Here is a 43,598-nt window from a genome sequence, read left to right as displayed (position 1 = left end):
GGCACGCCGCCAGCGTTCGTCCTGAGCCAGGATCAAACTCTCCGAAGAAATGTTTGACTTGCTCATTTTGCTTTTTTTAATAGTGTGTGCTCACTTAAATTTTAACGTTGGCGCTTTGTTTTGTTCAGTTTTCAAAGAGCAATTTCGTTGTCGTTACTTCGTAAGCGACTTTTACATCTTATCATGTTATCAACCATGTTGTCAACATGTTTTTTTATTTTTTTTGTTTTAATGAAGCTGCGAAAGCTGATGTCCCGCAGCGACATGTATTAATATAACACCTATATTATTATTGGTCAACAATAAAAACACATTTTTTTAAAAGTTTTTTGACACTCGATAAAACCGATGATAAACCTCGTGTCCTTTGGTCTCCGATTTGATGACATCGATTACCTTCTTCTCTATCAAATATTCCAGTAAAACACCTAGATCGACTGAATAAAACTTAACTTCCGGATGCTCCATAAGCTCCGCAATCGTCCACGGATCTTCTTTCGTCCCCATTATTTCAACCAAATGCTGTGAACCAGCATTCGTCCTTGAATAAATAAGAAATTCACTCGCAAGGAATAGAAGCTCCAATCTTTTTTCGAGAGTTTCCTCACTGCTGATCAATTCCTTATACAACTTGTAGATTTCAGGCTCCATATGCTTCACTTGGTTCCATACCGTAACCTCTGGATAAAAGCCTTGTTCTATTATTTCCAAACGGGCCAAGTGATGCAGGGAATGAACGATATGGTTGTATGCCTCAAGATAATGGCCTTTTTCAAAGAAGCTTTTCCCATCCATGTACCTGCGAATTAACTTCGCGAACTCCATCCCCATCTTTAACTTCCTTCCATAGAAGGGGAACTCCCGAATTTCGGTTTTCAAACGGTCCAAATATTCATTCCGGTCAAAAAGGACCTTCCCGTTATAAATCCAGTCAACCACTTTGCGGTTCGTCCCTAATAGGAGCCATTCTTTTAACTGGTCTTCCTTAACGATATGCAAGGCCGCTTTTTTATCCTGGTAAGTGTAATGTTTTAAAAACACGGCCTCTTGTGCATCGTCTGCAATCACAAAAAGGATGTAGTCAAACGTATCGGTATTCGGGCTATTATCATCTCTTTTTTCAATTAACAAGATTCCAAGTGTAGATTTTAAACTTGCTCGCTCTTGATAAATCGGGCGAAGGATATCTTCCATCATAAATTCCTCCAAAACCTTTTTTTTATAACTTTCGACAAAACTCTTCATATTCCTGCTTAAGTCCATTACCCTAAACCATTTCAATTCAAAAGTAATATGTATCCTTTATTTCTTTTTTGTTCCATCCTTAGTTTATGTTATAGTTAAAGTTATATTTTAGGAGGGACAATCCATGGCTAAACATTCTAGCAAAATCAATAAAATACGTACATTTGCCTTGAGTTTGATTTTCATCGGCTTTATCGTAATGTATATTGGACTTTTCTTCAAAACACATCCTGTTATCATGACACTTTTCATGGGACTTGGCCTTTTATTCATAATCGCAAGCACCGGGGTTTATTTTTGGATTGGAATGCTTTCTACAAAAACGATCCAGGTTATCTGTCCTAACTGCGGCAAACCCACAAAAATATTAGGGCGTGTAGATATTTGCATGCATTGTGAAGAACCCTTGACCCTTGACAAAAAGTTGGAAGGCGAAGAATTCAACGAAAAATATAATCGCAAAAGCCTGCATGACTAGAAGAATTCCAGCTAGCTGAACTTCTTAACATAAAGACCTTTTGATTTCTTCATAACCATGAAAAAAAGTTCCAACCAAGTGGAGGAACTTTTTTTTAATGCGTTTCTTTTTCTGCACAATCCGTGCAGTCGCCGTAGATTTCCATCCGATGGTGACTAACATTGAAACCAGTGACTTGTGCTGCGAAATGCTCGACTTCATCCAATGCAGGATAATCGAAATCCACAATTTTCCCGCAGGTTTGGCAGATTACATGATAATGATTCGTCGTCACGAAATCAAACCTTGCAGAAGAATCACCATACGTAAGTTCTTTTACCAAACCTACCTCACGAAAAACACGCAGGTTGTTATAAACTGTCGCCACGCTCATATTCGGAAACTTGCCTTCCAGCGCTTTATATATATCATCAGCGGTAGGGTGGGACATGGAGCTAATCAAATACTCTAGTATCGCATGGCGTTGAGGAGTTATTCTTACACCGGTATCTTTTAGGGAATCCAACGCTTCTTTTAACTGAACTTCAGACACCGTCATCCACCCCTTTTTCTTATTAAGTATGAATTCTTAAATTATAATATTTATAAATAGTGTACCTTTTATACGTTGAATTTGTCAATAATTCAATGGTTTTACCATCTCTTTTTAGTTTATTCACAAAGCTTTGAATCTTTCACATTTTCGTATTGTGTTTAGTATCCCCTCGATAAGTCGATTACGTTGATGAAATCTTTTCCAGACTTCAGGTATTCACGCATATTTTTCTCGAATATCGCAAAGGTCCTTGGTAAATATTCTCCGCTTTTACTTGAAAGATGCGGCGTGACCGTAACATTCTCCATCCCCCAAAAAGGATGCCCTTTTTCTAAAGGTTCCGGATCAAATACATCCAAGATGGCATGAGCTAATTCGCCGGCTTCCAGGGCTTCTATCAACACTTCCTCGTCAATAAGATCGCCGCGGCCAATATTCACGAATACTGCAGATTCTTTCATTGCTTTAAAGTGTTCTTTTTGTAGAAGATCCTTCGTTTCATCCGTACTAGGCAAGACAGATATGATGTAATCAGCTCCAGGTATGGCTTCCAGTAAATTATCCAGGGTGTAAAGGCGATCAATGGACTCCACCGGCTTCCCGCTCCGGTTCACCCCCAGTGTCGTCATCCTAAAGGCTTTCCCGAGACGAGCCACTTCTCCTCCTATTGCACCGGCACCAAGGACGAGCATCGTTTTGCCATTCAATTCCCCTACTTCGATCTTTCTATCCCACATTTCTTCCCTTTCATTCTTCATAAGCAGCTTCAATTTCTTTTCATATTGCAAAAGCATCCCTATCGTATACTCGGCCATTGGAATTTTATGAATGCCTTTTGCGTTCGTAACCAAAATGCCGCGTTCCTCAATGGCTTTAAAAGGCATTAACTCCATTCCTGCACTCATGACCATAATCCATTTCAAGTTCGCCGCTTTCCCAATGATTTTTTCAGTTAAGTCCTCACCGTATGTAATTAAGATTTCCGCTTCACTAAGTCGCTCATCCATCCATCCTTCTTGATAAATGAAGTTCAATTCAGGAAAAGCATCCTTCATCTTCGTTTGGATTCCTTCATTAGGAATGATCGTTGAAAGTATTAACATGTTTGTCTCTCCCTTATAATTAACATAAAAAAACACGGGCTCTGTATGTCCCGCGCAACTTTCTCTGAGGAGGTATTCCCTTAATAAAGCATATTCAGGTGTCCCCTTTTTGAGTTGGACAAAAGCCTTACCCTTATTAAAAAAGGCTTTATTTTAATGAATTTGGGTTTAATGCATATAATTCCGGCAATATGAAAACGCCATCCCTTCTGATCGGCACATCGTCAAAGTAGATGTCACCACCGCCATATTCGGGACGCTGGATCAAGACCATATCCCAATGTATGGATGAACGGTTTCCATTATCAGCTTCTTCATAGGCAAGTCCAAGAGCCAAGTGCAGACTCCCGCTTATTTTCTCATCAAACAATATATCGTCCATAGGTTCCAATATGTATGGATTGATTCCAATTGCGAACTCCCCGATAAAACGGGACCCCTCATCAATATCCAGAATTCGGTTCATTTTAGAAGATTGATTGGAAATGGCTTTACTGATTTTCCCCTTTTTCAAGTTTAATTCTATGTCACTAAAAGTGATTCCTTCATAGGTTGTGGGTGTGTTGAAGGATATCCTTCCATTGACGCTCTCTTTTATAGGTGCAGTAAATACTTCCCCGTCCGGTAAATTCTTTTTTCCGGCACATATGATAGCCGGCATACCTTTAATGGAAAAGGTCAAATCTGTCCCTGGTGAAACGATCCTGACTTTGTCAGTCCGTTCCATCAATAGTTTTAACGGTTTTAATGCCGCCTCCATTTTCCCATAATCCATTGTGCATACGTTCAAAAGGAAGTCTTGATACCTGTCGAAAGTCATGCCGGCTTTTTGCGCTGATGTGTTGGTGGGATAATTAAGCAAGACCCAACGTCGGTTGTTCACATAAAAAAGAGTTGGAGAATTCATAGCCTCCCCTTGAAGACGGTGCCTTTCGAGGAGAACATCAGTCATTTCCACATCGTTTTCTTCACCGGTGATGATGATGACCGCATCGATATCCGTATATTTCTTCAGAGCCCATTGCGATGATGTGTCAAGTTGTTCCTTCACATTCCCTTGTAATAGATGCCGGCTTATCTCATCGTCTTCAAGTTCTACATATGGATAAGCACCCACTCTGTATGTTTCATCAATCAGCTCTTTCAATAATGGTTTCGTGTTGATATGGCCCCGAATAAGGATTCTCTCTTTTGGCTTTAATTGTATCGAATGATGAATCAGCCTGGCAGCAAGCTTCGTTATTCGCTCATCCTTCATTTGCCTGTCCCTTATTTTTTGAGGTCGCGAAGAGTTTCAAGAGCTTCTTCGACGTGGCCTTTTACTTTTACCTTACGCCATTCTTTGACTATCTTACCTGCCTTATCAATCAGGAATGTTGAACGTTCAATGCCCATATACTCCTTGCCGAAGTTCTTTTTCAATTGCCACACATCAAATGATTCAGCAGCTTCATGATTTTCGTCAGCTAGCAGCAGAAAAGGCAATCCATGTTTTTCGATGAATTTTTCATGTCGTGCCGCTGGGTCTGGACTGATACCAATGATGACAGCGTCCAATTCCTCAAATTGCTCATTGTGGTCCCGGAAATCACAGGCCTCCGTCGTGCATCCTGGCGTCATGTCTTTTGGATAAAAATATAAAACAATGTATTTCCCCGTAAAATCCGATAGGGAAACCATTTCACCATTGTTTGCTGGGAGTTGAAAATCAGGTGCTTTTTCTCCAATTTTAACAGTCATATTGAACCCTCCATTTCTTTCATTATGGTAAGAGTACCCAATAATCGAAAGAAATACAACTTTCATTTATTCCTTCTTTCCTGATCTAAATCAATCACCGTCCGAATTACAAACGCGGCCGGGAGCGTATAGCCGATGAATGCCTGGATTGTCGCAATCATCCTGCCTACGCCTATCGGGGCTATATCCCCATACCCTACAGAAAACATCGTCATCGCACTAAAATAAAAAGAAGTCTTCAGTTGCTCGTAAAAACTGCCGTCCAAACGATTGCCCATATCAAGAATCACTGAATGATTCTGAAGCTCGTATAATAAATAAATCAGTGCAAATCCAACTAATATCGTCGCATATAAATTGCCAAGCCACAGCATATCCTCCAGAGAAAACTTCTTTCCTCCCGACTCAACAAGAAATAAGGTACGAATGCTCATCACCATGCAAAAAATGATTCCTGCAATCAAGATGTAGAAAGTCATCCCCCACGCCCCATTTCAAAACGCCACTCCCTCTATACATACTCCCTGTCCAAACAATATATTCTTTCTTAGGGACAGACTTTATCCTTATCACTAACACATCCTAAACGCATTTGTCAGGAATTTGGGACCTTATCCCGAATCTTTTTCATGTTGACCCTTTTAGTCGGATATGTTAAGGTTGTCTAAATATTTATAATAATTTTTATTTTATAAATATTCACCACCTGCAATCAGTTTACCCAGCAGGTTTTGTGAAATTTCATATGTGGAAATAGGTTCCTAATTTTCATTAGGATTAAAAGGGAAGCCCGGTGTAATTCCGGCACGGTCCCGCCACTGTAATGGGAATGTTAGCGCCATCCAATATGCCACTGATCAACGGATCGGGAAGGCCCGTCGCTAATGATATTCCCTAAGTCAGGAGACCTGCCTATTTCGACAACACTGTTTTAACCTACGGGAGATAGGGAGGTGTTAGGGACCTTATAATTGTAAGGGGCATTCTGCATGCCTCTTTATTTTAAGCATTTCTAACTTTCTCTTTTGACGGTTAGGGATGCTTTTTTATTGTTCAATCAAATGAATGTAGGAGGATGGGAATTTTGAAAAGCAGTAGTTTGGGTTACCCGCGAATCGGGGAAGATCGTGAATGGAAACGTACATTAGAAGCTTACTGGTCCGGTAAAATCGATGAAGCAGAATTTACGGCACAACTAAAAGCCATCCGTTTAGGCAACTTACAAAAACAGAAGAAACGAGGCATTGATATCATTCCTGCCAACGACTTCACTTTATATGATCAAATGCTGGATATGTCCGTCATGTTCGGTCTTGTTCCTGAACGTTATTCAGCCTATGAAGGCGGATGCGTTCCCCTTTCCGTTTATTATTCAATGGCCCGCGGAAACAATGATGAAGTCGCTTCCGAAATGACGAAATGGTTCAATACGAACTATCACTATATTGTCCCTGAATTAAGCCTGTCACAGCTGACTTTAACAGAAAATAAACCACTTGCAGCATATCGGGAGGCCAAGGAAAAGCTAGGGATTGAAACCAAACCCGTGTTGATTGGACCTTATACTTTCATCTCCCTTTCCAAAGGCTTCAATAAAAAAGATATCCCTGGCATCATCCTGAGCCTGCTTCCCCTATACACGCAAATCCTGCAAGAGTTGGAGCAAGAAGGCGTGAAGTGGGTTCAAATGGACGAACCTTCTCTTGTTTCATCCATTTCCAAAGATGATATGCAAACTGTTACTTACCTCTATGAAAAACTGAATGAAGCAGCACCAAACCTGAACATCATGCTACAAACATACTTTGATGCCGTGGAGCATTACCAAGAAGTCATCGAATTACAAGTCCAAGGAATCGGTCTTGATTTTGTACATGATAAAGGGAAGAATCTAAGTAATCTTGAAGCATTCGGTTTCCCGAAGGACAAAGTGCTTGCTGCAGGTGTGATTGACGGAAAAAACATTTGGCTATCTGATTTATCGAAAAAAATTCAATTGATCGAGACTCTTAAGAAAAAGGTAGCCGAAGACCAAATCTGGCTTCAGCCCTCTTGTTCCCTGCTTCATGTCCCAGTGACCGTTCGTAATGAAACCGCCCTTTCAAAAGAAGTGAAAGAGGCTCTCGCTTTCGCTGATGAGAAACTTGAGGAAATCATACTCTTGGTCAAAGGGAATAATCTAGGCTTTGAAGCAATCGCCGAAAAAGTCGATGCTAATAAATTTACGGTTCAAACGTTAGCAAGTTCAAATGCACGGAATCATGGGAATGTACAATCCAATGTCGAAAAGGTTAAAACCAGGAACGTCGGCCGTCAGCTTCCATTTAAAGAACGTTACCAAAAACAACAGGAATTTTTCAAATTGCCTTTTCTTCCTTCGACTACGATCGGCAGCTTTCCACAGACATTTGAAGTTAAACAAGCACGTGGGAAATTCAAAAGAGGAGAATGGACCGCTTCGCAATATGAAACATTCGTTAACGAAGAAATCGGCAGGTGGATTGATATCCAAGAAGAAATCGGCTTGGATGTTCTTGTACACGGGGAATTCGAACGGACGGATATGGTTGAATACTTCGGCCATAAGTTAGGCGGATTCGTCTTTCTAGAAAAGGGCTGGGTACAATCCTATGGGTCTCGCTGCGTGAAACCACCAGTCATCTACGGTGACATCGATTTCATCGAACCGATGACAGTCAGGGAAAGTGTATACGCACAATCACTGACGAACAAGACGGTAAAGGGAATGCTAACAGGTCCTGTCACGATTTTGAACTGGTCATTTGTCCGTGATGATATTTCCAGGGAGAATGTTTGCTACCAACTGGCACTTGCTTTGGAAAAAGAAGTCATTGCATTGGAATCGGCTGGAATCAAAATGATCCAAGTTGATGAGCCTGCACTTAGGGAAGGTCTGCCATTGAAAAAAACCGATCGCGATGAGTATTTGAACTGGGCTGTTAATTCGTTCTTGATATCCACATCAAGCGTCGAGGATACAACCCAAATTCACACGCATATGTGCTATTGCGACTTCAACAGTTTCATGGATGTCATCTCCTCCCTTGATGCCGATGTAATTTCCATCGAAACATCCCGTAGCCACGGAGAGCTTGCTTCCGCATTCGAGGAAAGAACATACGAAAAAGGTATTGGCCTTGGTGTGTATGATATTCACAGCCCGCGTGTGCCGGCAGTGGACGAAATGGTCGATATGATTGAACGGGGCATCAAGGTACTGGATAAAGACCAGTTTTGGATCAATCCCGACTGCGGCCTGAAAACAAGGGGTATCCCGGAAACCGTCGCTTCCCTGAAAAACATGGTCGAAGCAGCAAAAATCGTCCGTGAAAACCTTTTAGCTAAACCAACAGCCAATGATTGAAAAGATCATTGCCCATCCAACACAGCAGTCACGGACATTTTTAACCGACCTTGTTTTTCCACCGGATACAAATCATCACAATACCATCTTTGGCGGAAAAGTAATGGCCTTTGTTGATAAAATAGCCTGCATTTCAGCTATGCGCCATTGTCGAAAACCCGTTGTGACCGCTTCAAGCGACTCTTTTGATTTTTTGGCCCCCATCAAGACAGGGGATGCGATCAACCTTGAAGCTTATGTCACCTGTGCTCATCGCACATCAATGGAGGTATTCGTGAAAGTGGAGCGTGAGAACCTATTAACAGGTGAAAAACAGCTTACGGCACGCGCTTTTTTAACGATGCTGGCCATTGATGAAGACGGTAAGCCGACAAACGTACCTCAGGTCATTCCGGAAACGGAAGAGGAAAAGCAGCAATATGTTCAAGCACAAGCAAGATATATTGAAAGAAAGAATAAACGCAAATAAACAAAAAACCCCTTCAACATGAATGCTGTTGAAGGGGCTCTTTTAGTTTCCTGCCCCGCGGTACCTCTTCACTCCCTGATTCCATATGAAAACGGATATCACGAAAAAGGCAACCCCAATTACAGGTGTGGCAAATGCATATGCATACCACTCTTCTTTTCTAAGGAAATAAGATGCAGGATAAACACCAACAAACGCGAATGGCAATACCCATGTAAGGACAAAACGAATGACCTTATTATAAATATCAACAGGATAGCGCCCGTAGTTCCCGATATTGTACATCATTGGCATAATGGATGTTTTCGCATCCGACCAGAACCCAATGCTTGCTATCGCAACGAATATAGCTGCATAAGCAAGGGCCCCGCCTATTGCAAAAATGATGAAAAGAATCGGGTCATACCACGCAAGCTGCAGATCCAATGAAATCCCCGAATAAAATATAATGATCAAACCGGTCACAACACCAAATAACGCTTCTAGCTCGATTCTTTCTAAAATGACTTGAAACAGGCTATGTATCGGTCTTGTTAATATCCGGTCCATTTCACCTTTGACGATATAGCGGTCATTAAAATCCCAGATGTTGAAAAAGGCAGAAAAAAGGGCGAATGGGATTAGGAAGAATCCATAAATGAATATGATTTCTTCACGGCTCCAGCCGCTTAAAAACTGGGTATGTCCAAAAACGACTAAGATAAATACCAGGTTCACGACCTGATTCAGCAGATCGGATAGGATTTCCATGAAGAAATCTGCTCTATATTGCAATCTTGTTTTCATATATTGACTCACATATTGAAAAAACATCGATACATAAAACATCCCGTCAACCTCCTTGAATAATCAGCTGTTTTTTTGCGACTATCCATAAAAGCTGAATCGGTATTATGAGAATGATGCACCAAATTAACTGCTGTAAAAGCGCCATGCCAATTTCGCCTGAACTGTACCCGTTCGTAAAAATCATGCTTGGTACATAGCTGATCCCTTGAAATGGCAAATATTTCATCACTTCCTGCGCCCATATCGGATAAAAACTGATGGGCAGCAGCAGACCGGAAAACAAATCAATGATAACCCTTTTAGCCCGGATCAATCCGGCATTATTATATAAGAAAAAGGTAGTGATTCCTGTCAATAAGTTAATTTGTGTATTGATGATGAAACTGAACAGCAAGGAAATGCCGAATATCCCCCACGTAGCCGGTTCGTGCGGCAATTCGATAGGAAAAATGAAAGCTACCAGCAGCATTCCGGGAATCGAGAAGAAGAAGAATCGGAATATCCCTTCCCCAAGCCCTTGCATCGTTTTCATGCCTAAATAGTTATAAGGCCGGATCATTTCAATGGCGACCTTGCCGTCCTTGATCTCAGTGGCGATTTCGCGGTCAATATTATTGAAATAAAAGGCGCGCGCCATCCATGCAACCGCGACATATGTTGTCATCTGTATACTTGAAAGTCCTTCGATGGAGCTTTTTTCTCCATATATTGCATTCCATAAGAAATAATAAGCACCGATATTAATGCTATAAATTAAAATGCCGGTATAATAATCCGTTCGATACGCAAGCATCATCAAAAAACGCATGCGAATCATTGCAAGATACTTCCCCATTGCCCTCCCCCTTCTTGATAGACACGTTGTTTCTTAATGATAAGAGAGTCAGACAGTGCCTTCTTCGTAAATATTGCGAACAATCTCTTCAATGGACGTTTCATGAATTTTGATGTCCTTTATTTTAAAATGAGATACGACAGCTGAAACAAGCTGTGAAATATGATCACTTTCTTCTTTCAACAGAGCAATGTATGTTTGATTTTTCTCATCATAAACCCAGTTTGCGGTAAATGGGAGCGCTAATGATTGCAATTCCTTCAATGCAATCGGCTCGATGAATTGAAAATGGATCTGTTTTTCCTCAGCCCAGTTATCTTTCAAACTCTGCAATTCCCCATCATAAATGATCTGTCCTTCATCAAGCATGATTACGCGTTCACATAATGCCTCAATGTCTCCTAAATCATGGGTAGTCAAAAGGATTGTCGTATTATATTTCTCATTGATTTCTTTCAGGAACTCACGAATCTTCATCTTCACGAGTACGTCAAGGCCTATTGTCGGCTCATCCAGGAACAGCAAAGGCGGATTGTGGATCAATGCCGCCGCAAGCTCACAGCGCATTCGCTGACCAAGTGAGAGTTTACGCACTGGTTTGTCGAGCAAGGGACCGATATCGAGCGTCTTGATGACATGTTCCATATGATCGTTATATTGTTCATCCGTTACTTTATAGACCTTTTTTAGCAGCCTAAAGGATTCTTGAACCGCAATATCCCACCAAAGCTGTGAGCGCTGACCAAATACAACTCCTATTGTTTGTGTGAACTTTTCCCTTTCCTTATGAGGATTCATGCCATTGACTGTGATTTCACCTGCTGTCGGTTCCAAAATACCTGTCAGCATTTTGATCGTGGTCGATTTTCCTGCACCATTTTCCCCGATATAAGCTACCATCTCACCCTTTTTTACAGTAAAATTGATATCATTGACGGCAGGGACGATTTTATAATTTCTTGTAAGTAAATCCCGGAAGGCACCCTTTAACCCCGAACGGCTTGATGCCGACTTAAATTCCTTCCGAAGCTGTTTCACTTGAATTGCATCACTCATCCTGTTACATCCTCCGTAATCTCTTGTCCTAATGAATTAGTTTATCCAACCTTACCTTTTTAGACAATAAAAATGCCTGGATGCCATGTATCATTTTCAGGGCGAGTCCGGCCGTTGTACGAGATACATATATAAAGGAGACAAGTATGCTATGAATATTAAAAAATTATTACTATCCCAAATCGAAAAGGTCGTTATCGACCTTCGATATGATTTTCTTTATGAAGATGAATACGGTGAATTATTATGCCAGGTCATCCAAAGGGATTCCAGCGGATCGATCGAAAGCACCCCCATAAGTTTCCACATTCATATTAATGAAGAAAAAGGAACCGGCCATCTTATCTATTACCAAGCCCAGGGCGAAATGAACCGCCAATCCTTCAACATCGAAAACCCTGCCACTATCTTGGACATTCTGACTTTCATAACCGGAGTTTTGGGGCCCGGCCCTATTTCCCAAACAAAATGAAGGCCCACGAATCCTGCTGTTTCTAAGGCTGCAGCATTTCATCAGTGGACGGATCACATTTCCTAGCCTTCCATCCCAGATTTACGGGCGGAAAAGTGCTATGATTAAGGCAGGTTTATATTTTTAGGAGGTTTTAAGATTGGATTTTAGTAATTCGAAGCTTCTACATAAAGAGGCACTGGAACATATCGTTGGTGGGGTTAACAGCCCATCCCGTTCTTACAAAGCTGTAGGCGGCGGTTCACCAGTTGCCATGGATCATGCCAAAGGGGCTTATTTCTGGGATGTTGATGGCAATAAATATATCGATTATTTAGCTGCATATGGCCCGATCATCACTGGACATGCACATCCACATATTACGGAGGCAATCGTTAAAGCAGCAGAAACGGGCGTTTTATACGGTACACCGACAAAACATGAAGTCAAATTCGCCAAAATGTTGAAAGAGGCAATACCATCCATGGATAAAGTTCGCTTCACCAATTCAGGCACTGAGTCTGTCATGTCCACCATCCGTGTGGCCCGTGCTTACACTGGACGTGATAAGATCATCAAGTTTGCAGGCTGTTACCATGGACACTCCGACCTTGTTCTCGTCGCTGCAGGTTCCGGCCCGTCCACGCTAGGAACACCGGACTCTGCGGGCGTTCCAAAAAGCATCGCACAAGAAGTCATCACGGTACCTTTCAATGATATCGAGCCATTTAAGGAAGCACTGAATAAATGGGGACATGAAATTGCAGGCGTGCTGGTTGAACCGATCGTCGGCAACTTTGGAATCGTGGAACCGAGCCCTGGCTTTTTGGAAGAAGTCATTTCATTGTCACACGAAGCAGGAGCACTGGTCATTTTTGACGAGGTCATCACAGCGTTCCGCTTCATGTACGGAGGGGCACAGGACTTCTTGGGAATTCAACCCGATTTGACCGCGCTTGGAAAAATAATCGGCGGCGGACTTCCGATTGGTGCCTATGGCGGTAAAAAAGAGATCATGGAAACTGTAGCCCCCCTAGGACCAGCCTATCAAGCAGGTACGATGGCAGGAAATCCGGCATCCATGCTTTCCGGGATAGCTTGCTTGGAAGTACTTAAAGAAGAGGGCCTGTACGACGAGCTTGACCGGTTGGGAAAAATTCTTGAAGAAGGTATCCTGATAGCAGCTCGCCAATATAATGTCCCTATCACCATCAATCGCCTTAAAGGGGCATTGACGATCTATTTCACGACAGAAACGATTGAAAACTATGAGCAGGCGGAAAATACTGATGGCGAAATGTTCGCTAAGTTTTTCAAACTCATGCTCAACCAGGGCATCAATTTGGCACCTTCAAAATACGAAGCCTGGTTCTTGACAATAGCTCACACGGATGATGATATCGCTTATACTCTAAAAGCGGTTGAACATGCATTCAAAAACCTAATATAATAAATCAAAACAGCATAATTATACATTTTTTATACACCCCCAGGATGCACATCAATCTTGGGGGTTTCTTATTCCCGGGTAATAAATCTTTAAAGTTAGCCTTTTTAGCCATTCCCCACAAAAGTGCCATCAATCACAGCATCCAATCCATTGTATAAAAAATTGATTTCTGAATATTTAAATGATATGATATGGATACATTTATATACATTTATACATTTTCTTTCAATCTACCAGAACTTGGACAATTGTTCGGGTTTACTAATATCCCCCCATAAAACAAATGCTACAGGAGGTGAAAGGCCGAAAATAAGGGTAACCTTATTCAAGCCACACATATGACCCAAAAATGGACACCTGCTACATTCAAAGAATTTTACAGGGAAGAACATGATGCTTGCGGAATCGTTTCCTGTATCGAAAAAAAGAAGATCCCTACTAACGAAAACATCTTTGCCTGTATCGACGCCCTGGTTAAAATGAACCATCGCTGCGGCTTCATCAATGGTGAGGGCGATGGCGCCGGCATCCATATCGATATTCCCCGGGCTCTTTGGGAAAAGAAGCTTGAAGCTGTAAATATCGATTCAAGCATCGTCGATAAAGATTCCTTCATAGTCGGTCACTTATTTTTAAGCAAAAAAACGGATGCGAACGACTTAAAAATCGAAGTCAAGGAGAAACTGCTTCAACATGGTCTCTCCTTGATATTCGAAACGGATAAAGCTTACCGTTCTGAGGCATTGGGACCGATTGCCATTCAAGAAGACCCAGTGTTCTGGCAATTTGCCTGTTCCTCCGCCATCGAAAACAACCAGGAGCTTTCAAATGTTCTTTTTGAGCTGACTTCCGACATCGAAAAAAGTGATTTTATCCATGTTGCATCGCTAAGCCAGCATCATGCGGTCTACAAAGTGATGGGTGCGGGGGATACGCTTCCTTCCTATTATCTTGATCTTGCGGACCCTTTAGCTGCCTCCACCATGACACTGGGTCATAATCGTTTTTCAACCAATACACTATCAAGCTTCTTCCGGGTTCAGCCTTTCAGTGTACTTGGCCATAATGGCGAAATCAATACGATTGCCAAATTGCGTGATGAAGCGAAAATGATCGGTGTTCCAATCGCTAAAGACGGAAGCGACTCACAGGATTTAAACAAGACGATCGAAACTTTCATCTGCCGTCATGGCTACTCTTTATTTGAAGCTGTCGACCTTATGTTCCCCCCAATCATTAATGAAATCAAGGAATACCCCGATCACTTACAAGACTTATATACGTATTTACGGGAGGCATGGGGTCATTTTGCACAAGGTCCAGCCGGAATCATCTCCCGTTTCGGCGATGAAGCCGTGTTCTCTGTCGATTCTTTAGGCCTGCGCCCATTATGGAATATTGAAACGGAATCATCCTATATGTTCACTTCCGAACCAGGAATCATCCCTTCCAGTGAATATACCGGAAATCCGAAACCGATGGGCCCTGGGGAAAAAGTGGGTTTGAAATGGAACGGCGACAGTATTGAACTGTACACATACAAGGATTACCAGGATAAAGTATTTGAACTCTTCAATAATCGTTTCGTTCTTTCCAATGACCGGGTCCGCCTGCAGCCGCAAGTCTTTGAAAAGGTTGTCTCCATGTCAAACGCGCAAGCCATTCATAATGGACAGTATAAAGCCTTTGGATGGGAAAGGGAGCATGTTCAATTAGTGGAACAGATGGCCGAAAAAGGGGCCGAACCCATTCGTTCACTTGGTCACGATGCGCCACTGGCAGCACTTAATCCCCAACGGACCAACATTGCGGATTTCATTAAGGAAAGCGTGGCCGTTGTAACAAACCCAGCAATCGACCGGGACCGGGAAACCGAGCACTTCTCAACACGAACCATCATCGGAAAACGGCCTTCCCTATTCGAAGCAAATAAGGCCGGAAAGGTTACAGAGCTGCTGACTCCCTTATTGATTGAAGGATTAATGGGTTATGAGTGCTCATCTATCGTATCGCAGCCAAGCTATGACCAGTTCATTAAATATTACCAAGATCAAAAACTCGTGCATTTCATTTCAAGCACATTCAAAGAGGATGAAAGCATCACGGATGCTTTGACGAGGATTACTGATGAAAGTGTCAATGCAGTGGATGAAGGAAAGACGCTTATCGTATTGGATGATGCACTTGCACATCAAAACGGCAACTTTTGGCTTGATCCACACCTTGTCACTTCTTCCGTCGATCAAGCATTGGTCCGAACTGGCAAGCGGAGGGATTGTTCCATCCTGTTACGTTCCGCATCGCTAAGGTCACTGCATGATATCATCGTTTCTTATGGTCTTGGGGCCAACTTAATCAGCCCTTATTATATGTTCCTTTCCTTATCTTCAGATGACCTTAAGGGGGTTACCAATCTTTATAACTCCTTGACGAAAGGTCTTGAAAAAGTTATCTCAACCATCGGCATTCATGAGCTGCGAGGCTACGGAAGACTTTTCTCAAGCATCGGTTTACATGAGGAAATCGCGAAATATTTAAATGTGGCTAACTTCTTCGGCTCCAATGATCTGGACTACAATTTTGATAAAATCAAGGCCGACGCCATCCAGCGTGCGGAAGATTACGGAAATGAAAAAGAACGGATGGGAAAAACCTTCCACTTATTCCCAAGAATTTGGAAGTCAATCGGGGAAGTTGCTTCTACCGGGGACTATGACGCTTATCGCGAAAAGATCACCGAACAGGAAGAGTCCAATCCTACGACGATCCGCCATTTGACATCATTAAAACCTTCAGATGCTTCCATACCTTCTGAAGAAGTCAGCCTTTCTGTCGGAGAACAGGAATTGCCGTTCGTCATAGCCTCCATGTCCTTTGGATCACAAAATGAGGTTGCTTTCCGGGCATATGCAGAAGCTGCCGAGCGATTAGGCATGATCAGCATGAATGGCGAGGGCGGGGAAATCAAGGATATGCTGGGCAAGTACCCGAAATCCCGCGGACAGCAAATCGCTTCCGGCCGTTTCGGTGTCAATGCAGAACTCTTGAACTCTTCAAATCTATTGGAAATTAAAATTGGGCAAGGGGCAAAACCTGGTGAAGGCGGTCACCTTCCCGGGTCCAAGGTCACAGCGAAAATCGCGGAAGCCCGGAATGCAACAATCGGTTCCGACTTGATCTCCCCTTCCAATAACCATGATATATACTCAATTGAAGATTTGGCCCAAATGATCCATGAGTTAAAAACGGCAAACGACAAAGCAAAAGTTGCCGTCAAAGTACCGGTCGTTCCAAACATTGGTACGATTGCGGTCGGCGTCGCCAAAGCAGGGGCCGATATCATTACGCTTTCTGGTTTTGATGGCGGAACAGGCGCTGCCAGGATTCATGCACTCGCACATGTCGGTCTACCCGTTGAGATTGGTGTAAAAGCTGCCCATAACGCACTGCTTGAGTCAGGCATTCGTCAGACCGTTGAAATTTGGGCTGATGGCGGGTTAAAAAGCTCGATGGATGTATTGAAATTAATGCTGCTTGGGGCAAACCGCGTAGGGTTTGGGACCCTTTCGATGATCGCCGTCGGCTGTACAACGTGCCGCGGATGTCACCTTGATACCTGCCATGTGGGCATCGCCACTCAAATCGAATCGGAAGCACAAGCTAAAGAACATGGGCTGCGGCGTTTTGTTCCACGAAAATTTGATTTAGCCGTTCAAGGTTTAACGAATATGTTCAGTGCATTTGCCAAAGAACTCCAATCGTTGACTGGATCCCTTGGGGTGAAGAATCTTCAGGATATCGTCGGACGTTCCGATTTGCTTCAGCAAGTTAAGGGTCAACAATCACTGGATTTAACCTATTTATTAAAAAAATTGGATATAACACCATTCTCACATAAAGAAACGGCGGCATATTTGAATGAAGGCTCCATGCAGGTTGCCGTTGGCGCTGAATATCTGGATTCTCATGTAGATGATCTGCAGCAATCTCGCAACTATAGCTCGATCACTTCCGAACAGCGCGTACTCGGCAGCAGGGTGTCCTGTCACCGCGTCAGGGGAAGACTTGACGGATCATACAAAAAACTTCCTCCCGTTCACCTATCCTACCAGGATGGTTCCATCCCGGGTAATGGACTTGGGGCATACAATACGGAGGGGATTTCAATCAGCGTGAATGGCGGCGCCCAGGATGGAATTGGCAAAACATCAATTGGCGGTAATATTGCCATCTTTAAATCTCCCGGAAAAGATGGGAAGTTCTACAATGGCTCTGTCGGTAAGGGCTTTGGATACGGTGCACAGCATGGTCTCCTCATTGCCCAAGGTGATGCCGATGCCAGAGCGGGAATCCGGCTATCCGGAGCTGATATGATCATTGGAGGATTATTGAAACAACCACTTCCTGAAAAGGAAACCGGTAATACTGCGGTGACTTCCAATATTAAGGGATTCGCTTTTGAATATATGACAAATGGAAGAGGTTTGGTTCTAGGTGACCCAGGTCCATGGATTTGCGCAGGGATGACTGGCGGTGTCGTTTATTTACGGCAACAGCCTGAATCTGGATTAACCAAGGAGGTCATTAAGAGGCGGGTTGCAAAAGGGGCAAAGATTTCGATTGAGCCCCTATCTGCTAAAGGCCTGCAGGACGTGGCCGAACTTCTTGGCAAATACACGGACCTATTGAAAGATCATGGCCAAACGGAAGAAGCAGCCTCCTTAGAGGCCCTGCTTCAAAATCCTGGAGAGCACTTCCTTCAAGTCGTACCAGTTAAAGAACAAGCAGATCCCGCTGTATCCACGGAGTGATGCCGAAAATATATTTAAATTGATATTCGTTTATAAAAAAAGCTGATGCTCTTCAATTCGAGAGCATCAGCTTTTTCAGTCATATACCATGGGATAATCTTTAAACGGAGAAAAACACAGTTGAAAACAATCAAGAAATTGCCTATATTTTCTTTATATATTAAACTTGAGTTTACCTATTGTAACTTTAAGGAAAATCCTGTATATTTCTTTTTGTTTACATCCTCTCATTTTAGTGTAAAGTACTAACAAATAAGTTAGAATACAATTTTAAGCAAAAGCCTATAAATAAATAGAGCCTTTACTTACCATGATCAATTACATCACAAAGAAAGGATTAACCTATATATGAAGTTTGGTGCCCGCATTCTCAAAACAGGAATAGCAATTGTTTTAGCGCTTTATATATCGGAACTGCTTAACCTTCCTGCTCCTGTCCTTTCTGGGATTGCTGCAATTTTTGCAATACAGCCGACCATTTACCGTTCATACCAAACGGTGCTGGAGCAAATTCAAGGAAATATCATTGGAGCGTTGGTTGCTGTCTCCTTCGTTTTGTTGTTCGGAAATGATATTTTTATTATCGGTCTTGCCGTGATGGTTGTCATAACCATCAATCTAAAATTAAAAATGGATAAAACGATAGTCCTTTCCATCGTGACAGCAATTGCCATCATGGAAAACCAGGAAGGGGATTTCCTGAATTTTGCCTTTATACGTCTCTCATCAGTTTTGCTTGGAATCGTTTCGTCTTTTATCGTGAATCTGGTTTTCATTCCTCCAAAATATGAAGCTAAACTTTATACACGCATCACAGATGTAACGGAAGACATCTTAAAATGGATCAGAATCAGCACAAGACATGCTACAGAACACACTTTACTGAAAAAAGACATCAGCCGACTAAAGGCCGAGTTACTCGATCTGGAACAAGTCTATTCCATGTACAAAGAGGAACGGGAATATTTCAAGAAGAACAGTATAGCCAAAGCAAGAAAGCTTGTCGTTTATCGACAGATGATCATTACAACAAAAAAAGCATTTGAAACCTTGAAGAGAGTCCATAAATTCGAGAATGAAGTATATCAAATGCCTGAAGATTTCCAACGGAGTATCCTACAACAGATTGATTCCTTGATTCGAAAGCATGAACAATTGATATTGCTGCATATCGAAAAAATCAAATCCATCGAGGAGATTGAAGATTGGGACCAGGATTGTTTAAGTCGTAAAGAACTGCTCGCCCACTTTTTCGAACAGCAGAATCAAGTGGACGAAATGCATGATGATCTGGGCCACCTATCTGCCCGCCTTGTTCCATTGATTTCTGCAGTCATTGAATATGACGAACAATTGGAACATCTTGAAAAGCTGATTGTCAGCTTCCAGTCCTTCCATAAGGAAGATAACGAAATATCTGTCCAGTATGAAGAGGATTAAAAAGACGGTTCCTAGGAACCGTCTTTTTTCGTCTCTATTTAGAGGATGCGCCTTTTTCAATCATCCAAAAGGTTTTGATCAGCCGCCTTTTCAATCGTATCCAATTTCTTCAAGAGATCCTGCAGCTCTTCTTCTGAGAATGAATTGAAGTTTTTGCCCATCAATTGGTTATGCTCCGCAAGGACTCTCCCCAAAATTTCTTGCCCTGCCTCATTCAATTCTAGGTTTATGACCCTGCGATCCTTCTCGGAGGGCTGCCGTTTCACATAATCCATTTCGACCAACTTATCTACAAATACGGTAATCGCACTTGGCTTTACCGTTAAGAAGTCAGCCAGCTGGGTCGACTTAATGGCCCCCTCTTTTTTCAATATTAATAATATGAAAAACTGTGGCGACGTTAATCCATAAGGCTGAAGATTTTTTGCTACGATGGCCCCAAGCTTCTTCCTAATCCGGAAAATCTGCATTTCTATACTATTGGTTACTTCCCATTTAAAATCCAGCCTTCTCACTCCTTATATAGGACAACCCTACTTCTTAAATTTAATTAAATGACATTCCATTGTCAACTTTACTTTCCATATATCCTTAAAACTAAAAGAAATTCAAATTTTAACCATTTTTATGTATTTACTTTCCACTCCTTTTCCGAATAAATTACATGACAAAAATAAATTAAACTGGTAAACTCTTTACTTAATAATATTAATATTTATGAAAATTAATATTTATTAAAGTTAAATAATATATATTGGATATAGGAGGCTGCAATCACATAGGTGAAGTCATTTAATGAAAGTGAATCAACAATGGATTACAAGAATCAATCATCAATATTTTTTGGAGGCGAAATAAGTGAATAGAGGACGTTTAGTTTTAATCAATGTCATTGGTTTGGTTATTATATTAGCGGTAGTAGCCGGTGGGGCTTATTACTATTATGAAAGCACGAATTTCATTAAAACGGATGAAGCGAAAGTGTCGGGAGATCTATATACAATCGTTGCCCCCGCTTCCGGTAAATTAGCAGATTGGGACTTACACGAAGGAGACAGCGTCAGTAAGAATGACAAAGTTGCCTATGTAACCACCTTAGACGGAAAAGAAGCAGTAAAAACAGCAGCACAAGGTACAATCGTTAAATCACAAGTGCATGATGAGCAGCTAGTTCAAGCTGGTCAAACTCTTGCTCAGACTATCAATATGGATGATTTATCCATAACAGCTAATATTGAAGAAAATAAATTGAAGGATATTGAAAAAGGTGACAGCGTCGATATTATCATCGATGGAGATCCCGATACTGTTTTCGAAGGTACATTGGAACAGATCGGTTATGCTACAACGTCCGTCTTTTCAGTGATGGGCAATCAAAACAACAGCGGAAACTATACGAAAGTCACTCAAAAAGTACCTGTTAAAATTTCCATTAAAGCACCCTCCGATAAAGTTCTGCCTGGTATGAACGCAGAAGTGAAAATTTCAACAAAATAAACCGGCACACACAGTTATATAGAAAGGAGGCTTTCCTTAAATGGCTTCTCAAACAATATCAGTAAATGAAAACAAGGGAATGAAACAGTTTGCCCCCATGTTAATTATCTTAATGCTAGGTTTGTTCATGGTCATTTTGAATCAAACCCTGCTTAGTGTCGCCATGCCGAGGATGATGGCCGAATTTAATGTAGCTGCGACTACGATTCAATGGTTATCAACTGGATTCATGCTCGTGAATGGGGCTTTGATTCCACTGTCCGCTTTTTTAATAGAACGGTTTGGCACGCGGATCTTATTCATCGCAGCCATGTTTCTTTTCACCGTCGGGACATTCATCTGCGGCATCGCACCAAATTTCCCCGTCATCCTTACAGGTCGGCTGATTCAGGCGGCGGGGGGCGGGATTCTACAGCCATTGGTCATGACGATCATTCTTTTCATCTTCCCTCCTGAAATGCGCGGGAAAGGAATGGGAATCTTTGGACTGGCCATTATGTTTGCCCCTGCCATCGGACCGACTTTATCAGGTTGGGTCATTCAGGAATATAGCTGGCGGGTCATGTTCTACGCAATGGTGCCATTAGGCATGATTATCATGACACTTGCCTTTTTAAGTATGCGTAATGTAGCAGAACCCAAGAAAATCAAATTGGATTTGATGGGTGCCTCACTATCCTTGATTGGTGTTGCATCGTTACTATACGGTGTCAGTGAAGCAGGATCCAAAGGCTGGACGGATTCCATCGTTCTGGGAACCATCATCATTGGGCTTATCCTTCTGACCCTATTTGTGGTTCAACAGTTAAAATCGGAAACGCCTATGCTCGACTTCCGTGTATTTAAGTATGACATGTTCGTATTATCGAATATCATTTCCGCCATCGTTACAGTGGCCATGTTTACCGGGATATTCTTATTGCCTATATATTTACAGACTCTACGAGGATTCACACCAGTTCAATCCGGTCTATTGATGTTACCCGGAGCCCTTGTGATGATGGTGATGTCACCCATTTCAGGAGCGTTATTCGACAAGGTCGGGCCTCGTCCATTAGCACTTGTTGGTTTAGCGATTACTGCCATTACAACCTTCGAGTTCGCAAAATTGACTACGGAAACTACCTATTCTACTTTGGTCATCATCTATGCCATCCGCTCACTTGGAATGTCTTTACTGATGATGCCAATCATGACAGCTGGGATGAATCAGCTTCCTAAGCATTTGAACACACATGGTACGGCTATGAGCAATACGCTGAAACAAGTTACCGGAGCCATTGGTACCAGCTTCGTGACGACCATTTATACAACCCGTGCTTCTTTCCATGGCACTGCTTTAGGATCGGAAATGAGTACGAGTGATCCTGGTTTTGTTCAGAATTTCCAATCAATCGTTCAATCCATCATGAGTTCGATGAATCAAACTAGTGAGCAGGCACAGGAGACTGCTATGTCGCTGATTTCTTCAAAAATCCAGGGTCAAGCAAATGTAATGGGAATCAATGATGCATTCTTTTGGGCAACAGGTTTTGCTATTGCCGGTATAGTTCTCTCACTGTTTTTGCGTGACGTTCGGAAGGACAAAGCAATCAAACAAGCTAAACAAGAAAAATTGGATGTACCTTTGCTGCCTTCGCCAGTAAAAAAATCGGTTTAATTAAATGGGGGGATTAGGATGAAGATCTATGTTGTATATGACAGTGAAGGAAACCATACGAAGGCACTTGCCGAATCAATAGCTCAAGGTGCCGCTGCGGTTCCTGGGGCTGAGGTACTCATTGACCATGTAAACGAGGCGGATGTCTATAAGCTTCCGGAAATGGACGCCATCATTTGGGGCTGTCCGGGTCATTTCGGCACCATCAGTTCGAGCTTGAAAACGTGGATTGATAAACTTGGATATCTATGGGCAGAAGGTGCGCTGATCAATAAAGTGGGTGCTGTGTTCTGTACGACTGCCACCATACATGGCGGGCTTGAGGCTACCATGCTGAACTTAATCACCCCTATGCTTCATCAAGGCATGATCATTGTCGGTTTACCCGGTACGGTCCCGGAAAACGCCTTATATGGTTCCTACTATGGTGTAGGGATAAGCTGCCCTCCCGGTGTGGATGACAACATTACCAAAAATGACTTACAGCTTGGAGAAGCATTAGGAAAACGGGTAGCCCATGTCACCCGTTCATTCACAAACGAGCTCTAGGAGGCTTGATTCAATGGGCATAATTCTAATTATCATCGTTGCCATTTTAGCGATTACGGGTTTGATCACATTCAATATCAAAGCCTTAACACCTGAAGATAAGCCAGTTGTGGAGGAAGAGAACTCGTTGGAAGAGTCCGCTTCTTCTTCGGATGATGATCCCATTACCGAAATAATCGCCCCAACAGACAATGATGAATTGAAAATGAAAGACAAGGATTATCGTTCGGTACTTTCCAAGCTTCACAATCAAAAGCCTAACGATGAGCCACCTATAGAAAAAAAGTCTAACCTTCGCAAAATGAAAGACGAAGAGTACCGTGGTACATTGGAAGATTTCCAGCAAAATGGCGACTGAAACACGCCCCCCTATCCGGCATATTTGCCTTTGGGGGTTTTTGTTTTATATGCCATGAAAGGATCCTCTCCGCCCTCTGACACGCCTTCAGCTTAAAGATCGAGTTGCAGGCTTTACTTATTTTTCTGGTTGACAAATATTCACAAAGAATTTAAGCTAAGTTAATGCAACACCAAACATTTTTTTAAACTCAGCTTTTGTTGAGAGACGGAATTTTAAAAGGATTTCCTTTTTTCGTTCGTCACTTGCCTTTTTGGCAGGTGGCGATTTTTATTTTTATAGGGGTGAAAAACATGCAACTTTTGAAATATATCATAATGGTCTTAATTGGTTCGATCTCATATGGCACATTATCCACCATGATCAAGTTTGGATTTATGGATGGCCATTCTTCTGGAGAGCTGGTCGGCAGTCAATACCTCGTCGGTTGGCTGATTGTCTCCGTTTTATTTCTTTTTTCGTTTAAATATAAAGTTTCATGGAAGAGTGCCGGATTACTATTATTCACGGGCATGATGTCCACTTTCGTCGGAAAGGCATATGCCGTTTCCGTATCAGAGCTTCCCGCATCGATTGCCGTTGTCTTTTTATTTCAATTTACTTGGATAGGCGTCCTTATTGAAAGCTTCTTAAATAAAAGGCGCCCTGATAAAAATAAACTCATAGCCATATTCGTTCTCTTCATCGGTACCTTATTGGCAGGGGCAATCTTTGGTCAGCCTCTATCTGCCCTAAGCCTAAAAGGAGTATTGTTCGGACTATTGTCTGCGTTGCTTTTTGCGCTATACATGTACTGCAACTCTCAATTCGCAGTTGGGGAATCTTCAATGAAACGGTTGTTTTTCATTGCAACGGGTGCCATGCTGACTGCTGTATTTACGACTAATCCGGTCACGCTTGTTACGAACCTTGTCCAAACGAACCTATGGTACTACGGTTTGTTACTCGGCACTTTGGGTGTTCTTGTTCCTTTCTTTTTCTTTGCTGTCAGTTTGCCAAAAGTGGGGGTTGGGCTTGGAACGATTCTTTGTGCAGCGGAATTGCCTTCAGCGATGGTCGTTTCAGTCATCTTCTTGAATGAACAGGTTACGTCACTGCAATGGTTCGGTATGTGCTTGATCATCGTCGGCATCGCCTTGCCTGAGGGAATTAAGCATCTTCCGGAATTTCTTACTGGCAGGAAAAAATTGCGGAATGAAAAAAGAATTTCATAAAGAGTACGTCCCGGTTAGTAAAGTTCATCATTATAATAAGAAAGACCATTCCCGTTAGTGGAATGGTCTTTCTTGTGGATTTTTCATCGGCTGAAAATAATCTGGTCGTCCCTTTCCCCTTAAGAATCCAATTGTTGCACTTGAAATAGGCTGTAGTAATGCCCTTGCTTTTTCATCAGTTCTTCGTGTGTTCCCGTTTCGGTAATTTCCCCATTATCGATATGGACGATCCGATTGGCATGTGTGATGGTCGATAAGCGATGGGCCACGATGATGGTGGTCCGGTTTTTCGCTAAAATATCAAGCGCCTCCTGGATATAGTGTTCACTCTCCAAGTCCAATGCGGATGTGGCTTCATCCAGCACAAGGATAGGCGGGTTTTTCAAAAATACCCTCGCAATGGCAACCCGTTGCTTTTGGCCTCCGGATAATTTGACTCCCCGCTCTCCGACTTTGGTTTCATACCCATCTTTTAGACCAATAATGAAGTCATGGGCATTCGCAGCCTTTGCGGCTTCGAATACTTCTTCATCACTTGCATCGGGCCGACCCATAAGGATGTTGGCCTTAACCGATTCACTAAATAGGATATTATCCTGTAGCACCATCCCGATTTTATCTCTTAGGCTGCGGACTTGATATTTACGGATATCCGTCCCATCCAATAATACTCTTCCCTCAGTCACATCATAGAAACGGGAAATTAAACTGACGATCGAGGATTTCCCTCCGCCGCTCATCCCAACAAGTGCAATGGTTTCTCCTGGTTTAACATCCAAATTTATATGTTTTAAAACGGATGCCTCTTTCTCGTCATACGCAAACGAAACATCCTGAAAGGTAATTCTGCCGTCTACATGCTCCAGCTCTTTCGCCCCTGGTTCATCATCAATATCATACTTCTCATCCACAAACTCAAAAACCCTGTCCATGGATGCCAATGTCTGGGTCATTGTCGTCGAAGAGTTAACTAATCGTCTTAGGGGATTATAAAGTCGGTCTATGAAACCAACGAAAGCAACCATGGTACCAAGCGATAATTGTTCATGAATAACCTGATAACCGGCAAAACCTATCACTAGTAGGGGGGCAATGTCCGTAATCGTATTCACGACAGCAAATGATTTAGCATTCCAACTCGTATGCTTTAGGGCCTTATCCAGGAAGTTCTTGTTTTGCTTCGCAAACAACTCCTGTTCCCTGTCTTCTATCGCAAAGCTTTTGATGACTGACATCCCTGAGACCCTTTCATGAAGGTGACTCTGTACATCCGCTAACGCTTGTGACCGGATCCTTGTATAGGTTCTTAGCTTGCCAAAAAAATGCTTAATTGAAAATGCATAAAATGGAAGCATGATGATGGAAACAATGGTTAACTTCACGTCCATCTTAAACATGATGGCTATCACTATGATAATCGTTGCTATATCCAGCCAAAGGTTCATCAAACCCGTGATGACAAAATTCTTCGTTTGTTCCACATCCGTGATCATCCTTGAGATGACCTCGCCCACTCTCGTATTGGAGTAATATTTAAAGCTCAGTTTCTGTATATGAGTAAATAAATCATTTCGAATATCATATAAGATTTTCGTTCCAGTCCATTGAGCGAAATACTGCCGGTAATACTCAATCGGCGGTCTAACCGCAACAAAAATGAACAGCATGATGCCCATTGCCCATAAAAGGCGTTCGGACTTCACAGCTTTGGACAGGTCGCCATTTCCGATGATGTCATCCACTATATACTTACTGAGCAATGGAAGCAAAAGCGGAATCGCGAACTTTAACAGTCCAATCAATACCGTCCCGGTTATCTGCCATTTATACGGTTTAACGAATTGCAAATATCTCTTAATGCTCTCCACGGAATTCCTCCATTTCTCTGATTCATTACATCAAAATATTAAAAAAATTCCATAACAGCCTATTTGGAATCTTACATGCGCTTTTCAATTATATTTTCCTTTTCGAAGATTAACTATCAAAAGGATTTCATTCAATATCTTTCATACACATCTATAGGAGGGAGGCAAGGGTTTTAAGATATTCTGGATATTTTAAAAAATCATTTCTGCTTTCTAGGATGGTCCGATCAGTGGGTAGGTATGGTACACAATAGAAAAAGCCTGCTATTTAAGCAGCAGGCTTTTCTTTCATCGGTAGGTCAAAAAGCGTTCATACCAACTATCAATAAACTCTGCGGAGAATGGTCCTTTTCGCTGGCGTATCATATAAATTAAATAGTCTACGTTTTGTTTCAATATTGAATCGATGGCATCTGGGTAATTCATTTCTTTCCGATGCCTTTCATATTCATCCTCATCCAGCAAATTAAACGTCATATCTGGGAATACTTTAATGTCCAGGTCATAATCAATGTATTTCAATGCTCCCGAATCGTATGTGAACGGGGAACTGATGTTGCAATAATAATAAACCCCGTCCTCTCTCAACATACCAATAACATTAAACCAATACTTTGAATGAAAATAGCAAATCGCCGGCTCTCTCGTAATCCAGGTCCTTCCATCTGATTCCGTTACCATAGTACGATCATTCGCCGCTATCACCAGATTTTGGGTCCCTTTTAAAACGGTTGTCTCTTCCCAGATACGATGGATATGTCCATTATGTTTATAGCTATGGATTTGGATTTTTCCTCCTTCGGCAGGAACAATCCCCATTTATCTCTCCCTACTTTCTATAGACACCCTGACAGCGTACTGTGCCCTATTCCGTTTGCAGTTGTTGTGTGTATTTAAAATATATACTTTTTTCCATTTACCCTATATTCCTATATTATAGCGATTTATTCATAAATTTAAAACAAAAGTGGCTAATCTCCCTGTGAAAATGTGTAAATAAGTCAAAAAAGCCTGACCATCCACCCATTTTAACTTAGAAATTAGCCAGTTATTTATTGTATTGCAGCCTGTCCTTGTTGAAAATAACGGATGACTTCCTCCGTTTGCCTCTCGAACATATCATGGATACTTTTCAATTCCTGCTTTTTAAGTTGAATCTCTTCCTGAATGTTGACTGCTTCACTCTCCTCTCGCTGGTCAAGGAGCTGCTTCTCTATATCTTGGCATCTTTCGATTTCGGATTGTAAAAGTAAAAGCTTATCCATCGTTTTCAACTGATTGTTTATAAGCCGGTTAAATTCCTCCATGAATGCACCTTCCTAATCTGTATTTTTTCTATAGTATGTATATTCTATTTTTATCCGGCTTTTTCCTTTGACATAAAATGTAAACCCAACGAAACATTTGTCGAATCCAATGGAGGCAAAAAAAGAAAAGCATCCTTCAAAAGAAGGATGCCTTTCGTTTTTAAAACAGCAATTAGCCTTGGTTTTTATTGCTTTGAGATTTTTGGTTTTGTTGTTTCACTTCTTGAACGTTAGTTTCAGAAGCAAACTCCGTACCAAATTGACCTTGAGCTTGACCTTGACCTTTTTTTTGCTGAGATTGCGCGTTTTGTTGTCTTACTTGTTGAACGTTTGTTTCACTTGCAAACTCAGTACCGAATTGGCCTTGACCTTGCTGAGATTGCGCGTTTTGCTTTCTCACTTGTTGAACGTCAGTACCAGCTTGTGATTTATTCTTATTAGCCATTGATAATCACCTCCACGATAATAAGATAACCATTAAGATGGAGTGTTATCCAACTAATAACATTTAAATTTTTCCAATTATTTTAAACAAGCAACGAAATGCCTCCATCAACTATAACGGTTTGTCCACGAATCATACTCGCTCCATCCGAAATTAAAAACAAGATGGTATTCACCATATCTTCAACCTCGACCATCCGTCCAGCAGGAGTCTGTTCTGCCGCCTCAGCAAGCATTTCATCCCGATTCGGAAAGGATTTCAGGGCATCCGTATCGATCACACCGCCAGAAACGGCATTGACACAAATATTCATTGAAGCCAGTTCAACAGCTAAATATCTTGTCAATGCTTCAAGCGCCGCTTTCGATACTCCGACGGCTGTATAATTTTTCAAATATCGAATGGACCCTAGGGAACTGATGCTGACGATTTTCCCTCCGCCGTTCCTCTCCATTAATTTCGCCGCTTCCTGTGCACAGAAAAGGAGGGCTTTTGTATTGATGTCCATAGTCCAGTTCCAATGTGATTCTTCAAGCTCCATCAATGGCCGCTGTACTCCTGATGCCGCATTATTAATGAAGATGTCCAAACGTCCATAATAAGCATCGATTTCCTCGAACATGCTCTTCACTTTCGCAACGTCGCCTACATTTGCCTTGACTACAAGAGCTTTACGCCCCAACGCTTCAATTTCAGCTGCCACTTCTAATGCTTTCGACTTGCTCCGGGCATAATTAATAACGAGGTCGTACCCTTCCTCTGCAAGCCGTATTGCCGTGCTTCTACCTAAACCTTTACTGCTACCTGTAACGAGTGCCACTTTTTGTTCCATTCGTTTATTCATCCTTTCTGAGTAAACACAGAGTAATAAAAATCATTTTTAAAAGGAGTGTTACTGTTATGTATGTTGGACGTGATATGACAGAGTTGTCGATGATGAAAAAATCGGATTGGGAAAATAGTGAACTAGCCTATTTTCATCACTCCCTTCAACAAATGGTACCTTATTTAAACCAAGAAGGACAGAGTATCCATAGCGAAATCGTCAAAGAAATTGAAAATAGGGGCGGACTTAATAGGCAGGAAGCCGATTATACTCATGGAACGAAAACCATTTACGATTGATTTTATACGGATATGACATTAAAAATCAACAAAAGAAGAGGATATCTTAGCGGATATCCTCTTTGATTATACCAAATTTCACTAGCACCTTTATTTAAATAGCCTTTATTCAATACGATCTTTTTCTTTATAGGCCTTTATCATTTTTTGGTGGGAAACCGGAAATGCAAACTCCTCCATCTCTGCTTCACTCACCCACTTGAGTTGGTGTTCTTTTAATGTCTCTTCACTGATGGGTTCTTTGATCATTCCGGCATACGTGTCCACTTTCCAAACAAGATGCGAAAAAACATGTTCAATTCTCACAAGTGATTCTGTAAATTCCGGTTTGACACCATACATTTCCTGAAACCGATTCTCGAAGAATTCCCTTTTATGCTGTAGGGATGAATGGTTCTCGAAATTCAGATATTCCCAAAGATTCGCTAGCAATCCTTCAGAAGCCCGCTTGTGAATCAAAAATTCACCTTTTTCATTCGTCAATACGGCAGCCACAATTGGTACATCCCGCGTTTTTTTCTTTTGGATTTTTACCGGCAGTTCCGACTGAACCCCTGCTTCAAATGCAAGACAATGACTTTGAACGGGACATAATAGACAGGCAGGCTTACCTGGTGTGCAGATTAATGCCCCCAGTTCCATCAATGCTTGATTGAAGGCAGAAGTATGATCATGATCGATCAGCTTTCTTACGGCAGCCTCGAAAGTTTTTCTAGTCTTTGGCTTTGCTATATCTTCATATATCATCAATATCCTTGATAAAACACGCATGACGTTTCCATCGACGGCTGGCTCCGGTTTGCCATAGGCGATACTCAGAATCGCACCAGCTGTATAAGGGCCGACACCTTTCAATTTGGAAATTTCCTCGGGATCGTCCGGTACAATCCCATTATAGGAAGACTTCACTTCCTGAACGGCACTATGCAGATTCCTTACACGTGAATAATATCCGAGACCCTCCCAAGCTTTTAAGACTTTCTCTTCATCTGCAATGGCAAAATCCTCTAGTGTGGGAAACCATTCAACAAACCGGTTGAAATATGGAATCACCGTGTCCACTCTCGTTTGCTGCAGCATTATTTCAGAAACCCAAACACGATAAGGGTCCTTATTTTCCCTCCATGGCAATTCTCTTTGTTCTTCAAGAAACCAGCTAACTAAATCTTTCTGAAAATCATCAATTTTTATTTTTTCTATTGTCGGGATCGTTATTTCTTTCACATCAGTTCCTCCAAAGATGTTACACACTTATCAAAAATGGGAATACCAATAGTAGGTCATTCTTTTTTTAATATCATGTTCATATCCATTTATTTGTATTGGGGCACGAAAATAAGATAATTATATTCATTTGATGGTTAATATATAAATACGGTATGATGAGAGAAGACCATTTTTTTCAAATTGTGGCAGGGAGGTTAGTTTTTTGGATACAGGTACTCACTTTGTCATGGGAATTGCTCTTGGAGGTCTTGCCACATTAGATCCTGTCATTGCGCAGAGCCCAGTAACTGCAAGTGCAGTCATTGCAGGTACGATATTGGGATCACAAGCTCCAGACATTGACACTGTTTTAAAATTAAGGAATAACGCTGTATATATACGAAATCACCGTGGAATCACGCATTCCATTCCCGCTGTTTTACTTTGGCCCTTGATAATCAGCGGAGCACTTTTCGCCATCCTACCTGAAGCAAATTACCTTCACCTTTGGCTTTGGACCTTTTTAGCCGTATTCCTTCATGTATTCGTGGATATATTCAATGCTTATGGGACCCAGGCTCTTAGGCCGATTTCTTCAAAATGGGTAGCTTTAGGGGTCATCAATACATTCGACCCGTTCATTTTTGGAATACATGTTGCCGGCCTGATATTATGGGGCTTTGGATTTCCTCCAGGCTATTTATTTCTCTCGATTTACGGAATACTTGTTCTTTATTACATTTCCAGATTCAGGGAGCAGGCTTTCATTAAAAGAGCCGTAAAGCAACAAATTCCTGGAGCAAGGAAAATTCTTTTATCACCGACCATGCGTTTTCACCGCTGGAAAATTGCTGTAATTACCGAAAAGAATTATTATGTGGCACGAGCCGATAATGGGTATGTGAAGATTCTTGATACGTTTGATCGAGTGCCATTACCTGAAAGTGAAATTCTTGAAGTCGCCAAGAAGGATATCAACTTGGCTGCCTTTCTGTCCTTTTCTCCGGTTTACCGCTTTGAAATCGAGCAGAAAAAAGAATATTATGAAGTCCGTTTTATCGATTTAAGATACCGCAGCAATGGTTATTACCCGTTTGTGGCAGTAGTCCATTTAGACCGCGATTTGAATATCTTGAATTCGTATACCGGTTGGATCTTTAGCGAAGCGAAGTTGCAGAAGAAATTGAATATTATTTTGTAGTCGCTGCCTACCTGAAAAAAGGCTGGTTCCAGAGAATCCCTCTGGAATCAGCTTTTTTAATGCAATCGATTCTGTTGATTTAATAAATGTTGATATTTAGGATTTTTTGCAATGAATTCGTGGAAATGCTCACCGTAGTTATCGATCCAGGTCCTAACAACACGTGATGTCATTTCTTCTCCGGCATATTCATGTCCAGCCTTTGCATAGGTCGCTTCGAAATCTTCCCATAATAATTCCACCCAAGTCAAAGCTTGCTCATACGTGATGTAATCATTTTTCTCAAGCAGTTTCTTGGTTAATCTTTCATGGTAATCATTCATTAGAACCACCTCATTGCCAATATTTTTACAGAATGAACTATACAGTCCCTTACCCATACTAGTGGTAAGCGGAAACGCTTCTTTCATAAATCTGATGCCTGGAGGAGAAAAACTTGCGAAATAAACAAAAAGGATTCCCCAACCAAAACAATAATAAATTCCAAGGCGAGCCTCGTGCAAAGGCAAGATATGCTTCAAAGCGTGCAGATGGAAGTATTAATACACACCCTCAAGAACGAATGAAAGCCTCAAACGAGCGATCGAATTAAGGCAATTCAAAAGGAATCGGGGTCTTCCCGGTTCCTTTTTATTTCAACATTGAAATTGGCAGTGCCTCTTCCTTACCGCTTCCACCCAAGCGGTAACCCCAGGCGAATACACCGTTCATATAATCAATTTTGAAATAGACACCGGGATCGCCTTCAATTTGATATATTTCACCTTTTTTGAAATCATCGGGATTTAATAAATAGGCCTTGGCCATCGTCACTTTCCGTTCCAATACAGAAAATTCATTAACCATTCCCAATTGCTCTGCTTTTCTCGCTTTTTCAGTCAATGCTGCAATTTCCTGCTGCAGTTCATAGACCGACAACTTGCTGTATCTTACGTCGCTCATATATATGGCTCCTTAAATGAAATATTAATTTACTTCTATATTAAACAAAATTTTGTGATTTGGCTATCGATGCACTTAATCCATTTCAGGATTGGAAAGATAACGCTCAATCAATTCTATTGGAAAACCTTTTCGGTATAATGCCTGCTTCATTTTTTGTTCATATTCGAAGCCCTCATGGTTTTTATATCTGCGTTTCATTTTTTCGGCATGGTGGCATAAAGAATCCCATTGTTCATCTTCATCCTTTTCAACCGCCACATCTTCAAGTGCTTCAAGGATGACATCTCTCGGGAAACCTTTCCGTAACAAGGTTTGTTCAACTTTTAGCTTTAATGCCCGTTCCGAAATGTTTTTTTCCTTTTTGACCGATTTTCCAGCAAGTTTCCTTGCATGCTCAATTTGAATATCATAGGGGTATTCCTTCAATGCCTCGACAACCAACTTTTCTTGTACCCCTTTTTCCTTAAGCTCGAGCTTAAGGGTAGTGGGCCCTTTATTGCCTCCGTTCACATGGGTCCGTACGTAAGCCTTGGCAAATTCAAGGTCGTCTAAATAGTTAAAGCTGTATAGCTTATGTATCGCTTCCTTTATAATCGGCTCTTCTGTTTCCTTCTTTTTCAAATAAAGGCGAATTTCCGATTCCGAACGCATCCGGTATGATAAATAATTCAGTGCATCAGTAAATGCTTTTTGGATTTCATCATGAAATTGTATTTCAGCCAGGAGCAGGCCATCGAGTGCCATACCCTTTTTCAAATGAAATTTCAATAGCACTTCTTCGTCCACACTGAAAGCATATTTTTCATCAACGAAAATGTTATAACGATCTTTACGTTTTTTTTGGGTTGTTATTTTTGTTATGTTTGGCATAAAATCCACCCCCATTCCTACTTTACCCGTTTACGTGTACCATTTCTAGATATAGCATGTCTAAAAATGAAAAAAGCACATGGGCATGTTAAAGTGAAGAAAAGAATAGGGAAAGGAAGTGGTTTTCATGAAAATAGCCATTGCTGGTGGAAGCGGTTTTGTCGGCACAGCCCTTATTGATGAATTATCAAAAGAAAATCATGATATATATATTTTGACCAGGCATCCCGAAAAGTTCAAAAAACGGACAAATTCTACATATATCGGCTGGTTGACCAAGGACGCAAAGCCGGAAAAGCATTTGGAGGGGCTCGATGTTTTCATTAACCTTGCTGGTGAATCTTTAAACAGCGGGCGTTGGAATCCTGAAAGAAAACGCCGGATAGTCGAAAGCAGGGTCGAAGCTTCCAAAGAGATGAACCGGATCCTTTCCATACTGCCCGAAAAAGTGTCTGTCATCATCAACGCAAGTGCAATCGGATATTATGGTATTTCGGACCATGACACATTTACCGAAACCTCTGAATCCATCGGTGATGATTTCTTGGTCCGTACTGTTAAGCTTTGGGAAAAGGAAGCCGCTAAATCCCGCTCTTACTGTAAAAGGTTCGTCCTAACAAGATTCGGTGTGATCCTGGGAGAAAAAGAAGGCGCATTGCCAATGATGGTCCTACCTTATAAACTTTTCGGCGGAGGAAAGATGGGTAAAGGGAATCAGTGGCTTTCCTGGATTCATATTCATGACGCTGTCCGTGCAATCATCTTCTGCATGAACGATTCAAGGATAGATGGTCCAGTCAATTTTACGGCACCGGACCCCGTTCAGATGGATACATTCGGGGAAACGATAGGAGCTGTCCTTCACAGGCCCCATTGGTTACCTGTACCTCCCTTTTTCCTCAAGAAACTGCTGGGGGAAATGAGCATACTTGTGCTTGAAGGACAAAATGTCCTTCCCATCAAACTTAAAGAGGAAGGATTCATTTTCGCCTTTCCAACCCTTAAAGAAGCTTTACAAAATATCTTAAAAGAAGATTCTCACGTATGAAAGGGTCATTTTAGGAAAAAATAGGGATATTAAGTGAAATGGAGATGATCTAATTGCTCAAAAAACACGATAAAGAGAAAAGTAACTTAACTAGTACCCAAGCAATTCTTTATGCTCGCGAATTTAAAAAAGCAGATCGAGCTGGTGGATATACCGAGAAGAAATCCCGTCGTTAAGTTTGGAGTTTTTTCCCTTACATTTTGAACAGCCACTCAACACAAAATAAGCTGGAGATGATAAGTGTGAATTCATCTCCAGCTTATTTTTTTATTCTAGGGGGCGCTAACATGGGACGAAATAACATACACCATAATCGAGATAAGAACAAACAAAAACTTCCTCAGGTTCCTAAAAACCTGAAAAGTGACGGACTTGACGTTGAATATTCTTCCGAACTGGCTGACCAGGAAGACGTCAAGGCACAAGCCCGGGCAAATGCGGCTGACCGCCGTGCTCATAATCGCCGCTCATAAGCAGGAGAAACTAACCAAGGGGCTGTAAATCAGCCCCTTATATTTTCTTTATTTACATAGCTTATCCACAACCCTGTGTATATTGTGGATATATTCTGAAAATACCGACAATCTACAAGTACAATAACTCACCTTATTAACATGAAAATAATGTTATTTCTGGATAACCCTGTGGATTATGTGGATAAAGGGAATGTTATTCTAAGTACTCTGCATTTTTGTTGTGGATAACTATTCTCTCTCTTTGATTTGTTCCACAGGATTATTATGCATTTACTAATTCAACTAAAGAATCAATTCATACCAGCTGCTGCCTAAGCTGATTTTCATGGGTTAAATTTATGCTGTATCTTGGCCTTTTGGCTACTGCCTCCGGCATTAAAGAAGGTTCCCCAAACTTTTTCCATCAACATTTTCTTCCAACTGTTTACGAAGCAAGAATTTTTGTATCTTCCCACTTGCATTTCGAGGCAGATCATTACAGAATATATATCTTCTTGGACGTTTATAGTTCGCAAGTGTATCACTGTTCCTACACCACGTTTCTAAATCGGTTTCCGTAAGCGTTGGGTCTTTGGCTACAATGAAGGCCGTTACAATTTCCCCCCATTTATCATCAGGCTGACCAAGTACTGCACAGTCGAGGACTCCATGATGCTCATAAAGTGTGTCTTCCACTTCACGTGGATATATATTTTCCCCACCAGAGATAATCATGTCGTCCACTCTGTCCTTGACCCACAGATATCCATCTTCATCTAGGAAACCGATGTCACCGGAATGGTACCAACCTTTGTATAGCGCTTTTTCTGTCTCTCCACCTTTTTGAAAGTACCCCTGCATAATACATGGACCTTTCACAAGGATTTCACCTGTTTCCCCAGGTTCCAAAATATCATCGGGATCTGATGGCCCTTCGTCATTCGGACGGGCAATGATGATTTCATGATCTAAACATGCTTTGCCGGCAGAACCCGCTTTCCTAATTTGATCATCTTCCAATAGGAGAGTGATGGCCGGACCCATTTCAGTCATTCCATAAGCTTGGATGAACTGGATGCCAAGTTTCTCCTGACAGGCACGTACAAGTGATGGGGCCATTGGGGCTGCTCCATAAAGCCCCAGCTTCAAGCTCTGGAATTTATACTCATCCAAGTTTTCCTGAATGAGCATGTTCCACATCGTTGGTACAGCAAATAACTTGGTGATCCCCTCGGATTCAATCATTTCCATAACCTTTTTGGGATTAAACTGATGTAATATGACATTTGTGGCACCAACCTGTACGCGAGGTAAAAAGGAACAATGCAATTCAGCACAATGAAACATCGGTGCAGTAATCAAACCGATATCAGAGCGTTCATACTTCATGGCCTCTATTAAAATTGCTGCTTGTTTGATCATATCTTTATGAAGGTGAATGACCCCTTTTGGACATCCGGTTGTCCCGCTCGTATACATGATGGCATAAACATCATCCTCGTGAACGTCCACTTCGTCTGGCTTTGATGAGATACTGGCCATTTTTTGGCGGTAACCTTTGGCATATCCAGGCACTTCATCATCAATAAACCAGAAAGCCGTTTCCGGAAATCGCTTCTCAACGGCGGCAACGGTCGATTCCAATTCTTGTTCGAATATAACGACCTTTGGAGAAGCGTCACTTAAAATGAAGGCCAGCTCCTCTGGCATTAAGCGGAAGTTGATTGGATTAAAGATTGCACCGATTTTTGCACAGGCAAAGAATGCGGTGGCAAGCTCTTCATTGTTGTAAAGGTATGTAGAGACCCTGTCCCCTTTTCGCACTCCTTCCGCTTGAAGGACCGCCGCCAATCTATTCACCTGCTCATTCCACTGAATGTACGTATAACGGATATTTCTTCTCACGTCGTAGATAGCCTCTTTTATGGGGAAATTCTGAACCGTCTGATCAAAGATATTTTTAATCGTTACTGACATATCATTTTCCTCCTCAAGTAAACCCACCATCAACAGGAAGAGTTCAGGCCATCCTGCCGAAGGTCGGTTTCATCCCTATTTCAGCATTACTTTCGTGCGAATTACAATGTTCATAACCGGTTGGTCCCGTTTCAGTCCAATCTTTCAATTATGGTGGCATTCGCCATGCCGTGGCCCTCACACATTGTTTGCAGCCCATAACGGCCGCCTGTTCTTTCTAACTCATGGATCATCGACACCATCAATCGGGCACCGCTTCCGCCAAGAGGATGACCTAAGGCGATCGCCCCGCCATTTGGATTCAGCTTCATGGGGTCTGCCCCCGTTTCTTTTAGCCAGGCAATCGGGATAGGAGCGAAAGCCTCATTCACTTCAAAGACATCGATATCATCAATGGAAAGGCATGCTTTTTCCAAAGCCTTTTGAGTGGCAGGTATCGGGCCCGTAAGCATCAGGGTTGGATCTGACCCGACAACAACCCGTGTATGCACTTTAAAGCGCGGTTTCAATCCAAGTTCTTCCGCTTTACTGCGTTCCATCAATAATAAAGCGGCAGCACCGTCACTGATCTGGCTTGAATTACCGGCATGGATTAAACCGTCTTCTTGAAAAACCGTTTTTAATCCAGCAAGTACTTCCAGCGTAGTTTCGGCCCTTGGACCTTGATCTTCCTTAACCTCCATATAATTCCCTTCCTTATCAGTACCAATTACTGATATCATTTCACGGTCAAAATAGCCTTCTTTTTGAGCGCGTATTGCTTTGCCATGACTCTCAACGGAAAACTGATCACATTCTTCACGTGTTATTCCCCACTTATCGGCAATTCTTTCAGCCGATAAACCTTGATTGATCACCTCATAGCTCTCTAAATACTTTGGACTCGTTACGGCTCCTTGATAATTAGACCCCATAGGGACTCGGGACATGTTTTCCACTCCCCCCGCCACTACCACATCCATATCTCCCGACAAAATGGCTTGGGAAGCGAAATGGACAGCCTGCTGACTTGATCCGCATTGACGATCAATCGTCGTTCCCGGAACTTCAATCGGAAAACCGGCAATCAGTGCAGCAACGCGTGCTATATCACCGGCCTGTTCGCCAGCCTGTGAAACACAACCTAAAATGACATCATCGACAATAGACGGATCAATGCCTGCCTTTTCAATCAGCTTCCTCAATACTTCCCCTGCCAGATCATCTGGGCGAACGTCTTTCAAAACACCGTTCCTTCTGCCGACTGGCGTGCGAATCCCTTCGACGATAACCACTTCCCGCATATACTCTCTTCCCTTCTCATCCTGTCTTTATTTAAGGCCAAGATTCTTAGCGATGATTTTCTTCATGATTTCATTTGTCCCGGCATAGATGCTTGCTACCGGGACATCCCGATACCTTCTGGCAATCTTGTATTCTTCCATATATCCATAGCCGCCATGGAGCTGCATGCATTCAATCGATATTTTTCTCGCAGTCTCCGTCAAGCGCCATTTTGCCATCGACACTTCCGTGACCACCTGTTCACCCGCCATATGATTGGCGATCAATTGATCCAGGAAAACACGCCCCATTTTGATTTCGGTTGCCATTTCAGCGATTTTGAATTGAGTATTTTGAAACTGGCTCACGGATTTTCCGAAAGCTTCCCTGCTTTTCACGTACTCGATCGTATCGGCCAGCATATCCTCAGATGCCGTTTAGGAACAAATGGCAACAACAAGACGTTCCTGCTGTAATTTCTCCATTAAGTAAGTAAAACCGTTGCCTTCTTCACCAAGCAGGTTTTCCTTTGGAACACGGCAATCCTCGAAGATGAGTTCTGCTGTATCCTGACTGTGCAAACCAAGTTTCTTCAGTTTGCGTCCCCTGGAAAATCCAGGTGTGTCCCTTTCGACCACAACTAAGCTAACCCCTTTATGCTTCGGAACGGCACTTGGTTCCGTTTTACAAGCAACGATGACCAAATCCGAATGAATGCCATTTGTGATGAATGTCTTTTGGCCATTTAATATGTAATGATCTCCATCCAAAATCGCAGTCGTTTTAATATTGGCTAAATCCGAACCTGTTCCAGGCTCTGTCATCGCGATGGCTGTAATGATTTCCCCTGTCGTGCATTTTGGAAGCCAGCGCTGTTTCTGCGACCCATTTCCGTATGCGGCAATATAAGGAACAGTGATGTCACTGTGTAGTCCGAAACCAATGAAACCAGAACCCACTCTTTCCAATTCCTCATTAATAATGACCGAAAAGCCCCAATCTACCCCGGAACCCCCATACTCTTCACCAAGATCCGGACATAAAAAACCCTGTTTCCCCATTTTCACCCAAAATGATCTGGGAATGATTTTCTCTTCTTCCCATTGTTCATAGTGGGGAACTGCTTCTTTCTCCAAAAATTTTCGGAATGATTTGCGGAAAATCTCATGATCTTCACTTAGATATGGATGTTTCATCTGTTTTATCTCCTCATGTACGGCTTTGTCCAAGGCCTTTTCATTTAGGAAGGCCCTTTTTCAAATAATCACAATAAATGGCATTGTCTTTTCTGAAGGGAATTCACACTTACCTAGGTGACATTCGTATGGCCCCATCCAGTCTGATGGTTTCCCCATTCAGCATTGGATTCGTTATGATGCTTTCCGTTAGTTTAGCGTACTCTTCGGGATACCCGAGCCTTGAAGGGAATGGCACGGTTTTACCTAATGACGTCCTTGCTTCATCAGGCAATGAATCGAACATCGGAGTTTGGAATAGACCCGGTGCAATCGATACAACACGTATCCCCTTGGCTGCAAGCTCCCTTGCAACCGGCAGGGTCATCCCAACAATCCCTCCCTTGGAGGCACTATATGCAGCTTGTCCGATTTGTCCTTCAAAGGCAGCTACCGAAGCAGTATTGATAATGACCCCGCGCTCCCCCTCTTGGTTAGGCTCATTTTCGGCCATTTTTTCAGCTGCAAGCCGGATCACGTTAAATGTACCGACCAAATTGATTGTCACCACATTTGAGAACGCTTTCAATTCATGTACACCTTTCCTGCCTATGACCTTCTCAGCAATTGCAATACCAGCACAGTTGACGACCGTGTTGATACTCTGGAATTTTTCAATTCCTTTTTCCAACGCTCCCAATACGCTTTCTTCACTTGTTACATCCGTTTTAACAAAAAGGACTGAATCTCCCAATTCTTGCACCAGTTTAGCGCCATTTTCTTCCGAGAGGTCACATATGACCGCTTTTCCTCCTTTTTTAATGATGTTTCTTACTGTCGCCGCTCCCAGACCTGATGCCCCGCCAGTCACCACTGCAATGCTTTCTTGAATTTCCAATTCCTCACCCCATTTGTTTCGTCTAGAATATATATTCATCTTTCACGATCATAAAACCTATTTTCAATATTAATTTCACCGCTTGCCTGTTTCACCTTCAATTCACAAAGGGTTTCGGTAAAGCCTTTGATTACCTGTTCAAAATCCTGCTTCAATCCATCCAGCTCTTTAATGCGTTCATTTATTTCGCTTAATTTCTGTCCTGCCGTTTCTATCGTTTTTTCCAATTGCTTAATACCCGTCCCATCCTTATCGAATAAAAGGACAATATCCTTAATTTCCACTAACGAAAACCCATACTTCTTACCGCGCATTATGATTTTGAGTTGTGCGTATTCTTTCTTTCGATAAACTCTTCTTCCCGTTTCAGTACGCTTTGGCCTGAGCATACCCAGTTCCTCATAATATCGGAGAGTCCTTGTCGTCAATTCGAATTCTTTTGCTAACTCAGAAATGGTATACATGTGTTAAAACCACGCTTTGCAAAGGGATTATTTACCTTTATTTTAACATTGACGTTAACGTAAACTTCAATAAATATTCACAAAATTTACAATATATGAAACTGTGCGAAAGATTTAGACTGATATACTATTAGTATATTCTTCAAAAGAAGGGAAGGACAAGATCATGCTATGTTCAAAAATATTAGTTGCTTATGATGAATCTGAATTGGCGCTTAAATCCTTAGAAAAAGCGATTGAATTAACGAAGCTGGATCCCTCTATCGAAATCCAGGTACTTCACGCTGTTACACTTCCAATCAAACCATATATATATGGCAATGCTTTTCAGGAAATTGAAGAATCCATGCTCAAGTATGGCAATGAAGTAATAAAAAAAGCGGAAGCGCTATTATCCGAAATCCCGAATCCATCCCAAACATTTGTCGTAGAAGGTTCAGCCATCACGGCTTTATTGGAACATGCACAATCCCAGAATTGTGACCTTATCATCATGGGCAGCCGCGGATTGAGTGGTTTCAAGGAATTCCTGGGCAGCGTTAGTCACTACATCGTCCAGCATTCCCCTGTGCCTGTCTTATTGGTCAAATAAAATGTGCTGCAAACTTTTCTTATGGCCTGTCCTAGAGAAGCTGGGTTCCCTTTGGAATCCAGCTTCTTTATGCGAGCATGAACATTAGGTAACTCAATACTTATCATGTTTTACAAACACTTCCGTTTACAGGTAAAATGAAAGTAATTTTAATGAGGATAACATGTGAAGCAATGGATATTAAACATTTGCAATACTTTATAGAGGTAACCAATTTCAATAGCTTTACTCGGGCTGCCGATCATTTATTCATTACCCAGCCGACTATAAGCAAGATGATTAAAAACCTGGAAACCGAGCTAGGCGTTGAACTTTTTGATCGTTCCCGTAAGCAAATGATCTTGACCGATGCTGGCAGGGTCGTCTTAGAGCAGGCAAAATTGATTGATAAGGCCTTTCACAATTTAGAAACGGAAATGGACAATTTATTAGGTTTAAAAAAGGGGCATATACGCATCGGTTTGCCGCCGATCATCGACGCCTCTTTCTTCCCCCGAATTCTTAGCCGTTTCCATGAGGACTATCCCAATATTACCTTTCAATTAGTAGAGGATGGTTCAAAGAAAATTGAAGAATCAGTCCAAAATGACTTAATTGATATTGGCGTAATAGTCCTGCCAACCAACACCGCACTTTTTCATCATTTTTCTTTTTTAGAAGAAGACATCAACTTGATTGTTCATCCCTCTCATCAATATGCTTGTCGGGAAGAAATCGATTTGGCCGACCTGGAAAACGAGTCTTTCATCTTATTCAATAAAGATTACGTCCTTCGTGATCTCGTCATTTCATCCTGTAATGAAGCAGGTTTCTCTCCACATATCGTCACGGAAAGCTCACGCTGGGATTTTATTGAGGAAATGGTCTACTGTAGACTTGGCGTTTCTCTATTGCCTGAAAGTTTATGTCGTAAGGATGAACGCGTAAAGTCCATCAAGGTTAAAAACCCCTCCATTAGTTGGAATTTGGGATTCATTTGGAGTAAGGACCATTACCTTTCATGCGCTGCAAAAGAATGGCTGAAATATACGAGGGAAGCGTTGTCACATAAAGAGTGAATTAAAAGGCATGATCGTTGTAAGCACTATCATAGATTTTGGTTATGCACATGATAACATCTAACCATTTTACAATACGTAAGGGCGGGGTTAGACTTGGTAAGCACGGTAAATGCCGATGGATTCCATAGTTTCGGAAAGGAGATATTCATGATCACTTTATCTAATGTCGATGAGTTACATGCAGCAGAAGCAACTCTGGAGAAAATTAAAAGTTCACACCCCGAACTATTTAATAAACTGCTCCATGTCGTTGCCTTAACACGGGCTTTTCAATTTAAATATCAATTTATGGGGACATTAATCATGGATGTAACCCCTAACGAATGTACCCCTGAATTCGTTATGCCCTCCGTTATTAGATTATATATAGAGGAGGTTCAAAAGTTAAAGGATGATCCGAATTTCCAGGTATTACTTCAGACCTTCTCCCAATATAAAAATATTGGATATGCCAAAATCAGTATGCTTGTGCTCGGTAAAAGCCCTGAATCGCTTTTAGGCGCTTCATGCATCAAATGAAGCCAATGATATGTTCCTAAAAAAAACCTCCATTAACGGGGCTGTTGACAATCTAAAAGGATTTTTGAAACCTGTATAGAATTTATTCTATGCAGGTTTTTTATTGGAGGGATT

Annotated in this window: 44 protein-coding genes, 1 pseudogene and 1 riboswitch; of the genes and pseudogenes, 21 read left to right on the top strand and 24 right to left on the bottom strand. The window is 41.8% G+C overall.

Going from position 1 to position 43,598, the window contains the following annotated elements:
* Positions 1-318: 318 nt before the first annotated feature.
* Entirely contained in the window at positions 319-1,194 is an 876-nt protein-coding gene (locus ACFX4L_RS19380; protein ID WP_061461755.1) for a nucleotidyltransferase-like protein, read from the bottom strand.
* Positions 1,195-1,369: 175 nt separating this feature from the next.
* Between ACFX4L_RS19380 and ACFX4L_RS19375 the strand changes: the two genes are divergently transcribed.
* Positions 1,370-1,723: a YgzB family protein gene (locus ACFX4L_RS19375; protein WP_284471716.1), complete on the top strand. Its 354-nt coding sequence runs from the start codon at positions 1,370-1,372 to the stop codon at positions 1,721-1,723.
* A 94-nt stretch (positions 1,724-1,817) separates the two neighbouring features.
* Here ACFX4L_RS19375 and perR read toward each other — a convergent pair whose 3' ends face one another.
* From perR to ACFX4L_RS19350, 5 genes are all read right to left on the bottom strand, one after another.
* The gene (gene perR, locus ACFX4L_RS19370) at positions 1,818-2,261 is read right to left on the bottom strand and encodes a peroxide-responsive transcriptional repressor PerR (RefSeq protein ID WP_061461753.1); all 444 of its coding nucleotides are present in this window, start codon (positions 2,259-2,261) and stop codon (positions 1,818-1,820) included.
* Between the two features lie 155 nt (positions 2,262-2,416).
* The gene (locus ACFX4L_RS19365; protein WP_377405929.1) at positions 2,417-3,361 is read right to left on the bottom strand and encodes a D-2-hydroxyacid dehydrogenase; all 945 of its coding nucleotides are present in this window, start codon (positions 3,359-3,361) and stop codon (positions 2,417-2,419) included.
* A 148-nt stretch (positions 3,362-3,509) separates the two neighbouring features.
* A complete protein-coding gene (locus tag ACFX4L_RS19360) occupies positions 3,510-4,619 on the bottom strand; it encodes an aminopeptidase (protein ID WP_377384807.1) in 1,110 nt (369 codons plus the stop codon).
* Between the two features lie 11 nt (positions 4,620-4,630).
* On the bottom strand, positions 4,631-5,101 hold the full coding sequence (bcp, locus tag ACFX4L_RS19355; RefSeq protein ID WP_377405927.1) for a thioredoxin-dependent thiol peroxidase: 471 nt from the start codon (positions 5,099-5,101) through the stop codon (positions 4,631-4,633).
* Between the two features lie 62 nt (positions 5,102-5,163).
* The gene (locus ACFX4L_RS19350) at positions 5,164-5,580 is read right to left on the bottom strand and encodes a potassium channel family protein (protein ID WP_284471719.1); all 417 of its coding nucleotides are present in this window, start codon (positions 5,578-5,580) and stop codon (positions 5,164-5,166) included.
* A 259-nt stretch (positions 5,581-5,839) separates the two neighbouring features.
* Positions 5,840-6,031: riboswitch (cobalamin riboswitch) on the top strand.
* Between the two features lie 145 nt (positions 6,032-6,176).
* Between ACFX4L_RS19350 and metE the strand changes: the two genes are divergently transcribed.
* Complete coding sequence (metE, locus tag ACFX4L_RS19345) at positions 6,177-8,486, top strand: 5-methyltetrahydropteroyltriglutamate--homocysteine S-methyltransferase (protein WP_377384810.1); 2,310 nt, start codon at positions 6,177-6,179, stop codon at positions 8,484-8,486.
* The gene (locus tag ACFX4L_RS19340; RefSeq protein WP_377405925.1) at positions 8,479-8,955 is read left to right on the top strand and encodes an acyl-CoA thioesterase; all 477 of its coding nucleotides are present in this window, start codon (positions 8,479-8,481) and stop codon (positions 8,953-8,955) included. The genes metE and ACFX4L_RS19340 overlap by 8 nt, the downstream gene beginning before the upstream one ends.
* 42 nt (positions 8,956-8,997) lie before the next feature.
* On the opposite strand, the gene ACFX4L_RS19335 is transcribed toward ACFX4L_RS19340, so the two are convergent.
* The 3 genes from ACFX4L_RS19335 to ACFX4L_RS19325 are packed head-to-tail and all read right to left on the bottom strand — an operon-like array spanning position 8,998 to position 11,635.
* The gene (locus ACFX4L_RS19335; RefSeq protein WP_048678294.1) at positions 8,998-9,783 is read right to left on the bottom strand and encodes an ABC transporter permease; all 786 of its coding nucleotides are present in this window, start codon (positions 9,781-9,783) and stop codon (positions 8,998-9,000) included.
* A 4-nt stretch (positions 9,784-9,787) separates the two neighbouring features.
* Positions 9,788-10,579 (bottom strand): ABC transporter permease, encoded by a 792-nt coding sequence (locus ACFX4L_RS19330; RefSeq protein ID WP_125163271.1) that lies wholly within the window; start codon positions 10,577-10,579, stop codon positions 9,788-9,790.
* Positions 10,580-10,627: 48 nt separating this feature from the next.
* A complete protein-coding gene (locus tag ACFX4L_RS19325) occupies positions 10,628-11,635 on the bottom strand; it encodes an ABC transporter ATP-binding protein (protein WP_061461747.1) in 1,008 nt (335 codons plus the stop codon).
* Between the two features lie 151 nt (positions 11,636-11,786).
* Here ACFX4L_RS19325 and ACFX4L_RS19320 point away from each other — a divergent pair, with 151 nt between their 5' ends.
* The 4 genes from ACFX4L_RS19320 (at position 11,787) to ACFX4L_RS19305 (ending at position 19,787) form a co-directional block, all read left to right on the top strand.
* Positions 11,787-12,107 carry a hypothetical protein gene (locus ACFX4L_RS19320; protein WP_061461746.1) on the top strand — a complete coding sequence of 107 codons (321 nt, stop codon included), beginning with the start codon at positions 11,787-11,789 and terminating at the stop codon, positions 12,105-12,107.
* A gap of 139 nt (positions 12,108-12,246) precedes the next feature.
* Entirely contained in the window at positions 12,247-13,536 is a 1,290-nt protein-coding gene (locus tag ACFX4L_RS19315) for a glutamate-1-semialdehyde 2,1-aminomutase (RefSeq protein ID WP_089362905.1), read from the top strand.
* A gap of 338 nt (positions 13,537-13,874) precedes the next feature.
* Entirely contained in the window at positions 13,875-18,347 is a 4,473-nt protein-coding gene (locus ACFX4L_RS19310; RefSeq protein WP_377405923.1) for a glutamate synthase-related protein, read from the top strand.
* Between the two features lie 348 nt (positions 18,348-18,695).
* Positions 18,696-19,787: an FUSC family protein gene (locus ACFX4L_RS19305; protein ID WP_284471723.1), complete on the top strand. Its 1,092-nt coding sequence runs from the start codon at positions 18,696-18,698 to the stop codon at positions 19,785-19,787.
* Between the two features lie 56 nt (positions 19,788-19,843).
* Here ACFX4L_RS19305 and ACFX4L_RS19300 read toward each other — a convergent pair whose 3' ends face one another.
* Positions 19,844-20,302 carry a MarR family winged helix-turn-helix transcriptional regulator gene (locus tag ACFX4L_RS19300; RefSeq protein ID WP_377384817.1) on the bottom strand — a complete coding sequence of 153 codons (459 nt, stop codon included), beginning with the start codon at positions 20,300-20,302 and terminating at the stop codon, positions 19,844-19,846.
* 343 nt (positions 20,303-20,645) lie between these two features.
* Here ACFX4L_RS19300 and ACFX4L_RS19295 point away from each other — a divergent pair, with 343 nt between their 5' ends.
* The 5 genes from ACFX4L_RS19295 (at position 20,646) to ACFX4L_RS19275 (ending at position 25,065) form a co-directional block, all read left to right on the top strand.
* Positions 20,646-21,284, top strand: a complete 639-nt coding sequence (locus ACFX4L_RS19295) for a biotin/lipoyl-containing protein (RefSeq protein WP_061461741.1) — start codon at positions 20,646-20,648, stop codon at positions 21,282-21,284.
* A gap of 55 nt (positions 21,285-21,339) precedes the next feature.
* On the top strand, positions 21,340-22,944 hold the full coding sequence (locus ACFX4L_RS19290) for a DHA2 family efflux MFS transporter permease subunit (RefSeq protein ID WP_377384857.1): 1,605 nt from the start codon (positions 21,340-21,342) through the stop codon (positions 22,942-22,944).
* 18 nt (positions 22,945-22,962) lie between these two features.
* Positions 22,963-23,493, top strand: a complete 531-nt coding sequence (locus ACFX4L_RS19285) for an NAD(P)H-dependent oxidoreductase (protein WP_061461739.1) — start codon at positions 22,963-22,965, stop codon at positions 23,491-23,493.
* A 13-nt stretch (positions 23,494-23,506) separates the two neighbouring features.
* The gene (locus ACFX4L_RS19280) at positions 23,507-23,851 is read left to right on the top strand and encodes a hypothetical protein (protein WP_377405921.1); all 345 of its coding nucleotides are present in this window, start codon (positions 23,507-23,509) and stop codon (positions 23,849-23,851) included.
* A 293-nt stretch (positions 23,852-24,144) separates the two neighbouring features.
* Positions 24,145-25,065 carry an EamA family transporter gene (locus ACFX4L_RS19275; protein ID WP_125163262.1) on the top strand — a complete coding sequence of 307 codons (921 nt, stop codon included), beginning with the start codon at positions 24,145-24,147 and terminating at the stop codon, positions 25,063-25,065.
* A gap of 119 nt (positions 25,066-25,184) precedes the next feature.
* On the opposite strand, the gene ACFX4L_RS19270 is transcribed toward ACFX4L_RS19275, so the two are convergent.
* The 5 genes from ACFX4L_RS19270 to fabL all read right to left on the bottom strand — a co-directional run bounded on the left by ACFX4L_RS19270 (position 25,185) and on the right by fabL (position 29,517).
* The gene (locus ACFX4L_RS19270) at positions 25,185-26,933 is read right to left on the bottom strand and encodes an ABC transporter ATP-binding protein (RefSeq protein WP_317778123.1); all 1,749 of its coding nucleotides are present in this window, start codon (positions 26,931-26,933) and stop codon (positions 25,185-25,187) included.
* 288 nt (positions 26,934-27,221) lie between these two features.
* Entirely contained in the window at positions 27,222-27,752 is a 531-nt protein-coding gene (ntdP, locus tag ACFX4L_RS19265; protein ID WP_048685440.1) for a nucleoside tri-diphosphate phosphatase, read from the bottom strand.
* A 233-nt stretch (positions 27,753-27,985) separates the two neighbouring features.
* Positions 27,986-28,240, bottom strand: a complete 255-nt coding sequence (locus ACFX4L_RS19260) for a YgaB family protein (RefSeq protein WP_377384824.1) — start codon at positions 28,238-28,240, stop codon at positions 27,986-27,988.
* 172 nt (positions 28,241-28,412) lie between these two features.
* Positions 28,413-28,685, bottom strand: a complete 273-nt coding sequence (locus ACFX4L_RS19255; RefSeq protein WP_377384826.1) for a gamma-type small acid-soluble spore protein — start codon at positions 28,683-28,685, stop codon at positions 28,413-28,415.
* A gap of 82 nt (positions 28,686-28,767) precedes the next feature.
* On the bottom strand, positions 28,768-29,517 hold the full coding sequence (gene fabL / locus ACFX4L_RS19250) for an enoyl-[acyl-carrier-protein] reductase FabL (protein ID WP_061461733.1): 750 nt from the start codon (positions 29,515-29,517) through the stop codon (positions 28,768-28,770).
* Between the two features lie 68 nt (positions 29,518-29,585).
* On the opposite strand from fabL, the gene ACFX4L_RS19245 reads away from it, so the two are divergent.
* A complete protein-coding gene (locus ACFX4L_RS19245) occupies positions 29,586-29,810 on the top strand; it encodes a hypothetical protein (protein ID WP_061461732.1) in 225 nt (74 codons plus the stop codon).
* 105 nt (positions 29,811-29,915) lie between these two features.
* Here ACFX4L_RS19245 and mutY read toward each other — a convergent pair whose 3' ends face one another.
* The gene (gene mutY / locus ACFX4L_RS19240) at positions 29,916-31,034 is read right to left on the bottom strand and encodes an A/G-specific adenine glycosylase (protein ID WP_377405919.1); all 1,119 of its coding nucleotides are present in this window, start codon (positions 31,032-31,034) and stop codon (positions 29,916-29,918) included.
* Positions 31,035-31,239: 205 nt separating this feature from the next.
* On the opposite strand from mutY, the gene ACFX4L_RS19235 reads away from it, so the two are divergent.
* Complete coding sequence (locus ACFX4L_RS19235; RefSeq protein ID WP_284471730.1) at positions 31,240-32,217, top strand: metal-dependent hydrolase; 978 nt, start codon at positions 31,240-31,242, stop codon at positions 32,215-32,217.
* A gap of 56 nt (positions 32,218-32,273) precedes the next feature.
* Here the strand turns inward: ACFX4L_RS19235 and ACFX4L_RS19230 are convergent, their stop codons facing one another.
* Positions 32,274-32,540 carry a YfhJ family protein gene (locus ACFX4L_RS19230; RefSeq protein WP_377405917.1) on the bottom strand — a complete coding sequence of 89 codons (267 nt, stop codon included), beginning with the start codon at positions 32,538-32,540 and terminating at the stop codon, positions 32,274-32,276.
* A gap of 113 nt (positions 32,541-32,653) precedes the next feature.
* Between ACFX4L_RS19230 and ACFX4L_RS19225 the strand changes: the two genes are divergently transcribed.
* A complete protein-coding gene (locus tag ACFX4L_RS19225) occupies positions 32,654-32,809 on the top strand; it encodes a small, acid-soluble spore protein K (RefSeq protein WP_034305387.1) in 156 nt (51 codons plus the stop codon).
* Between the two features lie 38 nt (positions 32,810-32,847).
* On the opposite strand, the gene ACFX4L_RS19220 is transcribed toward ACFX4L_RS19225, so the two are convergent.
* Together ACFX4L_RS19220 and recX are read right to left on the bottom strand one after the other, a co-directional pair.
* The gene (locus ACFX4L_RS19220) at positions 32,848-33,159 is read right to left on the bottom strand and encodes a YfhH family protein (RefSeq protein WP_061461728.1); all 312 of its coding nucleotides are present in this window, start codon (positions 33,157-33,159) and stop codon (positions 32,848-32,850) included.
* Between the two features lie 75 nt (positions 33,160-33,234).
* Positions 33,235-34,032: a recombination regulator RecX gene (recX, locus tag ACFX4L_RS19215; protein WP_061461727.1), complete on the bottom strand. Its 798-nt coding sequence runs from the start codon at positions 34,030-34,032 to the stop codon at positions 33,235-33,237.
* A 127-nt stretch (positions 34,033-34,159) separates the two neighbouring features.
* Here recX and ACFX4L_RS19210 point away from each other — a divergent pair, with 127 nt between their 5' ends.
* The 3 genes from ACFX4L_RS19210 (at position 34,160) to ACFX4L_RS19200 (ending at position 35,553) form a co-directional block, all read left to right on the top strand.
* Positions 34,160-35,080, top strand: a complete 921-nt coding sequence (locus tag ACFX4L_RS19210; protein ID WP_377405915.1) for a TIGR01777 family oxidoreductase — start codon at positions 34,160-34,162, stop codon at positions 35,078-35,080.
* A 53-nt stretch (positions 35,081-35,133) separates the two neighbouring features.
* Positions 35,134-35,256 carry a YfhE family protein gene (locus ACFX4L_RS19205; protein ID WP_081088510.1) on the top strand — a complete coding sequence of 41 codons (123 nt, stop codon included), beginning with the start codon at positions 35,134-35,136 and terminating at the stop codon, positions 35,254-35,256.
* Positions 35,257-35,367: 111 nt separating this feature from the next.
* Positions 35,368-35,553 carry a YfhD family protein gene (locus tag ACFX4L_RS19200; RefSeq protein ID WP_061461725.1) on the top strand — a complete coding sequence of 62 codons (186 nt, stop codon included), beginning with the start codon at positions 35,368-35,370 and terminating at the stop codon, positions 35,551-35,553.
* Positions 35,554-35,931: 378 nt separating this feature from the next.
* On the opposite strand, the gene ACFX4L_RS19195 is transcribed toward ACFX4L_RS19200, so the two are convergent.
* From ACFX4L_RS19195 to ACFX4L_RS19175, 5 genes and pseudogenes are all read right to left on the bottom strand, one after another.
* Positions 35,932-37,512: a fatty acid--CoA ligase gene (locus tag ACFX4L_RS19195; RefSeq protein ID WP_377384832.1), complete on the bottom strand. Its 1,581-nt coding sequence runs from the start codon at positions 37,510-37,512 to the stop codon at positions 35,932-35,934.
* A gap of 131 nt (positions 37,513-37,643) precedes the next feature.
* Complete coding sequence (locus ACFX4L_RS19190) at positions 37,644-38,795, bottom strand: thiolase family protein (protein ID WP_377405913.1); 1,152 nt, start codon at positions 38,793-38,795, stop codon at positions 37,644-37,646.
* 27 nt (positions 38,796-38,822) lie between these two features.
* A pseudogene (locus ACFX4L_RS19185) lies at positions 38,823-39,971 on the bottom strand (acyl-CoA dehydrogenase family protein).
* Positions 39,972-40,080: 109 nt separating this feature from the next.
* Complete coding sequence (locus ACFX4L_RS19180) at positions 40,081-40,848, bottom strand: 3-hydroxyacyl-CoA dehydrogenase (protein WP_284471735.1); 768 nt, start codon at positions 40,846-40,848, stop codon at positions 40,081-40,083.
* Positions 40,849-40,883: 35 nt separating this feature from the next.
* Positions 40,884-41,312, bottom strand: coding sequence for a MerR family transcriptional regulator (locus tag ACFX4L_RS19175; protein ID WP_284471736.1), 429 nt, complete (start codon positions 41,310-41,312; stop codon positions 40,884-40,886).
* A 166-nt stretch (positions 41,313-41,478) separates the two neighbouring features.
* On the opposite strand from ACFX4L_RS19175, the gene ACFX4L_RS19170 reads away from it, so the two are divergent.
* The 3 genes from ACFX4L_RS19170 (at position 41,479) to ACFX4L_RS19160 (ending at position 43,484) form a co-directional block, all read left to right on the top strand.
* Positions 41,479-41,904 (top strand): universal stress protein, encoded by a 426-nt coding sequence (locus ACFX4L_RS19170; RefSeq protein ID WP_061461719.1) that lies wholly within the window; start codon positions 41,479-41,481, stop codon positions 41,902-41,904.
* Between the two features lie 173 nt (positions 41,905-42,077).
* Positions 42,078-42,962: a cidABC operon transcriptional activator CidR gene (gene cidR / locus ACFX4L_RS19165; RefSeq protein ID WP_377405911.1), complete on the top strand. Its 885-nt coding sequence runs from the start codon at positions 42,078-42,080 to the stop codon at positions 42,960-42,962.
* Between the two features lie 150 nt (positions 42,963-43,112).
* Positions 43,113-43,484: a hypothetical protein gene (locus tag ACFX4L_RS19160; protein WP_284471738.1), complete on the top strand. Its 372-nt coding sequence runs from the start codon at positions 43,113-43,115 to the stop codon at positions 43,482-43,484.
* The last annotated feature ends 114 nt before the right edge of the window (positions 43,485-43,598 follow it).

The sequence above is a fragment of the Peribacillus sp. YIM B13482 genome (assembly GCF_042787975.1).
In the GTDB taxonomy this organism is placed as follows: domain Bacteria; phylum Bacillota; class Bacilli; order Bacillales; family DSM-1321; genus Peribacillus; species Peribacillus simplex_A.
The sequence above is the reverse complement of the archived record's forward strand: the minus strand, read 5'-3'. Positions and strand labels throughout refer to the sequence as shown.

Coding starts and splice junctions, on each gene's coding strand:
- ACFX4L_RS19380 (WP_061461755.1), bottom strand. CDS start 1,194: ATGGAAGATATCCTTCGCCCGATTTATCAAGAGCGAGCAAGTTTAAAA.
- ACFX4L_RS19375 (WP_284471716.1), top strand. CDS start 1,370: ATGGCTAAACATTCTAGCAAAATCAATAAAATACGTACATTTGCCTTG.
- perR (WP_061461753.1), bottom strand. CDS start 2,261: ATGACGGTGTCTGAAGTTCAGTTAAAAGAAGCGTTGGATTCCCTAAAA.
- ACFX4L_RS19365 (WP_377405929.1), bottom strand. CDS start 3,361: ATGTTAATACTTTCAACGATCATTCCTAATGAAGGAATCCAAACGAAG.
- ACFX4L_RS19360 (WP_377384807.1), bottom strand. CDS start 4,619: ATGAAGGATGAGCGAATAACGAAGCTTGCTGCCAGGCTGATTCATCAT.
- bcp (WP_377405927.1), bottom strand. CDS start 5,101: ATGACTGTTAAAATTGGAGAAAAAGCACCTGATTTTCAACTCCCAGCA.
- ACFX4L_RS19350 (WP_284471719.1), bottom strand. CDS start 5,580: ATGACTTTCTACATCTTGATTGCAGGAATCATTTTTTGCATGGTGATG.
- metE (WP_377384810.1), top strand. CDS start 6,177: ATGGGAATTTTGAAAAGCAGTAGTTTGGGTTACCCGCGAATCGGGGAA.
- ACFX4L_RS19340 (WP_377405925.1), top strand. CDS start 8,479: ATGATTGAAAAGATCATTGCCCATCCAACACAGCAGTCACGGACATTT.
- ACFX4L_RS19335 (WP_048678294.1), bottom strand. CDS start 9,783: ATGTTTTATGTATCGATGTTTTTTCAATATGTGAGTCAATATATGAAA.
- ACFX4L_RS19330 (WP_125163271.1), bottom strand. CDS start 10,579: ATGGGGAAGTATCTTGCAATGATTCGCATGCGTTTTTTGATGATGCTT.
- ACFX4L_RS19325 (WP_061461747.1), bottom strand. CDS start 11,635: ATGAGTGATGCAATTCAAGTGAAACAGCTTCGGAAGGAATTTAAGTCG.
- ACFX4L_RS19320 (WP_061461746.1), top strand. CDS start 11,787: ATGAATATTAAAAAATTATTACTATCCCAAATCGAAAAGGTCGTTATC.
- ACFX4L_RS19310 (WP_377405923.1), top strand. CDS start 13,875: ATGACCCAAAAATGGACACCTGCTACATTCAAAGAATTTTACAGGGAA.
- ACFX4L_RS19305 (WP_284471723.1), top strand. CDS start 18,696: ATGAAGTTTGGTGCCCGCATTCTCAAAACAGGAATAGCAATTGTTTTA.
- ACFX4L_RS19285 (WP_061461739.1), top strand. CDS start 22,963: ATGAAGATCTATGTTGTATATGACAGTGAAGGAAACCATACGAAGGCA.
- ACFX4L_RS19280 (WP_377405921.1), top strand. CDS start 23,507: ATGGGCATAATTCTAATTATCATCGTTGCCATTTTAGCGATTACGGGT.
- ACFX4L_RS19275 (WP_125163262.1), top strand. CDS start 24,145: ATGCAACTTTTGAAATATATCATAATGGTCTTAATTGGTTCGATCTCA.
- ntdP (WP_048685440.1), bottom strand. CDS start 27,752: ATGGGGATTGTTCCTGCCGAAGGAGGAAAAATCCAAATCCATAGCTAT.
- ACFX4L_RS19260 (WP_377384824.1), bottom strand. CDS start 28,240: ATGGAGGAATTTAACCGGCTTATAAACAATCAGTTGAAAACGATGGAT.
- ACFX4L_RS19255 (WP_377384826.1), bottom strand. CDS start 28,685: ATGGCTAATAAGAATAAATCACAAGCTGGTACTGACGTTCAACAAGTG.
- fabL (WP_061461733.1), bottom strand. CDS start 29,517: ATGGAACAAAAAGTGGCACTCGTTACAGGTAGCAGTAAAGGTTTAGGT.
- ACFX4L_RS19245 (WP_061461732.1), top strand. CDS start 29,586: ATGTATGTTGGACGTGATATGACAGAGTTGTCGATGATGAAAAAATCG.
- ACFX4L_RS19230 (WP_377405917.1), bottom strand. CDS start 32,540: ATGAATGATTACCATGAAAGATTAACCAAGAAACTGCTTGAGAAAAAT.
- ACFX4L_RS19220 (WP_061461728.1), bottom strand. CDS start 33,159: ATGAGCGACGTAAGATACAGCAAGTTGTCGGTCTATGAACTGCAGCAG.
- recX (WP_061461727.1), bottom strand. CDS start 34,032: ATGCCAAACATAACAAAAATAACAACCCAAAAAAAACGTAAAGATCGT.
- ACFX4L_RS19210 (WP_377405915.1), top strand. CDS start 34,160: ATGAAAATAGCCATTGCTGGTGGAAGCGGTTTTGTCGGCACAGCCCTT.
- ACFX4L_RS19200 (WP_061461725.1), top strand. CDS start 35,368: ATGGGACGAAATAACATACACCATAATCGAGATAAGAACAAACAAAAA.
- ACFX4L_RS19195 (WP_377384832.1), bottom strand. CDS start 37,512: ATGTCAGTAACGATTAAAAATATCTTTGATCAGACGGTTCAGAATTTC.
- ACFX4L_RS19190 (WP_377405913.1), bottom strand. CDS start 38,795: ATGCGGGAAGTGGTTATCGTCGAAGGGATTCGCACGCCAGTCGGCAGA.
- ACFX4L_RS19175 (WP_284471736.1), bottom strand. CDS start 41,312: ATGTATACCATTTCTGAGTTAGCAAAAGAATTCGAATTGACGACAAGG.
- ACFX4L_RS19170 (WP_061461719.1), top strand. CDS start 41,479: ATGCTATGTTCAAAAATATTAGTTGCTTATGATGAATCTGAATTGGCG.
- cidR (WP_377405911.1), top strand. CDS start 42,078: ATGGATATTAAACATTTGCAATACTTTATAGAGGTAACCAATTTCAAT.
- ACFX4L_RS19160 (WP_284471738.1), top strand. CDS start 43,113: ATGATCACTTTATCTAATGTCGATGAGTTACATGCAGCAGAAGCAACT.